The sequence below is a fragment of the Lysobacter cavernae genome (assembly GCF_042648505.1).
Classification (GTDB): Bacteria; Pseudomonadota; Gammaproteobacteria; order Xanthomonadales; family Xanthomonadaceae; genus Lysobacter_L; species Lysobacter_L cavernae.
This window is the reverse complement of the sequence record NZ_JBHRXK010000008.1, coordinates 1-57,671: the sequence shown is the minus strand read 5'-3', so window position 1 is coordinate 57,671 and position 57,671 is coordinate 1. Positions and strand designations below refer to the sequence as shown.

Below are 57,671 nucleotides of genomic sequence, written 5' to 3'. Positions count from 1 at the left end.
CACCAGGTGCGGCTGGGCCTGTGGCGGTATTGGCCGCACTGCAGTCAGGCGCCACCAGTACCGCTGCTTGTCCGGCTGCAGCAGCACAGGTTGCGCAAGCACGATGAACTGCCGGTCGAAACCGCCCGACAGCACTTGCGCGGGCGGCGGGTCGGCATCGAGCCGCGACAATTGCACGCCCTGCGCCCATGCCCACGGCGTTGCCAGCCACAGCCAACACCAGAGCCAGACCTGCCACCATCGGTGCATGGGTGTCCCTCCCCTGTTCGTCGCAGCCTAGCGACGAGACGAGCATGTCGTCGTTGGTGAGCGCGGGCAGCGGTTCATGACACCGCTTCTTGCAACCGTGCGGCGGTATGCCCAGTGACGCAGTCGCGGCCGGCCGCCTTGCTGCCGTAGAGCGCGGTATCGGCGCGTTCGAGCAAACGCCCGGCCGTCTCGCCCTGGTGCAGCTCGGCGACACCAAGGCTGAGGCTGGCGGGCAACAGACGGCCTTCGATCGACAGCGGCCGGCAGTTAACCGACACGCGCAGGTTCTCGGCCACACCCATTGCCTCGCGCAATTGGGTGTCAGGCAACACCACCAGGATCTCGTCGCCGCCGTAGCGCCCGAACAGGTCATAGGTGCGCAGGCGGTTGCGCGTACGCAGGGCAATGATGCGCAAGGCCTGGTCGCCGATGCGGTGGCCGTGCTCGTCGTTGATCTGCTTGAAGTGGTCGACGTCGAAGAACACCACCGACAGCGGGCGCCGCCCCTGGTGCGCGGCTTCGACCAGAGCCCCCAGCCGCTCCTCGATGGCCGGGCGGGTCAACGCGCCGGTCAGGACATCGTAGGTCGCCAGGTGGCTGGCATGGTCGCGATCGCGGCGCAGCTGGTGCACGTGATCGGTCAGGCCGATCGTCAGCACCAGCCCGCCCAACGCGAAGCCGATCGGAAAGGCGTACTCCATCCACTCCGGGTTGCGCCATGCGCCGAGCAGCTCACCGACGCGCAGGATCACCAGCACCACCATCGGCGTCCACGACAGCAGCATGAAATAAGCCTCGCGCTGGCGCTTCCAGGTACCGACCACGCTCGCCACGAACATCGTCACCGCTGATACCAGCAGCACCACATTACCGATCAACGCGATCGCGCTCGCGGCCGTGCCGATGGTTGCCAGCATCAGGGCCAGCAACACCAGGTTGCAGCCGTACAGCACCCGCATCAGCCGTGGCTGCCGCCGTGGCAGGTTCAGATAGAACATCAGGAAGCTGTTGCTGGCGAGTACCGCGAGCAGGCCGAACATGCGGCCGATCCGCGGGTCGGAGCCGAACGCCTGCGCCAGCCACGGCACCATCCGCACCTCACCGCCGATGCTGGCCAGGTACATGGCCTGCGCGACCAGCGTCAGCAGCAGGAACGCGTAGCTGCGCTCGCCGATGCCGATCCAGAAACCGAAGGCGAGTATCGCCAGCACGGCCAGGGTGCCGAGCACCAGCGTACGCAACGCGACATGGCGCAGGTCGCGGCGGTGCACGTCCACCAGTGGCTCGACCGTCACCGCCATCGGCGTCGGGCTCAACATGTGCATGCGCAGGTAGATCGACTCGCTCGCGGCCAGCCCCTGCGGCAGCGGCACGACCAGTGCGCGTGTGGAGAAGGCGGGATCGGCGTCGTCACCGATCAGGCCGCGGCGCACCGGCATGACCTCACCGGGCCGCCAGATCTCGACGTGGTTGAGGTAAGGGGTGCGCAGTACCAGCTGCGGTGCATCGTCCGCCGGCACCGCCTGGCGGGCGGTCAGCCGCCACCAGCGCGGGCGTTTGGTGGTCTCGAAGATGGCCTGGCCGGAAACGCGGGCGAACTCGCCGTCGTGTTCACCGGCCAGCACCTGCACCGGCAGCGGATCACCGTCGAGCCGGGCGACGTCGAAGACCTGCGCCGGCACGGTCGCCGCCACGAGCATCCCGACAAGCAAACCAAGCGTTTGCCACCACCGACGCGAGGGTTTCCCCATACCCGTCCCGGCCCCGAGCGAGATCGGCAGGATAGCCCATATGTGAACCCGGTCGCATAAAGCGGCCGGACCTGGCCTCAGTCGTGGGCCCCGCGGCCGCTGACCCGTGCCACTGCGTCGTGGGCGTGCAGGCTCTCGAAGTGCGAAACCTGCGCATCGAAACGCTCGATGCGGGTGTCGACCGCCAGTGCGGCGGCGACGCGGCGCGCGGCGTCCTCGCAGAACATCAGGTTCTCGGCGTTGAGACGGGCAAACGCCTGTTCGTCCTCGCGCTTGACCGCGGTCTGCACCGGGGTGGCTAGGGCCTGCTCGATGGCGTCGATCATGGCCACCAGCGGCAGTTCGTCGAACGCCGGGCGCAGCTCGACGTGGATGTCGGCACGGCTGCGCTGGGCGTGCGGGGTCCCGGCCAGGCCGCGCTCGGAGGCCAGCCATTCGGCGACCACGGCGGTCGACAGCGGTCGTGCGACCGCGAAATCCTCGGCAAAGCGCTCGGCGTTGAGCTGGCGCGACAGCGCCGCCGAGGCCGGGCAGGTGCTGGAATACTCGACCGCGAAACGCAGGCCCAGGTGCAGGTGACCGTCGCGCAGGCTGGCGTCGATCTCGACCGGGTAGCGCTTCCAGCCGGCGTTGTCGCTGGCCAAGGCCGGCCGCAGCAGCAGCTGCTCATAGCGCAGCACCAGCCGCGCCGCGCTGGAGATGCCGCCCTGGCTGTCGACCAGGGTCTGCAGCACGCGGCGCAGGCCGGCCGGGGTCACCGTCTCGCTGGCAAAGGCGTGCTGCAGTTGCAGGTACATGCGCGACATGTGGATGCCGCGGGTATTGGCATCCTTGAGGTCGACCGAGACATCGACCGACGCGGCCACCGTCATGGCCTCGCCGTCACCGGCCCCGACCCGCAGCGGCAAGGCGATGTTGGACATGCCGACCCAGTCGAGCGGTCGCGCCGCGGCGGCGGCATCGAAGGCGACATCGGGCAGGCGGCGCGGGGTATTGGGAGTCGTGGTCACGGCAGCTGAGATGGGGACGGCGCGGGGGGACGCAACGGCCGCCATTGTAGCCGCCGGCCCCGCAGCGGCCGGGCTCAGGCCTGAAACGGTCAGTTCAGCGGCCGTTGCGGGCGGCGCGCCAGGCGGCCAGCAGTGCCGCCCAGGGCGGCAGCGGCAGGGCGGCGTCGCCGCGCACCAGACGCTTGCGTGCCAAGGCCGCCCACAGCCGCCGCGGCCGGGTGGCGGCGGTGGCCGCGGGCCAGTCGGCCAGCAGCTCGGCCGCCCAGGCGCGCACGGTGGCGTCCTCGCCGGCTCGCGCCAGCACGCTCAGCGGCACCGCCGACTCACCGACCTGGGCCAGGCGAGCGTGCAGCAGGCTGGCAGCGATCGCCGGCAGTGCTGCGCCGTCCTCAACCCTGCCATCGGCGAACAAGCCCGCCTCGACCTGTGCGATCGCACTGGCGAAGGGCTGCAACCGCCGCAACGCCTCGGCACGGTCGCGCGGGCGTTCGCGGCTTTCGCGCAGGGCCGGCAGCGACGCAGCCAGCGTCGTCCACGGGGCCGGCAGGCGCTGCAGGGCGACACCGAGCGGATGCCGACGCCCGCCCTTGGCCCAGCCCTGCAGCTCCTCGCTCCACCAGCCCAGCTTGGCCTCGCCGGGACGCGGGTCGCTGCCACCCCAGGCGGCATCGGTCAGTTCCTGTTGCAATGCGGCCCAGGCCATTGCGGTCTCGCGTTGCACCGGTGGCACGAACACCTGCGCCACCGCCCATTCCGGCCAGCGCGCGCGCCATTTGTCGAGGAAGCTGTCGAGCCCCTCGTCCTGCTCCGGCGCAATGTGTTCAGGCATGGACGCGTTCATCGCGTCGCTGGCCATGCCGATGCGGCAGACAATTCCAGCGGCTGCTCGATCATCGTGTTGGCCTGCCACGCCAGCGGGTCGTCCTCGATCAGACGGTAGCCCCACAGCGCCGCCACCGCCGGCATGCCGGCGGCGCGGGCGGCGATGATGTCGCGCTCGTCGTCGCCGACATACACGCACTGTGCCGGTGCGATCCCGATGCGCTCGGCAGCGACCGTCAACGGCAACGGGTGCGGCTTGCGCTGCGGCAGCGTGTCGCCGCCGATCAGCACCGCACAGCGTCGCTCCCAGCCGAGCAGGGGAATGAGCTGCTTGGCCAGGTATTCGGGCTTGTTGGTGACAATGCCCCAGACACTGCCGGCGGCCTCGAGCTGCGCCAGCATCGCCTCGATGCCGTCGAACGGCGCACCAAAGCGGCCGAGTTCGCGCTGGTAGCAGTCGAGGAATTCGGGGATCCAGGTATCGCGCTCGCTCGCCTCGACCTGCGGGAACGCCGCCGCGACCATCGCGCGCGCACCCTTGGACACGTGCGGGCGCAGCTCGTCGAGCGCCATCGCCGACCGACCGCGCGCGGCGCGCATCGCGTTGACCGCAGCGAGCATGTCCGGCGCGCTGTCGAGCAGGGTGCCGTCCAGATCGAACAGCACCGCCTTGGGGAAGGCCACCGTCGCAAGCGCCACCGTCACGCGACGGTCTCGGTCGGCTTGACCGCGCAGGCCAGGTAATTGACGTCGGTGCGGCCGATCACGCGTGCAGCGTTGCGCCAGGGTTCGTACATCAGGCCGCTGACGTCCTCGAGCTGCAGGTCGGCCTCGCGCAACCACGCTCCCAACTCGGACGGCTTGATGAAGTCGCGGTACTGGTGCGTGCCCTTGGGCAACAGCCGCGCGACGTACTCGGCACCGACAATCGCCAGCGCGAACGCAGCCGGGGTGCGGTTGAGCGTCGACACGAACAACCGCCCGCCGGGCTTCAGCAGGCCCGCGCAGGCGCGGATGATCGACGCCGGGTCGGGCACGTGCTCGAGCATTTCCATACAGGTGACCGCATCGAACTGGCCGGGCAACTCCGTCGCCAGCGATTCCACCGACTGCAGCCGGTAGTCGACGCGCACGCCGGTCTCCAGACCGTGCAGCTTGGCGACCTTGACCAGCTCCGGGGCCAGGTCGAGCGCGGTCACCTGTGCGCCCTCGCCCGCCAGCGCCTCACTGAGCAGGCCGGCGCCGCAGCCGACGTCGAGTACGCGCGCGCCGGCCAGCGGCGTGCGCGCGGCGACATAGCCCAGCCGCGCCGGATTGAGCGCATGCAGGGCCTTCTGCGGGCCGTCCGGATCCCACCAGCGCTGGGCCAGGGCGCCGAACTTGTCGAGCTCGGCCTGGCTGAAGTTGGTGTCGTTTGAAGCTTGCGTCGTCATGCTCGATCTCCGGGGCCGTCATCCCCGCGCAGGCGGGAATCCATGGACATTTCTAGGAAAAACAAAAGTCCCTGGATTCCCGCCTACGCGGGAATGACGAGCAAATGCAACAACAAAAACATACTGCTCAAGTCAGCCGGATCGCCGCGATCCGCGAGCGCCACTGCTTGGCGTTGGCGATCAGTGCGTCGGTGTCGATGTTGACCAGCACGCGGCCGCGCAGCTTGGCCTGACCGGCGATCCATACGTCGCTGACCTGTTGGCGCCCGACGGCATAGATCAGCTGCGAGATCACGTGGTGCAGCGGTTGCGTTTCCAACTGGTCGAGGTCGACGCAGACCAGGTCGGCCTGCTTGCCCGGCTCGATCGAGCCGATCTTCGTCTCGAAGCCAAGCGCGCGCGCGCCGCCGAGCGTGGCCGCATGCAACGCGCTGGCCGCATCGAATGCCGACGCGTCCTGAGCCACCGCCTTGGCCAGCAGCGCCGCGGTGCGGGTCTCGCCGAACATGTCGAGGTCGTTGTTGCTGGCGCAGCCGTCGGTGCCGATGGCGAGGTTGACGCCGGCCTGCTGCAGCTTGCCGATCGGGCAGAAGCCCGAGGCCAGCTTGAGGTTGGATTCGGGGCAATGCACGACGCTGACGCCGCGCTGCGCGCACAGCTCGATCTCGGCGTCGGTGAGCTGGGTCATGTGCACCGCGATCAGGCGGTCGTTGACCAGACCGAGCCGGTCCAGCCGCGCGATCGGACGCTGGCCGTGCTTGTCGTGCGACTCGACGACCTCATGCGCGGTCTCGTGCGTGTGCAGGTGCACCGGCACGTCGAGCTGGTCGGCGAGCATGCGGATGCGCTCGAAGTTCGCGTCCGACACGGTGTACGGCGCGTGCGGGGCGAAGGCGGTACTGATCAGCGGGTCGTCGCGCCACTGGTCGTGGACTTCACCGGCGCGGTCGAAGTACTCGTCCGACGAGCTGGCCCAGGCGGTCGGGAAGTCGATCACCGGCAGGCCGACGCGGGCGCGGAAGCCGTGGCGCTTGTAGACCGCAGCCTGCACGTCTGGGAAGAAGTAGTTCTCGTTGGCGCAGGTGGTGCCGCCACGCAGCATCTCGGCGATGGCGAGCGTAATGCCGTCGGCGACGAACTCTGGCCCGATCACCGCGCCCTCGACCGGCCAGATGTGGCCCTGCAGCCACTCCATCAGTGGCAGGTCGTCGGCGATGCCGCGCAGCAGCGTCATCGGGTTGTGGGTGTGGGCGTTGACCAGGCCTGGGATCAGCGCCGCCTCCGGCCGCGACACGGTCTCCTTGGCGACGAAGCGCGCGCGCGCCTCGCGGGTCGGCAGCAGCGCCACGATCGCGCCGTCGGTAATGGCAACGGCGTGGTCTTCGAGCACCACGCCGTGCGGTTCGACCGGGACCACCCAGCCGGCTTCGATCAAGAGGTCGCAGCGCTGGGGGTGGTGGTCGCTGGTCATGCACTCATCCTGTCATTCCGAACGAAGTAGAGGAATCTGCTGCTGTCGGGTTGCGATCCGGCGACAAAGCGAAAGCGAAAGCAGATCCCTCGCTGCGCTCGGGATGACGATTTGGCAAAGTCGTGGCCGCAAAAGCGGCCACGGGCCAAATCGTCACTTCACCCGGCTGACGTACTCGCCCGAGCGGGTGTCGACCTTGATGGTTTCTTCCTGACCCACGAATAACGGCACCCGCACCACGGCGCCGGTTTCCAGCGTGGCCGGCTTGCCGCCGCCGCCGGAGGTGTCGCCGCGCACGCCCGGATCGGTCTCGGTGATCTTCAGCTCGACGAAGTTCGGCGGCTGCACGGAGATCGGCGAACCGTTCCACAGCGTGACCACGCATTCTTCCTCGCCCTTGAGCCACTTCTCGGCACCGGCCATGCCGGCCTTGTCGGACTGGACCTGCTCGAAGCTTTCCTGGTTCATGAAGTGCCAGTACTCGCCGTCGGAGTACAGGTACTGCATGTCGGTGTCGACGACATCGGCCTGCTCGACGTTGTCGGTGGCCTTCATGGTCATTTCGACGACGCGGCCGGACTTGATGCTGCGGTACTTCACGCGGGTGAAGGCCTGGCCCTTGCCCGGCTTGACGTACTCGGTCTCGGTGATGATGCACGGGTCGTTGTTGACCAGGATCTTCTGACCGTTCTTGACGTCGTTCATGCCCAAGGTGGCCATGGTGAAACTCCTGCGTATGAATAAGTGTCGGGGCGCCGACCCGCGTTGATGGCCGCGGAGGCTAGAATGTCGGGCTGTTGTGTCGGGCCGAAGGCCGCGGCGCAAGGAAAACCGGTCCGCCATGATACCTGCAGCCCCTGCCTCGATGCAGCCCGCCCCCCAGCCCGCCACCCCCATCGCCCCGCGCTGGCAACAGCTCTGGCGCGACGCCGTGCGCGACCCGCGCGAGCTGCTGGCCCTGCTCGGCTTGGATCATATGGATATGGGGCCGGCCTGCCTGGCGATCTCGGACGCGGCCGCCGCGCATTTCCCGTTGCGGGTGCCGCATGGCTTCGTCGCGCGCATGCGCCGTGGCGACCCGCACGACCCGCTGCTGCGCCAGGTGTTGCCGCTGGACGATGAGATGAAGCCGATGCCCGGTTTCTCCCTGGACGCCGTCGGTGACGGCGCCGCCAAGGCCGGCCACGGGGTGATCCGCAAATACCGCGGCCGCGCCCTGCTGGTCGCGACCGGCAGCTGCGCGGTGCATTGCCGTTACTGCTTCCGCCGCCATTTCCCTTATGCCGAGGAAACCGCGGCCGCGGCCGGCTGGCGCGACGCGGTCGAACTGATCCGCGCCGACACCGCCATCGACGAGGTCATCCTCTCCGGCGGCGATCCCTGGTCGCTGGCGACGCCCAAGCTGGCCGAGCTCACCGACGCGCTGGCCACGGTGCCGCACCTCAAGCGCCTGCGCATCCACACCCGCCTGCCGGTGGTGCTGCCCGAGCGCGTCGACGACGCCCTGCTCGCCTGGCTGGGTGCCCTGCCCTGGCCGGTCACCGTCGTCCTGCACGCCAACCACGCCAACGAGTTCGACGACGCCGTCGACACCGCCCTCACGCGCCTGCGCGGCACCGGCGCCACCTTGCTCAACCAGGCGGTCCTGCTGCGCGGCGTCAACGACTCGGTCGATGCGCTGGCCGCACTGAGCGAACGCGGCCATGCCGCGGGCGTGCTGCCGTATTACCTGCACCAGCTCGACCGCGTCCAAGGGGCCGCCCACTTCGAGGTGAGCGACGCGCAGGCGCGGCAGCTGCACGCGGCGCTGGCCGCGCGCCTGTCCGGCTACCTGGTGCCGAAGCTGGTACGCGAAGTTGCAGGCGATCCCGGCAAACGGCCGCTCTAGCAATGGCCGCAGGCGGTCACGATCCGCCATTTCCAATCCGTCGCGCATCCCGTTTTGACGCATTTTGCGTGGACGATTGCGCGTGTTCATGTCATAAACCCGCCTTGGGGAGGTGACGCAATGCAATTCGGCAAAGACACGGCGCTGCGCCTGCTGATCGTCGACGACAGCGTCGAGGCAGCCGAGGCCATCGTCAGCGGGCTGCGCAACAGTGGCATCGCGGTACGTCCATCGCGACCGGAAAACGTCGATGAGCTGACGGCCCTGATCGCACAGCAGCCGCCGGACCTGGTGCTGGCCGCGCGCGAGACGCACAACGTGCCGATCGCCAAGGTCATGCAGTGCGTGGACGCCAGCGGCAAGGATCTGCCGGTGCTGGTGCTGCTCGACGACATCGACGACGCGCGCCTGCTCGAAATCATGGGACTGGGCGCGCGCGGCGTGCTGCTGCGCGGCCACCCGGAGCATGTCCAGACACGGGTGCGCAAGGAGTGGGCGGACCTGGAGGCGCGCCGTTCGCAGCGCAAGCTCGAAGCCCAGGTGCGCGAGACCGAACGCCGCTGCGACGCGCTGATCGAGTCCTCGCGCGACCCGATCGCCTACATCCACGAAGGCATGCACATCCGTGCCAACGCGGCCTACCTGGAGATCTTCGGCTTCGAAGGGTTCGAGGACGTCGAGGGCATGTCGCTGCTCGACCTGATCGCGCCGCAGCAGGTCGACGGCTTCAAGCAGTTGCTCAAGCAACTGGGCAAGGGCGAGGCGCCGCCACGCCACGAAACCCAGGCGCGCGCGCTTGATGGCAGCCATTTTCCGGCGGTCATGGAATTCACCCCGGCCAGCTACGAAGGCGAGACCTGCCTGCAGGTGATCCTGCGCCGGCAGGAGCTCGACCCCGACCTGGCCCGCGAAGTCGAGGCGCTGCGCCAGCGCGACCAGGCCACCGGCCTCCTCAACCGCGCCACCTTCCTGCGTGCACTCGAGGACACCGTCGCCGATGCCGCCCAGAACGCGACCCACCACGGCCTGCTGCTGATCGAGCCCGACCATTATGTGCGCCTGCTGCAGGACATCGGACTGGACGCGGCCGACGACCTGATCGGCGCCTTCGCGCAGCGGTTGCGCAGCGTGCTCGGCCCGAACGACATCGCCGCACGCTTCGCCGAGCACCAGTTTGCGGTGCTGACCCGCAACAGCGATCACCTCCACACCGCCGGCCTCGCCGAGACGCTGCGCGCGGCCTTCGCCGACCACGTACTGGCGACCGACAGCCGCTCGCTCAACGCCACCGTCAGCATCGGCGGCGTGCAGATCGGCGAGAAGATCGCCAGCGTCACCGCGGTGCTGGGCAAGGCCAGCCAGTGCGTGCAGTCGACCGTCAGCGTCGGCGGCAACCGCATCGAGCTGTTCGACCCCGGCGCGGTCGACCGCGCCGAGGAAGAGCGCATCGAAGCTTGGGTCGCGCGCATCCGCGATGGCCTCGACGGCGACCGTTTCGTCATGGACTACCAACCACTGATCGGCCTGCACGGCGCACCCGACGAGATGTACGAGGCCTACCTGCGCCTGCGTGGCGAGCACGGTGAGCTGGTGCCGCCGCTGGCGTTCCTGCAGATCGCCGAGGAGCACGGCCTGCTGTGGGAGATCGACCGCTGGGTGGTAGGCAAGGCCATCGCGGTGATCGGTGAGCGCCTGCGCGCCGGCAAGCGCACCACCCTGCTGGCCAAGATCACCCAGGCCTCGCTGCAGGACCAGAGCCTGCAGCAGTTCATCGGTGAGCAACTGGCCAAACACGGCGCCGATGGCAAGCTGCTGGTGCTGCAACTGCCAGAGTCGAAGGTGTTCACCCACCTGCGCGCGGCGCAGGAGTTCCAGGCCGCGGTCGCCCAGTTCGGCGTACGCGTGGGGCTGGAGCAGTTCGGCGTCGGGCTCAATTCGTTCCAGTTGCTCAGCCACTTCGACGCGGCGCTGCTCAAGATCGACCGCAGTTTCATGGAAGAACTGCCGAGCAACCCCGACCACCAGCAACGCATCCGCGAGATCGCCGACAAGGCGCGCGAGCTGGGCAAGCAGACCATCGCCGAATTCGTGCAGGACGCGGCCAGCATGACCATCCTGTTTGGTGCGGGCATCGACTACGCGCAGGGGCACTTCCTGGCGCCGGCCGGGCCGGAGATGGATTACGAGTTCTAGCGACCCGATTCGCCGGCTGGCAGCGGACACTCCAATGTCTGCTGTCGGTCGCGAATCGCACGGAATCAGCTCGGCGCCCGGGGAATTGCGTCACTCAAGCCGCACATCGAGTCCGAGGGCCTCGGCAATCACGATGGTTTGATCGATCGTGATGATCGCCTCCTTGAGGCGGACATTCTCTGGCTCCAGCGCGCTCAGGTCGCTTCCACGCAGGTCGCAACCGGAAAAATCGACGCTGTGGAGCCATGCGCCGGACAGATCAACGTCACGGATTGAACTGCGCTGGCATTGCGCCCCGGTCAAATCGGCCTCCCGCAATCGGGTTCTGAGAAACGAAGCACGCCGCAAGTCAGCGCCGGGCAGGCCGACAAAAGCCCAATCACCATCGATGACCTGCATGTGGTCGAACTGGCAGCCATCGAACATGCTTCCCACGACCTTGCATTCCGTGAACCGACTGTCGAAGAAGTTGCACGATAGGAAAGTGCAGTTCACAAAGGCCGCGCTGTGGTGTACGGAAGCATTGAAGCGAGCGCGTCGAAATGTGCACTCGTTGAAGACCGTTCCGAAATTTTCGCCTTCGGTAAAATCAAGGTCTGCAAACAGTGTGCCCTGATACAGCTCACGCTGAAGTTTCCGGCCATACCAGTCGGCACCGGCAATCGTGGCGTCGGTTTTTGGCGCAGGTTCACCGTACTTTCGTTCGGCCATGCGACGCGGTTGCCTCTCGCTCAATAGGGGATGGCGATGCTCTGCGCAAGGAGAGAGCTTCCTGTACGGCCAGATCGGATACGCGGCCGCGTCGGGCCAGACATGACAGCACCGCACTGACTATAGACCGGCGCCGTCGTTGATCCATAACAGCCACGAATCGGTCGCTGTCTTTCCAACTAGGAAGCCCGCCTTTCGGCGGGCTTCCTCTATACGGGTGATACGGAGCTGGATCAGCCCACCACGCTGCCGCGCACCTGTTCGACCGGGGCATTGCGCAGGGTCTCGATGCGCTCTTCCAGCGGCGGGTGGCTCATCAGCAGCTTGCGCAGGCCGTGGCCGACCGCGCCGCTGATGCCGAAGGCCTGGATGGTCTTGGGCAACGTGCTTTCGCCATGGGTCTGCGACAGGCGCTGCAGCGCGGCGATCATCTTGTCGCGGCCGGCCAGGCGCGCGCCGCCGGCGTCGGCGCGGAACTCGCGGTAACGCGAGAACCACATCGCGATCATGCTGGCAAACAGGCCGAACACCATGTCGAGCACGAACACGATCACGTAGTAGCCGATGCCCGGGCCGCCCTCGCGGTTGCCGCTGATGTAGCCGTCGATGACACGGCCGACCACGCGCGCCAGCACGATCACGAAGGTGTTGAGCACGCCCTGGATCAGCGCCATGGTCACCATGTCGCCGTTGGCAACGTGACTGACCTCGTGCGCGAGCACGGCTTCGGCCTCGTCGCGGTTCATCGCCCGCAGCAGGCCGGTCGATACCGCCACCAGCGAGTTGTTGCGGCTGGGACCGGTGGCAAAGGCGTTGATCTCGGGCGCGTCGTAGATCGCGACCTCGGGCATCTTGATGCCGGCAGCCTGCGCCTGGCGGTGCACGGTCGTGACCAGCCACTGCTCGGCCTCGTTGCGCGGCTGCTCGATGACGTGGGCGCCGGTGCTGCGCTTGGCCATCCACTTGGAGGTCATCAACGAAATGAACGAGCCGCCGAAGCCGAATACCGTGGCCATGACCAGCAGGCCGCCCTGGCCACCCAGTTGGATGCCGAAGAAATTCTGCAGCATCGCCATGACGATGCTGAGCAGGGCCAGTACCGCCAGATTGGTGGCAAGGAACAGTGCGACACGCTTGAACATGACAGGAACCTTCCGCGCACCATGCGCGACATGCGAGGAAAATGTGGCACGCTGGCGTTGAATTCAAGTGAAATCGCGTCGTGACCGCTTTGCCCGACGAGCCCGCTGTGCCCACGCCCCCCACAACGCCGCCCGCCCCGTACCGCGGCCGCTTCGCGCCCTCGCCCACCGGCGACCTGCATTTCGGTTCGCTGCTGGCCGCGTTCGGCAGCTGGCTGCTGGCGCGCCAGGCCGGCGGCACCTGGCTGGTGCGGGTCGAGGACCTCGACCCGCCACGCGAGGTCGCCGGGGCCGTGCAGCGCCAGCTTGATGCACTGGCTGCGTTCGGCCTGCACAGCGACGAGGCGATCGTGCGCCAGAGCGAGCGCGGCACCCTGTACCAGGCCGCGCTCGACCGGCTGCTGGCACAAGGCCTCGCCTTCCACTGCCATTGCAGCCGTACCGGACTGGCCGCCGCCGGCGGCATCCACCGCCGCTGCGTGGCCCAAGGCGCCCGTACCGACCCGGCGGTGCGCCTGCGCGTCGCCGACCACGGCGTGGTCGCGTTCGACGATGCCGTGCAGGGCGTCTACGCCCAGGACGTGGCGCGTGCGGTCGGCGATTTCGTGCTCAGGCGCGCCGACGGTTACTGGGCCTACCAACTCGCGGTCGTGGTCGACGATGCCGCACAGGGCATCACCGATGTCGTCCGCGGCGCCGACCTGCTCGACTCGACGCCGCGCCAGATCCTGCTGCAGCGCGCACTCGGCCTGCCGACGCCACGCTACGCCCACCTGCCGCTGGTGCTGGGAGCGGACGGCCGCAAGCTGTCCAAGTCGGAGGCCGCGCTCCCGATCGACCGCGACGACCCGCTGCCGGCCCTGCGCGCGGCCTGGCTGCGCCTCGGCCAGGACCCGGCGGCACTGGCCGGTGCCGGCAGCGTCGCGGCCCTGCTCGCCCGCGCGCAATCGGACTTCGTGGTTGCGGCCATCCCCGCCGGTGCCGGCGACCGCCACGATGCAGCAGCAGTTTCCACCATCGCTGACTAGAATCGGGTCGTGGCCGCATCCGGCGGTCGGGGGAGGACAGCAATGCAGTCACGCGTGGCACTCGTCACCGGCGGTACCGGTGGCATCGGCACCGCCATCATCCGGCGCCTGGCGCAGATGGGCCACCGGGTCGCCACCAACTATCGTGACGAGGCCAGGGCCCGCGCCTGGCAGGCGCGGATGCGCGGCGATGGCATCGACGTCGCGCTCGCCCAGGGCGACGTGTCCTTGCCCGAGCAGGCACAGGCGCTGGTGCAGGAGATCGAGCGCGATCTCGGCCCGATCGAGATCCTGGTCAACAACGCCGGCATCACCCGTGACTCGACCTTCCACCGCATGACCCCGCTGCAGTGGAACGAGGTGATCGGCACCAACCTCAATTCCTGCTTCAACGTGACCCGTCCGGTGATCGAGGACATGCGCGAGCGGCGCTGGGGGCGGATCGTGCAGATCAGCTCGATCAACGGCCTCAAGGGCCAGTACGGCCAAGCCAACTACGCCGCCGCCAAGGCCGGCATGCACGGCTTCACGATCTCGCTGGCGCGCGAAAACGCGCGTTTCGGCATCACCGTCAACACGGTCTCGCCGGGCTACGTCGCCACTGACATGGTGATGGCGGTGCCGGACGACGTGCGCGCCAAGATCGTTGCCGAAATCCCCACCGGCCGGCTCGGCACGCCGGACGAGATCGCCTACGCGGTGGCCTTCCTGGTCGCCGAGGAAGCCGCCTGGATCACCGGCTCCAACCTGGACATCAACGGCGGCCACCACATGGGTTGGTAGAGAACAGCCCACTCTGTGCCCAGGAAGCGACTTAATAGCAACAGCCCCCTTAGTTAGGGGGGCGATTCGCGCCACAGGTGCGAATGGGGGTATGGCAGCGCGTCTCGGCGCCCAAGATTTTGCGCAGCAAACTTTGGGGTTTACCAGGCGCCGCCTGGGAAACGGCAGTTGCAAGCCCCCCCGCCCTGCGCCATGCTGCGAAGCACCACGATTTAGAGCCAATGCTCCATGGCCGCGATCCGCGTCATCAAGAAATACCCGAACCGCCGGCTCTACGACACCGAGATTTCCAGCTACATCACCATCGAGGACGTGCGCCAGCTGATCGTCGATGGCGAGGAATTCGAAGTGCGCGACGCACGTTCCGGCGAGGACCTCACCCGGCAGGTCCTGCTGCAGATCATCGCCGAGCATGAGCAGGACGGCGAACCGGTGCTGTCGACGCAACTGCTCAGCCAGATCATCCGTTTCTACGGCGATTCGCTGCAGGGCTTCATGGGCAATTACCTGGAACGCTCGATGCAGTTATTCCTCGACCAGCAGCAGCAGTTCCGCAACCAGGTGGGCGGGGTGCTGGGGCAGACGCCATGGACGATGATGAACCAGCTCACCGAGCGCAACCTGGCGATGTGGAACGAGTTCCAGCGCAACCTGTCCGGCAGCGTCGGCCAGAGCGCCGCCACCGGAAAACCCCGCACCGACAAGCGAGAGCGCTGAGCGCGCCGCTCCCGGCGTTTCGCTGGAAAAACCAAAGAACAAGGCCGGCGATGCCGGCCTTTGTTTTGTCGCCAAGATGCCGCGCCGCCGAGGCTCACTTCAGCGGCGGCTGCCCCTGACAGTACTTCGCGTAGTACTGCTCGGCCTGTGGCATCAAGGACTGCAACGTCTGGATGCGGTTGGCCGGGTCCGGGTGGGTGGAAGCGAATTCCGGCGGGCGCTCACCGCCGCCGAGCTGGCCCATGCGCTGCCACAACGGGATCGCCTCGCGCGGGTTGTAGCAGGCCGCCGCGGCCAGCATCAGCCCGACCTGGTCGGCTTGGGTCTCGTGGTTGCGTCCGTACGGCAGCACGAAACCGTACTGCGCGCCGGCGCCGAGCGCGGCCATGACCGCCTGCTGCTGTTGCGGGTCCATGCCCCCCATGGCCATGCCCGCGGCCATCTGCCCCATCTGCACCAGCTTCTGCTGCGCCATGCGCTGGCTGCCGTGGCGCAACAGGGCATGCGCGATCTCGTGCCCCATCACCACCGCCAAGGCATCGCGGGTCTGCGCCACCGGGAACAGGCCCGTGTACACCGCCATCTTGCCGCCGGGCAGGCAGAACGCATTGGCCTGGTCGGACTGGATCACCGCCACGTCCCACTGGAAGCTCTGGTGGTCGCTCGGCGCCTGTTGCTGGTGCTGCGCGGCCAGGTCGGCGGTGACCTGCGGCACGCGTGCGATCAGGCGTTGGGCGATCTCGCGGACCTGCTGGCTGACCTGCGCATCGGCCGGCATCAGCGCCCCCTGTGAATTGGCGTCGCCGAGCACCTGCTGGAACGCCTGCGCGCCGAGCTGCACTTCCTCTTCGGCGCTGGCGCCGTAGTGCGCCTTCTCGCCGGTGTACGGGTCGGTTTTGGCACTGCCGAACCACGACCAGGCGGCATAGCCGGCAAACAGGATCAGGATCCACCAGCGCATGCCGCCGAAGCCGCGACGCGGCCGGCCTTGCTGCCGTGCACTGCCAAAAGGATCGGTCCTCATCTGTGCACTCCTTGCCGGTGATCCGATGCGATGTGGAGAACTCTAAGCCTCAGTGCGGTCGGAATGCACGCCCTCGTTTCAGATTTCTCGCACCACACGAAAACCGACGCGCGCACTGGTGGTATCGGCATCGTTGCCCAGTCGCCAGGACGATCGCGTCTGCGCCGGCGAACTGGCCCAGGAACCGCCCCGTATCACACGCGAACGGCATCCCGGGTTGAGCCAGGCCGCGCCGTCGCGCGGCGCACGACGGTAGTTGTCGTGCCAGCAGTCGGCCACCCATTCGCTGACGTTGCCAGCCAGATCGTGCAGGCCGTAAGCGTTGGCCACGTAGCTGCCGACGCGCGCCGGGCCCCACGCGCCGTCGCCGTAGCCAACGAAGGCGTTGCGCCAGCGGCGCCCGCTGGGCGATGCATCGAGGCCGCCGGTGAAGTTGCCGGCGCGCGCCGGCGGAGCGTCGTCGCCCCATGGGAAGCGGCCGGCATTGCCGGCGCGCAGCGCGTACTCGAATTCGGCCTCGCTTGGCAGGCGATAACGCTGGCCGGTCTGCTCCGACAACCAATTGGCGTAAGCCATCGCGTCCTTGGCGCTGACGTGGACCACCGGCAGGTCGTCGGCCGCGGGATGGCCGGCATAGTCGGATTGCCAATCGACGTTGCCGCGACGCACCAGGTTGCCACTGCGCTCGTCATACGCCGTCGAATAGCCGCGCCGACTGGAGCGCGCCCGGTGCTTGCTCGCGGCCATGAAGCGGCGGAACTCGCCGACCGTGATCTCGTTGCGCGACATCGCCAGGCCGCGATCGAAGCGGATGTTGCGGGCCGGACGCTCGGCATCGCTGGCACCGGCCTCGCTCTCGCCTGCCCCCATGCGGAAGGCACCGTGCGGGATGACCACCAGCTGCGGGCCGCGGCCGCCGCTTTTCATGGCGTCGGTAAACGCCTGGCGCGGCCGGAACAGTCCGTAGTGCGTGGCTAGGTCGATGCGCTCGCGCAGCTCGGCGGCGGCCGGGTTGGCGGCCGGCGCGATCCGCAGCAGGGTAGCGAGATGGCGACGGGCTTCGTCGATGCCGTCCTCACGGCTCAGCGCGGCCAGGCCCTGGTCACGCAGGGCACCGACCCGGGCCAGGCGCTGCATGGTGATCTGCGCGCGCGCATCCTCGACCGTACCCAACTGCGGCCGCAATGGCGCGGCGACATCGAGCCAGCGAGCGGCCCCGGCGTAGTCATCGCGGTCGGCGGCGACCTCGGCACGGCGGATCAGCGCGCTCTCGGCCGCCGCCATGCCCTGGCCTGCCCGCACGTCGTCCGGACGCAGTTGCAAGGCCTGGCGGAAATAGGCCAGCGCGCCGTCGCGGCTACCGTCTTCGCCGATGCGGCCGGCGTTCAGGGCCTCCTCGCCAAGTCGATTGGCCTCCTGGGCCTGGTCGGCCTGATCAAGCCTGGCCAGGTACTCACCTGCAGCCGGATCAGCCGGAGCAATCGCCCGCACCACGGCGGCGATCTCGTGGGCACGGCGCAACGACAGCGGGTCGCGATCGAGCGCGGCCAATGCGGTGTCACCCTTGGCCAGCAACTGCGCCAGCGCGCGCGCGAAGCCGGCCTGCACGGCCGCGTCGTCGGGCGCATGACGGCGCAGCGCCAGGTACAGCGGAATGGCATCGTCGGCACTGCCGAACAACCGGCCCGCCGCCAGCGCGGTTTCGGCCCGGGTCTTGAGTTCGCCAGCATTGGCCTGGGTGACCTCGACCGCCGGCGGACGCCAGGGCGGCACCGGCGACACCGCCTGGTCGGCACTGATCGTCACGATCGGCGCCCGCGCAGCGCCTGCATCGCGTGCCGCGTCGACGCCGGATGGCTCGCGCGAGCAGCCTGCCGCCAGCCCCACCACGGCGATGCCTGCCAACACCAATGCGCGCAATCGTCCTCCTTAGCCTGGCGGCCGGGCCGCATCCCGGGCCTGCACCCCCGGCGTGTTCTGCGGCCCCGATCGTTCGGGGTTATCGAAAGTAGGCTATTGTCGCCCGCCCCGGCAACCTCGTCGCCCGCCCGCGCCACTCCGAATCATGCCTGTCGTCTGGATCACCGACCCTGCCGCGCTGCAGGCGCGCTTTGCCACCCGCCCCGAACGGATCGGGCTGGACACCGAGTTCATCCGCGAGCGCACCTACTGGCCGCAGCTGGCGCTGGTGCAGATCGCGGTCGGCGATGCGACGGCAGATCAGGACATCCTGCTGGTCGATCCCCTCGCCCCTGGCATCGCCGAGGCGCTCGCGCCGATCCTGGCCGATACGGCGATCCTGAAGATCATGCACAGTCCCAGCGAGGACCTGGTCGCGTTCAAGCACACCTGCGGGGTGGTGCCCAAGCCCTTGTTCGATACCCAACTGGCCGCAGCGCTGGCCGGCATCGGCAGCGGCCTGGGCTACCAGAAGCTGGTCGAACAACTCACCGGCATCGCCCTGGCCAAGGGCGAGACCCGCTCGGACTGGCTGCGCCGGCCGTTGTCGGCCGCACAATTGGAATACGCCGCCGACGACGTGCGTCACCTGTTTGCCATGCACGACGCGCTCGACGGCCTGCTGGGCCAGCTCGAACGTCGCGACTGGCTGGCCGAGGACGCCGCGCGCACGATATTCAACGCCGAGAACGAAGCCTGCGAACGCTGGCCGCACCTGTCGCTGCGCACCGCGCAGTTCCTCGACCGCGACGCACAGCTGCGGCTGCTGCGGTTGCTGCGCTGGCGCGATGCCTACGCCCGCGACAACGATCGCCCGCGCAGTTGGATTCTCGACAACGAACTCGCGGTCGCGATCGCGCGCCACCCGCCCGCCGACCGCGACGCCCTGCAGCGCCAGCTCGACGCCCACCCGAAAGCCCCGCGCAAGCTCGGCGAAGCGATCTGGCGCGCGCTCGATACCGTATTGCCCGACGAAGCGCAGGCACCGGACGCGAGCCTCGCCGAAACCCGCGACAAGCAGCGCCTGCGCAAGCTGCAGGACGCCGTTGCCGCACGCAGCGCCGAACTCGGCCTGCCCGACGGCGTGCTCGCCTCGCGGCGCTGGCTCGAGGCCCTGCTCGACCACGGCGACTGGCCCGAAGCCCTGTCCGGCTGGCGCCGCACCGCGCTCGAACCCGGCCTGGCACCACTGCTGGCCGCTCAGGACTAGCGCCTGCACGGATCGACCGCTAGAATTTCGCCGTCGTGGGGCGGTAGCTCAGCTGGGAGAGCGTCGCGTTCGCATCGCGAAGGTCAGGGGTTCGATCCCCCTCCGCTCCACCAAATCATCCAGCCTTGAAAGCCTCGGAAAGCCTGTCTTTCCGGGGCTTTCCTGCTTCTGCAGCCTTGATTGCCCCAGCTTTCGATGGCAGGACATCCGCCCTAGCCACCCACCGAAAGTGCTGCCTCCACGAGCGGCTTGGCCCAGTCCGGCGTGTTGCTGAGCGACTCGAGATCGTCAGGCCATACGAGCTTGCCCGATTTCATTTCCGCGACCAGCAGCGGATCGGGAATTGCGTCGCCCATGCCGGCATCGGCGCTGTTGTCGTACACCTGCAGGTGCGCCAGGCACGGCATGAGCGCGATCAGGTTCTCCAGCGCCGCCGGGTAACGTTCACGGATCTTGGCCTCGGGAATGTCGTGCCCGCCGACGGCCACGCGGGCCTTGACGCGGGCAAGGTGCAACTCCGGCGAGGACAAGCCGCAGAACCACATCAGCACGTCATGCGTCTTCGCCGCCGCCTTGATCCGGGCGGGAACGGTGCGACCACCCAGCGTGGTCTCGAACGCATGGTGCGTGCCATGGGTGATCGCCTCATCCAGACGTCGCACGCCCTCCTGCCACGCGACCGCATTGGCCGAAACCTGGTCGCAACCGGTCTCGGCGATCAGCTCGCGCGCAAACGTGTCGGGGTTGAACCAGGTCAGCCCGACCTGTTCGAGCAAGTAGCCACCCACCGAACTCTTGCCCGCGCCATTGACTCCAGCGAGGACATAGAGAACGGGACGGGCCTTCAATGGCTGGCCCCGGCCTTGACCTTGCCACCGAGCTTGGCGGGGCCTCGCATCAGCCCGCGCAGGCGATCGCCCGCATCCGCCGCCTGCAGGGACGCCAGGCGCTCATCGAAGCGCTGACGCAGGACATCCAGCGCCGATTCGTTCTTCGACCCGGCATCGTCCAGGGCGCGCATGATGGCGCCGTACTCTTCGGCCGAGAGGATGACCGCCTCGGGCTCGTTGTGATTGGTCACCACGACCATGCCCTTGCGACCGATCGCCTTCATGACGCCTCGCCAGCCGAGCTTCTTCACATCGGAAGCCGGTGTGCGCGGCAGGTCTTCAATTGCGTCGAGCTTGAGCGTCAGGGCCATGCTCCCACTCCAGCGTGCGTACTGGACTGAGATATACCCTTTTTTACCTTTTTGGGCAAATTTGACTACCTGCGGTACGCCCGGGCCCGAGTCAGTTCGCGAACGCCTGCCAATGGGCCGCCGTGTCGAATTTGAGCCCGCTCGAGGCCTCACCGCGGCCAGTCAGCTTGGCGCGGCCCAGCCACAGGCAGGCGCGGCCATCGGGCGTGCGCGCGTACTGGAACGCGCGCCGCACCACGGCGCCGGCGCGCGGCACCTCCTCCTCGCACAGGATCAGGCTGTCCGTATCCGAAACCGGCTGTTCCTCGTCTTCCAGCAGCAGGCGACCGCGCGGGTGGAACAGGTAGACGCCGATGCCCTCGGTGGTCGCGGTCTGCTGGATGAAGGCGTCGTTGCTGTCCAGCAGCGCCAGGAACTGCTTGTAAGCGCGTAGGCGTGCGTCGTCGCCGGGCTGGATCGCCAGCGGATCGGGCAAGGCATAGAAACGCTTGAGGCCAGCGCGCTGCAGCCAGATTTCGGTGACGCTGGCGCCCGGCCGCACCTTGCGCACCGGCAGCAGCGGAATCCAGTGCGCCGGCACGTGCGTGGCGAGGCGGTAGACCAGTTGCGGATCACCGGTCTCCAGCGTGAGCTGCTGGCGCATCGCCAGCCGCGCCGCTTCCAGGCCACGTTCGATCGGCTCGCCGGAGGCGCCCTGCACTTTCTTCTCGATGCCCCAGGCCAAGTTGGCCATCTCGTCGCGCACCAGCAGCAGCTGTTCCAGTGGCGCGCCCTCGAGCGCGCGGTCGGCCACTGGCGGCAGGAACAACACGTCGGTCATCGGCCCGGGCGCATCGGTGCCGGCGCTCAGTTCGTACATGCGCCACGGCGTACCGTCGCTGTTGCGCGAGGGATGCACCGCGGCCTCGATACCGAAGGAATCGACGACCTTGAAGTCCTCGACCTGGTACAGCGCCCCCACCTCCAGTTCCAGCGGCACCACGAACCAGTCGTTGCCGAAGGCGAGCGCGAACTCGGCGATCATCATCCGGGTCAGGTCGGCCGGCCCGGCTTCGACCGCGGCGAAGTTGACGCGCGCGTCCTCGAATTCCCAGTAGCGGTCGGCCGGCATGCCGGGGTAACGCACCGGTGTCGGATGGCGTCGTTCCACCGCGTGCTGCGTCGTGGCCGGTGGCGGTGTTTCCGGGTCGCGCGTCAGGGTACGGGCATCGAAACTGCTCCAGTCCAGGCGGCCGTCGACGTATTCGCCGGCGTCCAGGCGCAGCGACGGCGTGGCGTCATTGAAGGCGCCCAGCGAGAACCGGTACTCCATGCGATCGGGTTGCCAGCTGGGGTTGGGCCACGGCGCTTCCATCACCAGGTCGTCGAGCCAGCGCAGCCAGGCACCGAGCCGCGCCAGCGCGGCGGCATGATCGGGCGCCGGCAACGCCAACGCCGGCGGCAACGCGGTGATATTGCCGCTGGCATCGCGCAACAGCCGCAGCGCGGCGGCGAGTTTCGCGGCGTCGATCGCACGCGTGCCCCAGACCACGTGCCACAACAGGCCCGGCGCATCGCTGTCGGGATCGGGCGGCGCCGGCAGCGTCAGCGCGAATGCCGTGCGCACGGCTTCACCGAGGCTGGCGGGACCATCGTGCGCGATCATGCGCTGCAGGTGCAGGCCGGCTTCGGCGTTGAAGCGCGGATGCCGCGCCAGCGCCGGCTCCTGCTCGATCAGCGCCTCGATCGGGGTCGACACCGCGACCGGCAGCTGCGGCGCCGTGGCGATATCGCCGCCGGGGAAGCAGGCCGACACCGGCCGCCCGCGCACCGCGAAGCGGCTGTCGATCGGCGTGCCCGCGTCCTCGCCCTGGAACTCGTTGAACTGCCACTGCCGCGCCAGCAGCCACAGTGGATCGGCCAGGCTGGCCTGCAGGCCGGCGTCGAGGTCGGGGCCGGTGGGCAACGTCTCGATGCGGTTGTAGGTGCTGATCGACGGTTCCAGCACCACGTAGTCCAGCGCCGAGAAGTCGACGACCGATTTGGCGACGTGCATCTTCATCGTGGTCTCCTCATCCCTTGCCGAGCGCGATGCTGGCCGAGTACTTCAGCGCACCGGCCCTGATCATGTCGGTGATGCGCACGCCGGGCACGTCCTCGCTCGGGTTCTCGGGCATGTAGTTGGCCGGCAGCATCAGGCCGAGGCCGTCGGTGAGGTCCTGCGGGCGCACCGCGCGCAGTTGCGCGAGGTCGAAGGCTTCGTTGACCGTCGCCAGCACTTCGCCGAAGGTCCAGTTGGCCATGTCCAGCCGCGGCGGCACCGCCAGCAGCACAGCCTGCGGCGGGCGGCTGCCGGGGGCGTCGTAGTGGAAACTGATCGCGGTGGTCTGCCAGGCCGAGGGCACGAACTCCTGCCACTCGTCGACCAGCAATCCGCCGATCGCCGTGTCCGCGGTGACGTCCTGCAGTGCATCGGGCGCATGCGCGACCCAGGCCAGGCGCGGCGGCTCGCGACGCGGCGTGTCGGGCTTGCGTTCGGGGTTGGCCCAGCGCTGCGGCAACGCGCCCCAGCAATCGTCCGGCTTGTACGGCAACTGCACCAGCTTCCATTGCGCCGCGGCCAGCGGTGCGTGCATCGCTTCGTGCGCGCTGAGCGCCGCGTTGAGGCGGTCGCTGCCCTCGCGCACGCGCGACAGCTTGGTCAGCCAGCCGGGGATCGCCCAGTCGTCGCCGGCGAGCAGGCTGCTGCGCGCGGCGAGGCTACCGGCGACGCTGCCGGCATAGGCACCGAGGGTGAAGCGCGGCAACACCGGGAAGGCCTTGCCGAACACCGCCTTGATCCGGTCGATCGCGTTCTGCACGCGCCGGCTGTGGCTGGCGCCGGCCTGCTCGGGCGCGCCGGGCGCCAATGCGTTGGCTGCATCGAGCTGCGACTGACCTTGCGCGAGTGCGCGGCTGCGACGACGTTCGAACAGTTCGACGGTCGCGTCCGCCGTCACCGCTTCGCCGGCGGCGTCGGGCGCGGTTCCCGGCTGTGCTTCGACGATGCCGAACATCCAGCCGTCGAGCAGGCGCTGGGCCAGCGCCGGTCCGACCGCGGCGTTGCGCACGTTGTCGAGGTAAGCCTCGAGCGCCGTCACCGCCGCCGCGGCGCGCGCCTCGATCTCGGCGAGGTCGCTGCCGGCGTATTCGCCGGCATCCGCGGGATTGGCCGCTTCGATCTCGTCACGCGGTACGACGACATCCTTGCGCGTCAGCGCGCGCGCCGATTCGACCAGCCGTCCCAGCGTCGAGGCCAACGCCTCGAACGCGGCCAGGCCGAGCTTGCCGGGCTGGCTGCTGCCGGATTCGATCATCAGCTGGGTATGTTCATCCGGATTCGCGACCTGCGCCGCCAGCTGTTGCGCGATGCGCGCGCGCAAGGCGCTGTGCTGCGCCTGGCCGGCGCCGGACACCGCGCGGCTGGCCAGCACCACGGTCAGCGGCGACCAGCCCAGTGCCTGCGGCGACAGGGTCAGCGGCGTGGCGTCGATCACATCGCCGCGCGCCACGCGCGCCTCGAACACGAAGCGCGCGGGATCGCCGAGCATGCGCGCCAGCCAGGCGTTCAACAGCGGTTCGGCGGCCGCGCGCGGATCGTCGGCGCCTGCCGCCTGCCAGCGTTCGTCCATCGCGGTCGACTGGCACGCGACCAGCACACGCTGTGCGTAGGACACGCCGATGCGCGGCGTGCGCGTGACCTGCGGTTCGACCGGTCGATCCTGCTTGTCGAGCACGGCCAGCGCCGCGCCGGCGCGTTCCAGGTTGCCCTGCACCACCTGGTACACGCCTTCGGCGACCAGCACGTCGCTGACCGCGTCCCAGGTCTCGGCCACGGACTTGAGCAGGCCATCGATCGTCGCCTGCGCCGTGGTCATCGCCGACACGAACGCCGGTTTCCAGTCCGGCACCGGCTGCAACTGGTCGACCGCGGCCAGCACCGCGACGCGCACCGGCGCGAAGCCGCCGGCATACGCCTCCAGCAGCTTGATGCCGTCGACCACATCGCGCGCGGCGATCGATTCCTGCGGCTGGTCGCCCAGCGCATCGCCGGCCGGCTTCAGCGGATACGCCAGCCGGAACGGCAAGGTGCAGTGTCCGAGCAGCGCGTCGCGCAATCCGCGCTCGAAGCGGTAGCCGAGCAGTTCGGCCAGCGACTGGCCGTGGCTCACGCCCTCCAGCATCGCGTGCGCGCGCCGCACCCGTTCCGAGGACAGATCCATGTTGAAACTGCTCTTGGCGCTTTCGTGGTTGGCCAGGTGCCCGCTGCGCAGGATCGCCGCGGTCGCCGCCTGCGGCAGCGACGGCGCGTGCACGAAGCCGAGACTGTCGGGCTCGCGCATCGGCCGTGGCAGGCGCTCGACCCAGCCGTAGCCGCCCAGGTGCACGCCCTGCGGCCGCGTCTTGCGCACCGCCTCCAGCCGCCGCGTCGCCAGTGCCGTGTACCAGGCGTCAAGACGGTAGCCGTAGGCGTCCATGGTGGTCTTGAAGGCGATGTCGAGTTCGCCGACGCGGCGCCCGGCCAGGTAGGACAAGCTCTGCTTGAACAGCGACAGGTCCTTGAAGTACCAGGGCTGGGCGATGCGTCCGTCGATGAAGCGTTGCGCGGCATCGCGCGCGGCGACCTGGGTCGTAGGCGACGCCACCGCGCGCATGCCGCGCGCGAGGTGGTCCTCGATGGTGTCGCTGCCGGTGACGCTGGCGACGCGCAGCTTGGCGACCTCGCGCGTGCTGCGAAGCTCGCGCCAGCTTTCGGTCTGCAGCGGCGCCTCGATGTTGATTTCGGCGGCGGCCGCCTGCGCGACCACGGTGCGCCCCCACGGCTTGCTGGCGGTGACGCGGTCGGTCGCCTCCACTATCGCGATGCCGCCATGATCGAACTCCTCCTCGGCCGAGAATGCCAGCAGCGTCTCCAGCAGCGCGCTGCCGCCCTGGCGTGCGTTCAACTGCTGCTTGGCCTGGCCCTTGTCCAGGCCCAGCGCATCATGGATGGCGTGGATGTAGTTCTTGCCCTGCGCGTCGACGCCGAGCGCCTGCTCCGGCGCGCGCTCGCGTTTCGGATCGACCGGATCGGCCTCGACCCAGGGCACGCCTGCCAGCGCGCGCGGCGGATCAGCCAACAGCAGCATGTCGATCATCGCGTCGCGCGGCAATTCCTTGCTGATGCCGAACAGCCCCAGCAGCTCGTCGGTCCATTCCGCCTTCAACGACTGCTGGTTGCCGATCATCAGTTCCTGGTCATCGCTGAAGACGACCGGACTGGTCAGCGACATCATCGGATTGTCGACCCCGCGCGCCTTGGCCACGCGCGACCACGGCCCGGTCTGCAGCAACTCGGTGACCGATTGCAGGTTGCCGTCGACCAGGTGCGGCACCTTCTGCGCGGACAGCTTCCAGCGCGGACGCAGCGCGGCCAGCACCTTGCGCACGCCGCCATCGAAGCTCGAATCCGGCTGATAGGAAGGCGCGACCACCGGCAGCACGCCGTAGGGCTGCTTGTCGATGCGCAGGTTCGGCAAGGGTCCGGATGGACGCAGGTACTGCATGGCGAAGTCGCGGAGCTTCGCCACCACCTGCTTCTTCACGTAGCGATCCGGTTGCTGGTCGTCGTCGGCACCGACCGCGAACCACGGATTCCACATCAACGACAGATAGCGCCCGAAAGTCGCGCGCCACAGCGCATTGATCATGTGCATCGCGGTGGCCGGCTCGTCCAGCGCGGCGTTGGCGATGTTCGGCGCATCCAGCGCGCTGTCGTCCAGGCCCAGCGCGTCGCGCAGGCGTTCGGCCGCGGCGTAGCGGCCCGGCTCCGGCACCTGCGCGGGCAGCGGCGGCATTGGCGTGTCGGCCGCGGAAGAAAAACCCGACACCGCGCGACCGGTGTTGTTGGTCGGCGTGCCCAATGGCGCGAAGGAGAAATCCGCAGCGGCCTGATGCGCCTGCAACAGGCCACCGACCATCGCCGCCGAGGCCTCGGCATCGAGCGTCCAGTCCACGCCCAGCACGACCAGGCGGTCGACGCCCTGATCGAAGTCGAAGCCGTCGGCGAGGTCCTGCGCGCGCACCTCGATCGCCATGCCGGCCTGCAGTGCCGCGCCGAAATCGACCAGCCAGGCGCGGTCGCCGCCGAACAGGCCCTCGCCTTCCGGCAGCGGCTGCGCCGGATCCAGCACCGGCGCCATCGGCAGCACGTCGGCGACATGCTGGCCCCAGACCCGGAACACTTCCTGGCCCTGGCGGATGCCGACCGCGCACCAGCGGTCCGGCAACGCGGTCGCGAACGCCTGCTTGGCACCGCTGGTGACGTCGTCGATGTCGTCCGGGAACACTGGCGCAGTGTCCGCCTGCCCCAGCGCATCGAGATTGGTCGGCGTCAACGTGCGCACGATCCACGCCGCACGCGGCGCGCGATACAACGCGACCATCTCGCGCCACAACGCGGCGGCGCGGCCTTCGGCCTCGGCTTCGGCGGCGTCGCCGTCGGCCGGGTCGCGGGCGAAACGCGCCTGCCAGTAGGCCTCGCCGCGGGCGCGTTCGGCCGCGGTCAGGCCAGCGCCGTGGCGCAGCACGTGCAGCGCGTCGGGATAGATGCGAATCGCCAGCCGCAGCGGATCCTTCAGGTAGCGCGTCTCCAGTCGCACCGGCAACAGCGCCATCGGCACGTTGCCGTCGAGCGCTTCGACCATGTTTGCCGGATCGCGTCGCGCGAGCAGGTCCACCGCCAGCGCGTCGACGCGCGCCAGCGCCTCGCGCTGTCGCCCGCGGGTGCCGCGCAACTCGGCTTCGTGCCGCTCCAGTTCCTCGTGCAGCCGCGCCAGTGTCTGCGCGTCCGCGCCATTCTGTCGTGCCCGCGTGATCGACGCCTGCAGGTCGGCGACGTGGCGCGCGCCGGTGTGGCCTGCGCGCCTGAGTTCGCCCGCTTCGCCGCGCGCAGTAGTGATTGCGGTCAGATCGAGATTCAGACGCGGCATGACGGGCCTCCTTGCGCTGCGGCCGTGCCGATGCGGACGCGATCGCGATCGCGATGGTGCTGTGCGGATTTCATGTTTTCGCCACCAGGTCCGCGCCCACCCAGTAGCCGCGGAACGGACGCTGCAGCAGCGCGCGTGCGGTCTGCGCCGAATGCGCGGTGAGCGGCAGTTCGACCGCATCGGGCACCTGGTCGTTGGCCTTGCGCAGATCGGCCAGGACGAAGTGCGCGCCCTGGGCGACGCCGACGTCGCTCCAGCGCACGTCCTTCCAGCCCTTGGCCACCGCAACCTCGGGCACGGCGCGCCCACTGCCGGCCTCGTCGAAGCCGAAACGCGGCTCGGTCATCTGTTCCTCGATCACGAAGCACCAGGCCTCGCGCTCGCCGGGCGGAATCGGGAAACCGACGAAGGTGATATCCGGTGGCAGCGTGCCGAAGAACACCGGGTTGCGGATCAGGTCCTGCAGGGTCGTGCCGGCCGCGAACTCCTCGGGCACACCGAGCTTCTCGCCAGCCGGCGATTTCCTGCGCGCATAGATCACGGTGTTGGGGAAACGCTTGAGCAGCTCGCCGCGGATCAGCAGCACCAGCCATTCCTTCTGCTCGGCGCTGGCCGCGCCCTGGCCGCCGATCGGGGTCCAGTAGGTCCAGCGGTGGATCGGCTCGATGTCGAGCTGGCCGTCGAGCCGTTTCCAGAACTGGCGGAACGGCGTGCCGCGCTGGTCGGTGGGATAGCCGCGCCACAGCAACTCGCGCCCCATCTCGTGGTTGAGGCCGACCATGTAGGACTCGACGAAGCGCGGATTGGTCTTGAGCAGCAGCACGAAGTCGTTGGGAATGTCCTGCGCGCCCGGCAGGAAGGCGTCGCGCAGCTTCTTCGACAACGGCTCGTAGGCCGGCAGTGGCAGCTGCGGGTAGGCCATGACGCGATCGAAAGTGGCCGGAATCAGGTAGCGCAGGCGATCGTCGACGAGATCGGCGTAGCGCCGGCCGACGAACAGGCTGTCGACGTCGCCGCCGGTTTCGAGCTTGAGCCGGCTGTCGGCCACGCTCAGCATCGAGGCGACGCGCGCGGGGATCGTCTTCGCCGGGTCCACTTTCGCCAGGGTGCTCGCGGCGGTCGCGGCCAGCGGAAAATCGGTGGCGACGAACTTGGCACCGGTGTCCTTGAAGCGCGCATTGAAGTCGGTGAAGGCGGTCGACAACCGCGTCATCGTCGCGCGGTCCTTGATCGGCGCCAGCACGGTGGCGGTGACCATGTCGGCGGTCGCGGCGGCCGCACCGGTGCCGACGAAGCCACCCGCGCCGCTGCTGACGATCCGCACCGGTTCCGCACCGGCCGCGGTCGGCAAGGTGTTCGGCGGCAAGGTGGCGAACACCGCGGCCGTGCCGTAGCGCTTGAGCGCGGTGGTCTTCACCGCCGCCAGCGCGCCGGACGGCACCTTCGCCAGGCCGCGGCGGCCGCCGCGCACGAACTGCAACGCGCCGCTGCGGCCGTCGATCATCAGCGGTGCGACATCGACCGCGGCCGCGCCGCGCTTGACCGACATCAGCAATCCTTCGGTGCCACGCACGTCGGCTGTGGCGACGGCCGTCATCAATGCGCGTTCGTCGAGCGTGGTGTCGCTGCGCTGTGCCAGCGCGGTGAACTGCAGCCGGTGCGTTTCGGTCATCAGCCCGTTCTTGCGCGTGGCGGCCAGGCTCGGCTGCGGGCGCGGTACCGTGCCGACGCGGTGCAGGCGCGCGCTGGCCTTGCGATGCGACTTGATCTGGTCCGCGGTCAGCGTCCGCGACCAACCGAGCAAGGGTTCCAGTTCGACCTGCGCGCCCGGGCTGGAGGGCAGATCCAGGCCGTCGTAGACGTTGGTGCCGAGGATTCCGTCGGGCACGAATTGGGTCGGATCGACCAGGCTTTGGTTCTTCGAGGCCAGCGACAGCGACGCGAACAATTGCTTCACCTGGGTGGCGATCGGCGGCTGTTGCGCGCGTCGCACCGCGGCCTTCAGCGCCGGACGTTGCGCGCTGAGCAATCGGCGCAACGCCGGGTCGATCACCGCGTCGGGCAGGCTGGTGCGGGCGACACGACCCTGCAGCGTTTCCTGCGGGGCGATGCCCAGCCGTCCACGCGCCGGACCGAGCACCGACAGCACCCGCTCGGCCGGCAGCTGGGTGATGTGGCGCGCCATCAGGCGCTTGCCGGTCTCGACCGCCAGCTTGCCGAAGTTGAGCAGCATCTGCGCGCGCAGCACGTCGCCGACCTGCGCCCAGCACGACTGCATGAATTCTTCCTGGTACAGGCGCACGACTTCGGCGCCGTAACCGGCGGCCAACCGGTAACGCGGGTCGAGGTTGAGGTCGGCGAGCCAGCCGGCGTTCAATTCCGCCGGCAGCACCACGTGTTTCTTCGCATGCCAGCCGCCGTAGACCGGCGGTGCGATGGTCGGTACGCGCTCGCTCGGGCCCTGCGCGAGGTTCTGCGCCTCCGGGTCGTCGACGATCGCCGACAGGCGCGTCGCCACGTCCGCGTCGGGTGCGGCGGCCTGCGGAAAATCCGGCGTGCCCAGCGCCGTCGACACCAGCGCGCCTTCGTACAGCACGGTCTTCTTGACGCCGCCGTCGGTGAGCAGGCGGTCGGCGTCGAGCAGCACCGGCGCGGTGCCGAGCTTGAGCAGCTTGGTGTTGAGGTCGGAGCCTTCCGGATACTTCGCCGGCGTGGTCAATCGCCGCGCCAGGGTTTCGAAATCGCCGAGTGGGCCGGTGGAAAACTCCCAGTGGTAGTACACCGGCAGCTCGATGTCGGTGCGCGCCGCCAGGTCGTCGGGCCAGGCCGGATCGAGCGGGATGCGTCCGTCCTGATCGGGCACGACGTCCTGGCCCAGGCCGATCACGCGCCCCGCCGCGAACGCCGGCACCACGCAGGCGATGTAGCGCGTCGCAGGCCGCAGCCGCCGCGGCGCCACCAGCCGCGAGATGTTGCGGTTCGGATCCTGCCGCATCGCGGTCGCCAGCACACCGGCATCGCTCGAATCCGAAGCCACCTGCGCGTGCGCCCACATCCACGATTCCGACAGTCGCGGCAATTCGCTGCGCGCCTGCTCGGCGTCCAGCGCGACGCGCGGCAACGGACCACCGCGCATCGCCGGTGGCGCGACACCGGCGTGATCGCGGTCGAACACCACCAGCACCAGCCACGGCCGCAGGCGCTGCGCATTGGCTGCCGCCGGTGTGAACATCCACGGAAAATCCGGCGGATCGAAATCGATCGCGGCCAGGTAGTTGGGCTCGAAATTCGACACGTTCGGCTTGGGTTCGGTGCGCACGATCAGGCGCATGTCGATCCCGATCACGTCCGCCGGCCCGTACAGGCGCATGCCGACGCTGTTCTCGACCACGCCAGCCGGCTGTCCATCCAGCGCCGCCGACAGGGTCAGCCCGACCTGCACGCGCGGGCGCGCTTCCAGCCCGGCGACGGCGTCCGGCGTCGCGTAACTGCGCGCAAGTCCGCGACGTACCACCGGCATGAAGCTGTATTGCAGTGCCATCGGCTTGCCTCAGTCGAGTTCGTACAGTTCGGCGACCTGGTGGCGGACGCGATCGAGCCCGGCATCACTGGCGATGCGGTCGCGTGCCTGCCAGTAATCGCCGAACACCGCATTGGCCGCGGTCTTCTGGGTGAGGCGATCGGTCACCGCCTGCGCCGCCGGGTTGACCGCGATCTTCGGCAATTCGAAAGGCAACAGCCGGGCCTTGTCGCGCATCGGCGAACGCGCCGCCGCACCCAGCTCCGCGACCCAGGCGCCATTGGCCAGTTGGCCGAGGTGGAACGCCACCACGTGCTTGAGCAGGTTGCGATCGGACAGGTTCGCTTCCTCGTAGTCGAGGGTTTCGCTGAGGGTTTCGTCGAAAACGAAATCCTCGCCGCCGAAAGACACGCCGGAATCGTATTCGCTGAACGACGGCCCCTGCAGCCGCTCCTCTTCCTTGATCTCGAAGAACTGCGCGGCCGCGAAGTAATCGCGCAGCACCTGCAGCGCGCCGCTGCCCGCGGACGTGGCACCGTACTTGAGGTCCTGGAAACCGAAACGGTTGGCGCCGTCGATCCTGGCGATGCCGACGCGCTTGAGGTCCTGTTGCCACGGCACCAGCTTCTGGCGGAACGACAGCACGCTGCGCGGATGCGCCAGCACGTCGCTGACGCCCTCGATGGCCGTCAGCGACACCAGACTCTCGCCGTCGGCGGGCAGTTGCGCCGACCAGTTCTCGCCCTTGGCGATTTCGTCGGCGAGCAGCTGCGCGATGTTCTTGCTGACCTTGGGCGTGTCGCGGTCCTGGCCCCAGCTTTCGTCGATGTCGATGCTGATGTCGGGCACCAGCGGCAGCTCGAGATAACCGCGTCCGGCAATGCGCCAGCGCCCCGGGCCGGCCAGCAGCCCTTCCACGCGCACGCCGGCGAAGTCGCCGCCGAACACGGTAACGGTGACGTAGGCGCGCAGGTCGAGCTCGAAATAGAACTTCGGTTCGAGGTAGCAGATCGCATCGAACTCGAAACCGCCCTCGATGCCGGCGATGCCCAGGTCGGCCCAGATGCGCAGCGCGGAACCGCCCTGAACCGTCGCCGAGGTGATCGCGAAATAGCCCTTGTAGTCGACCCCAATGATGCCGATGTCGAAACCCGCGCCAATGCGCTGGAACGGTTGCGGCAGGTCGTCGGGCACGTCCTTGAAGCGTGGATGGAAGCCGCCGGCGCTGATCAGGAACGTCGGGTGGTCGCCGCCCTCCAGGCGGAACGCGAACTGTCCGGTCAGGGTGATGAACAGCACCCGCGAATCGCGCAGCATCGCATCGATGCTGATCTTGAACGGGTCGTACTTGACCACGCCGAGGAAATCGACCTGCAACCGCAGCAACGCCAGGTCGGCGCTGAGCAGCGGCGGGATCTGCACCACCGCCTGCCCGACCAACGCGATCTGGCTCGATTCGATCAGCAGGCCGACCTGCACCGTCACCAGGTTGGGCGTGCCCCAGCCGACCTCGAACATCGGCCCGATGACGAAGCCGCCGCGCTGCACCGGGAACAGCGTGCGCAGGGTGTTGATGATCTGCGGTGCATCGGCCACGGGATTGGCCGGGAACAAAATTGCATCGAGCGCACCCGACGACATTCCTTGCGACAGCGCATCGGTGTCCAGCGTGTGCTGCACGCCGATCAGCCCGCCGACGCCGGTCAGGGTGAAACCCCAGCTGAGCTGGATCGGCGGGAACTGCCCGTAGATCATCAACAACAGCGACCAGCCGGCCGGGCTCTCGGTGGTGAGGATGGCGATCGCCTTGACGCCGATCTCGAACAGCTTCAGCTCCAGCACGCCGGCGTATTCGCCGCGCTCCGGGTCGATGTAGAGGTAACCGCCGCCTTTGACCACGCCGGTGTCGAGCGCCAGCCCCATGCCCGACGGAGGCTTGAAGCCGAAGCCGATCTCGGGCGTGCCGGCGAGCAGGTGCTGCAGATCGACGGTGATGCCGAGGCGATCCACCGACGCCGCGAACGGACCGGCCTCGACATTGAACGAGGCTGACAGCTCGCACTGCAGGTGATCGAGCCCGCCGATCGGCTCGATCGCGAAGGTGATCAGCTGGATCTCGAACGGACCGCTCGGCAACTTCGGCACCGGCAGGGTCACGCGGATGCCGCTGCCGTTCTTCAATCGCAGCTTGCCGTGCCGGTCGGCCTCGGCTTCAAGGTCGAAATCGACGACGACGTTGCCGCTCAGCACCTCGGCCAGGAAACTGTCTTCGATGGCAAGCTCGGCCTTGCCCTCGCGGGCGAAGAACTCCAGCCGCGGATCGCCGTTGTTCAACACGAAGCCGGCGCCGAATTCACCGAGCTTCAGCGACGCGCCACCGAGTGGACCGATCACCAGCGCGCCATCGGGCTTCTTGCGCGACACGCGGATGCCGAGCTCGGGCGGATTGGTCGTCAGCTGCGGCTTGCCGCCGGCGAACGGCACGAACGCCTCGATCGCACCGGCGAAGCGGAAGCCCACCTGGAAGCCACTGTCGCCGAGCGGCGCACCGGAATCGATCTGGCTGGCCAGCGCCAGGCGAACGCCGACCGGCAGGTTGCCCGCGTCCTTCTCGATCTGCAGGCCGATGCTCGGCACACCCGGTCCCGGCGACGCAGCGGCCAGCGGCATCAGCAGTTGCGGGAAGTCCGACAACGGCGCCGGCAGCGCGGCATTGGCGATCCAGCCGACATCGCCGGCCGAAGGCGCCTTGAACGCGCGATCGAGGATCGCGCCGACCACCATGCTCAGCAGCGCCAGCGCGGACGAAACGTTCTGCGTGCGCGCCGCATTGCCGGCGCCGGCGATCACCTCCGCCAGTTTTTTCGCATGCGGCTCGTTGACCGCAGGCAGCGCATTGGCATCGCCCGACAGCGTCAACAGGATCTTGGCCAGGCCAAAGGCGCTGGGCAGGGTCTGCGGCGGCACGGTTTCGATCACCCGCTGCACCTGCTTGACCACATCGCCGACCAGCGCCATCGCGTCGCCGAGGCCGCCGCCGGGATCGTTCTGCTGCAGCTGCACGACCCGGCCGACCGTGTCGACCGCGGCGATCGATTCGGCCACGACCAAGCCGGCATAGGCGATCGACTCGGCGACCGCGCCGGTGTTGCCGAAATCCTCGAGTTGCGGATTGGCTGGCAACGCACCGCCGGCGTTCAACCCGACCAGTTTGAACAACAGCGCCGCGGCCTGCTCGCGTTGCGCGGCCGGCACGTTGGACTCACTCAATGCACGGTCCACGCCCTCGCGGAACCATGCGTAGGACTTGCGGACGACCTTGTCGGGCTGTGCCACGCCGTTCTCCCAGCGCGCTGCGTCTCACAACAGGTGAAACCGCTCAGGTTCTCCAACGGCGCCCGTCCGGGCACCCGGCCATGGGGCCGCGCGTCCTTGCCTGCGACGCGGCAAAGCGGCGGAAGCGTCGGTCACGCCTCGTTATCGCACCGTGATGGCGACACTGGGCAGTCGTTAGAAACCCGGCCGCGTTGCGCGAATCACACGTGCACGTCGCCCAAGGCCTGGTTGAGCAATCAATGGTCGCCGCCTGGACTGATCGACATCGAATACGGCCGCTGCGTTGATACCGTGGCCCACTGCCTGTTCGGCTCGGCCTGCATCACGAAGCGCAGTTCACCGCCGGCCATGATGTCTTCATGACGCAGGAAACTGCGGTCCAGCGGTTTGCCGTTCAGCATCACGCTGCCGATATAGGGACGGGCTTCATCAAGGCCCTCGGCGATCACGCTGAAGCGCTTGCCGTTGGGCAGGTTGAGCGTCGCCCGCGGCAGGAACGGCCGGCCGATCACGTACTCGTTGCTCGCCGGCGCGACCGGATAGAAGCCCAGTGCCGTGAACACGAACCAGGCCGACATCTGGCCGAGGTCGTCGTTGCCAGCGAGGCCGTCGGGGCGCGGCGCGTACTGGCTCGCCATGATCTGCGCAAGCCGCTCCTGCGTGCGCCATGGCTGCCCCGCGTAGCCGTACAGGTAGGCAACGTGGTGGCTGGGCTCGTTGCCGTGCGCGTACCAGCCGATCAGGCCGGTGATGTCTTCCATGTGCGCGAACACCTTCGGATCGACCTTGGCATCGAACACCTGGTCGAGCCTGGCGACCAGCGCGGCATCACCACCCAGCGCCTGGGTCAGTCCGGCGATGTCCTGTGGCACGTACCACGAGTACTGCCAGGCATTGCCCTCGGTGTAGTCGCTGCCGTAGCCACTGACCGTGGGGTCGAACGGTTCGCGGAACTGGCCGTCGCGCTTGCGTGCCCGCATGAAACCGGTCTTGGCATCGAATGCATGCCGCCAGTTACCGGCGCGCTGATTGAATCGGGTAGCGATGTCCTTGCGACCCATCGCTTCGGCCATGCGCGCGATGGTCCAGTCGTCGAACGCGTATTCGAGCGTCTTCGAGGCGGCCTCGCCCTCCTCGTCGATCGGCACATAGCCCAGCTCCTTGTACTGGGCGATGCCGTCGTAGGGGCCGTAGTCGGCACTGGCGACCATGGCCTGCAAGGCCTCGTCGGTGTCAAAGCCGCGGATGCCTTTCATGTAGGCATCGGCGATGACCGGCACTGCGTGGTAGCCGATCATGCACCACGTCTCCAGACCGTGGAACGACCAGACCGGGAGGATGCCGTAGGGGCTCTCGCGGCGCGAGGCCAGCAGCGAGTTGATGAAGTCGTTGTTGCGTTGCTCGGGCTGCACCAGCGTCAGCAGCGGATGCAACGCGCGGTAGGTGTCCCAAAGCGAGAATGTGGAATGGTGGCGGAACCCCTTGGCCTGGTGCACGGCATTGTCGGGGCCGCGGTAACGGCCATCGCTGTCCATGAACAGACTCGGCGCCATCAGCGTGTGGTAGAGCGCGGTGTAGAAGCTCTTGCGCATCGGTTCGGGCGCGTCGACCTCGATCGCCGACAAGGCCTGCGTCCAGCTGGCAAGGGCGGCATTGCGCACGCCATCGAAATCCCAGCCGGGCATTTCGGCATCGAGGTTGGCGATGGCATTGTCCTCGCTGACCGACGAGATCGAGACCTTCGCCAGCAGCGGCTGTCCAGCCGCTCCGGCAAAGTCGAAGGCACCGACCAGTTGCCGCCCTTCGATCTGCGCACGCTGGCCCGGCGCCTTCTCACCCGGCGGCGGGAAGCCCTTGTAGAGCACGTCCTGCTCGGTGTCATGGAACTGGTGGCCATTGGGCGCACGCGAGAAGCGCAGCGCGAAGTACAGCTGCCGACCCGGCGCCCAGCCGCGGGTCTCGCGGAAACCGGTGACGGTGCCGTCGTCGCGTAACCGCAGTCGCGACCACAGCACCTTGCCCGGGTAGTCGTACATGCTGGTGCGCAGGTCGATCAGCACGTGCGCGGACTTGTCTTTCGGGAAGGTGTAGCGGTGGACGCCGACGCGCTCGCTCGCGGTGAGTTCGGCCCGAACCTGGTAATCGTCTAGCGTAACGGCGTAGTAACCGGGCTGCGCCACTTCGTCGTCATGCCGGAAGCGCGACGCGTAGCCACTGCCTGGCCTGGCGGAATCACCGCGCTCGAGCTTCACCTCGCCGGTGACCGGCATCAGCAGCACATCGCCCAGATCGGAGTGGCCGGTGCCGGAGAAATGCGTGTGCGAGAACCCGGTGATGGTGCGGTCGTCGTAGCGGTAACCGGCGGCCCAGCCATAAGCCTCGTTGCGCGGCTTGATCTGGGTATCGGGACTGAGCTGGATCATGCCGAACGGCACCACCGCACCGGGGAAGGCATGGCCTTCGCCGCCAGTGCCAATGAACGGATCGACCGAGGCATAAGCCTGTTTGCCGGCTTCATCGATGGGCTTGGGCAACGGGGCCGCAGCTACGGCCACACTCGCGGCCCAGGCGCACAGCCACCACCACCTCTGCTGCCGCGATTGCTTCTGCACATGCCGTTCGCTCATTCGCTCCCCCATGGCGGCCACACTGCTTGGCATCGCTGCCCGACCGTAAATTGGATCGTGCTGATTCGTCGCGAACCTAACACGCGCGATGGCCACCCATCACGCTGCACGCCGGAAGCGTGATGCAATACCGGTGAGTCGGCACGATACCGACATCCAAAATCTCGTCGCCCGCCACGCTGACGGCAGCGGCACCTGCCGTTACCATGCAGCCATGCGCATCCCGGCCTGGATCCTCGGACCACTTCTTCTGCTGAGCGGCTGCGCGACTGGGGGTGCTGCAGTGGAATCGCGGATCGACGCGCTGATGCGCGAATACCAGGGCAATGTTCCGGGCGCTTCGGTGCTGGTGGTCCGCGACGGCGCGCCTATCGTCCGGCGCAGCTACGGTCTGGCCGACGTCGAGGCAGGCATCGCGGTCACCCCAGCGACGAATTACCGGCTCGCCTCGGTAAGCAAGCAGTTCACTGCGGCCTCGATCCTGCTGCTGGCCCAGGACGGGCGTCTGCAACTCGACGATTCCGCCCGGAAGTGGCTGCCGTCGCTGCCCGATGCGGCCAAGGCGATCACGATCCGCCAGCTGCTCACGCACACCTCCGGCCTGGTCGACTACGAAGACGTGATGGACCCGGCGAGCACCGTGCAGGTGCACGATGCCGACGTGTTGAAGCTGCTGGAAGCGCAGGACCGCACCTACTTCGCCCCCGGCAGTGACTACCGCTACAGCAACAGCGGCTATGCGCTGCTGGCGCTGATCGTCGAGCGGTCCTCCGGGCGCCGCTACGCCAGCTTTCTGCACGAACGCATTTTCGTACCGCTGGGCATGACCGGCAGCGTCGCCTACGAGCAGGGCGTTTCCCAGGTCGCGCACCGCGCCTACGGCCACAGCAACGAGAACGGCCACTGGGCGCGCACCGACCAGAGCCCGACAAGCGCCGTGCTCGGCGATGGCGGCATCTATTCGTCAATCGACGACCTCGCCCGCTGGGACGCGGCGTTGTACGACAGCCACCTGCTGCAACCGGAATGGCTGCGCCAGGCGTTCACGCCGGCCACGGCCACCGACGACTCCGAGGTTGAGTACGGCTTTGGCTGGCGCATCACCGACGAGACGCTGTGGCACTCCGGCGAGACCATCGGGTTCCGCAACGTGATCGTGCGTTATCCGCAGCGCTGCCTGAGCGTGGTCGTGCTGACCAATCGCAACGATCCCGAGCCCTATGCGGTGGCGAAGCAGATCGCCGGATTTTTTCTTCGCTGAAGTCTCGAAGCCGTGGCCTCGTTATCGTCCCGAGCACAGCGAGGGACCTGCTTCTAGAGGTTCCCGTAAACCTTTCAGGCCTTGCTGATCGATCGCCTGACAACAGATCCCTCGTTGTGCCCGGGACTGTCAGGACCGGCGGACTCAGCGCACCGGGAAATCGTAGGCGACGGTCGGTGCCGGCTCGGGCCGCAAGGTGTAGTGCCACCACTCCAACGGATAATTGCGCAGGCCCTGCGCCTGCATCGCCGCCCGCAGGCGTTGTCGATTCTCACGCTGCGGTGGCGTAACCTGCGGCGTATCGGTATGCGCGGTCGCGTCGAAGAAATCGAAATCGGTGCCCATGTCGAGCGGCCGGCAGCTTGTGGTCCCGGTTTCACACTGCAATAGCGTCAGGTCGACCGTGGCCCCGCGGCTGTGCCCGGAACTCGCGGCGATGTAGTCACCGAGCAACGCCGACTTGTCGATATGCGGGTAGTAGCGCGGCTTGGTGTGCTGGTCGTCGAGGTCGCCAGCCCAGGCGACGAAATGCCGCACGGCCCGCACCGGGCGGTAGCAATCGTAGATCCGCAGCCGATAACCGTCTTCGCGCAGGGCCTGCTCGACGCGCTGCAGCGCCTGCGCCACCGGATGCAACAGATAGCAGCGCGGGGCTTCGTAACCGGTCACCGGCGCACCAACGAAGTTGTCGCTGCCGGCGTAGCGGATGTCGGTGTCGATGTCGGGCACCAGCGAGCGGATATCGACCATGCCGGCCGCTTCGGCCGTCGGCGCTGCCGAGACTGTCGGCGCCTCGCTGCGGGTGGCGCAGCCGACGCAGGCCAGGATCGCCACGAAGGTCACCACGGCCCCGCATCGCCGTGTCGACAACGGCCACCGCCGCTCAGTCGCAGGCGCGCTCACGGGCAAACGCTAGGTCCTCGTAGTCATAGCTGAAGTCCGCCTCCGGATCGACCTTTGCCATGGCGAGCGTGATCGGGCCCTTGCCGTCTGCGCCGGCAAAGTCCAACCAGGCCTCGGCGTCGACGCTGTCGTCGCGCCAGTCGACCAGCAGGCGCCGTCCCACGCGCATGACCGTGCCGGTCAGCAACGGCGATTTGTGCGCACGGAAGCTCACTGCCTCGCCCTGCCGGCAGATCGAGACCTCGCCGAACCATGGGTCGCGGTAGACACCCAGTTGTGCGGTCAGCTCGGCCGGCCGCACACCTTGGCGCGACGAGGTGTCGGGCGCTCTCTGCGCCGCCGGCTTGGTGTCGCGTTCCTGCGCGATCAAGCCGGCGTAGTGCGCAACCGTGGGCTTCTCGGCGGGCGCGGCATAGTGCTTCACCAGCACCTGGGTCAGCACCGTACGTGCTTCCTCGCCTTCACCATTGATCAGGATCACGAAGCCGACGCCCTTGTCCGGCAGCAGGGTCACCGCCGAATACATGCCCATCAGCGTTCCGGTGTGCGCCACCTTGAACACGCCGTCGACATCGGCCAGGCGCCAGCCATAGCCATAGGCGGAGAAATGACTGTGATCCCACTCGCGCATGCGTCGCGACAGCGGCATCGGCATCTGCGGTGCCCACAGCGCCTCGCGTTGCGTGCGCGACAGCCATGGCGTGTCTTCCGCTTCTGGTCGCAGCCAGGCGCGGACCCAGGTCAGCATGTCGTCGAGACTGCACCGGATGCCGCCAGCAGCGTCCATCGTCGTGGCCGCAATGACGGCACCGTCGCTGCGCACCGGCACGTTGCGATCGCCGTCGCGCCGGTGCGGCTGGGCGACGTTGCCAACCGACTCGCGGTTCCATTCACCCACCTGGCAGCGGGCCATGCGCAGGGGCTGGAAAACCTCGCGCCGCACCAATGCCTCGTACGGAGCACCGCCTGCGGCCGCTGCCACCTCGCCGGCGACGATGTAGAGCAGGTTGTCGTAGTCGTAGCGGGAACGGAAGCTGTGCTGTGGCTTCAGGTAGGCCAGGCCACGGAGGATGTCGGCGCGGGTGAACGAGTTGGGCTCGGGCCACAGCATCAGGTCGCCAGCGCCGGCGCGCAGGCCGCTGTTGTGGATCAACAGGTCGCGCACCTGCATCTCGCGCCCCGCCCACGCATCGTGCATGCGGAACTGCGGCAGATGCTTCACCACCGGATCGTCCCAGCGCAGCTTGCCAGCGTCGACCAGCCGCGCCAGCGTGGCGGTGGTCATCGACTTGCTGTTGGAGGCGATCTTGAACAGCGTGCGCGAATCGATCTTCGCACCCTCGCCTTCGACGAGTTCGCCCGCAGTGCGAGCGTAAACGACCTGCCCGTTCTCGACGATGCCGACGGCCAGTCCCGGCAGGCGGTAGCGCGTCATCACCTCATCGAAGGCCGCATCTACTGCGGGCGAGGCCTGCGCGCCCGCGGCAGCCAGGATGAGAATCAGCAACAGACCGCGACAGGCCCTCATGCGGTGTGCCACGCGTGCGGGAGCTGCTCGCCGGCCACCATTTCCTCAAAACTCTGGCGGCGGCGCACGACGGCATAACGACCGTTGTCGAGCAGCACCTCCGCGGTCAACGGCCGCGAGTTGTAAGTCGAAGCCATCGAGGCACCGTAAGCGCCAACGCCGGCGATCATCAACAGATCACCGGACACACACGCCGGCATCGCGCGATCGACGGCGAAGGTATCGCCGGTTTCGCAGACCGGGCCGACGACGTCGTAGCAGGTCGTCGGACGCACTTCGTCGTGCAGCGGGACGATTTCATGCCAGGCGTCGTACAACGCTGGACGCTGCAGGTCATTCATCGCCGCGTCCACGACCAGGAACTGGCGACCGGCACCGGGCTTGACCCGGATCACCCGGGTCATCAGCACCCCGGCCTCGGCCACCAGCCAGCGCCCCGGTTCCAGCACCAGCACGCCATCGAAATCGGCGAAGGCGGCGCGGATCACGGCCGCGTAATCCTCGGTCGGCACCGGTTGGTCGACTCCCGACCGGTAGCACACCCCGAGGCCACCGCCGACATCGATGCTGGCGAGGTTGTGACCGGCGGCGACCAGTTCCCGCCAGAACGCGGCGACACGCTGCAAGGCCAGACGGAACGGCGCCACGCTCAGGATCTGCGAGCCGATGTGCGCATGCAGGCCGTCCAATCGGACGTTTGGAAAATCGGCGTGGCCGGCAAACCAGGTACGCGCCTCGTCGATGCTGACGCCGAATTTGTTCTCCGACTTGCCGGTGGAGATCTTTTCGTGAGTGCCGGCATCGACGTCCGGATTGATCCGCACGGCGGCGTGGGCCGTGATGGACTGTTCACTGGCAATGCGCTGCAGCAACTGCAACTCATCGTAGGATTCGACGTTGAACTTCCAGACACCGGCCATCAGGGTTTCGGCAATCTCGTCATGCGTCTTGCCGACACCGGAAAACACCATCCGATCTGCCGGGATGCCGGCCCGCAGGGCGCGCCGGAATTCACCGATTGACACGATGTCCGCACCGGTGCCGCATTGCGCCATCAACTGCAGCACCGCGAGGTTGGAGTTGGCCTTGACCGCAAAGCAGAGGCGCGTGTCCAGCCCCTGCATGGCCGACTGCAGGGCGCCGATGCGCTGGCGGATCGCGCTGGCCGAATAGGCGTAGAACGGCGTGTCGACCTGCCTGGCCAGCGCCTGCAGGTCGACCCCGTCGAACAGGCTGTTCGCACGCAGGGCTTGAAGCATCGGAAGGGTCTGGACTCAGGAGGCCGCTCGTGCGCCGCGCACAAGCGAAAAAGATGAGCGGCCCGCTTCGACAGCGGGCCGCTCCGAGGGTCAGAAGTCGATCGAAACCATCAACTGGGCGTAACGTGGCGACTGGTAGACCGTACCGCGACCAAACTCCGGTCGCAGCGTGCCGATGCCATTCTGGTCTTCCAGCGTTTCGTCCACTTCGAGCACGCGCTCCTGGTCGAGCAGGTTGTAGAAGGCCAGCTTGGCATTCAGGTTCGAACGGCCGATCGTGGTGTGGTAGGAGATACTCGCACCGAGATCGAAGGTCCACGGCAACCGGTCATAGTGACCACGTCGGGACAGTCGATAGATGCGCTCGGACGGCGCAAAATCTTCCGTACAGTTCTGCGCACAGATGTAGTGGCTCAGGAACTCGGTGTCGTCGACCGGGTTACCGGCACCGTACTCGCTGACTGGGCGGCCGGACTGCGCGTCCAGGGTGGCGCCGACCTGCCAGTTTTCGTTGAACGCATAGGTGCCACGGAACTTGAACTGGTGACGGTGGTCGTTGGGCAGGTAACCGACACCGTTGAAGTCGACAAACGGATTGTCAAAGGCCTCGGTGCGACCGGAGTCGGCGAAGTCGGTGTCGGAGTTGACCGGTCCCTCGGCATTGCCCTCGCTGTAGGACAGCGTGTAGGAGGCATTGAAAGACCACTGGTCGTCCCAGGCGCGGTCGATGACGAACTCCAGCGCCTTGTAGGTGCGCTTGGGCTTGTCCCAGCCGCGCTGGCCGAGGTAGTTACCGGCGTCGTCGTACAGCGCCCAGCCGGCTTGCGAAGTGTCGATGGTGGTGTAGCTGTCCGGGGTGCCGTCGCAGTCGGTATCGACGTAGACACTGGTGGGTTTGCCGGGGTTGCCCATGACGAAGCCCAGGTAGCTGCCCGCATCGGAGTAACCATCGCCATCGGCCTTGTCGACGTTGCCCTGGCAATAGCCGGTGTCGGAGATCTCCATGTCGTCGATGGCGTTGTTCAGGCGACGGTAGATGCCGCGCACCCCCCACGACCAGTTGTCGGCCAGCATCGACTGGAAGCCGAGGATCAGCTCGTCCTGGTAGACCGGGTCCATGTCGGCATCGACCTCGCTGCGCAGGTCGCCGACCATGCCGTTGCCTTGCGTGTCATCCACTGTTCCGATCTCGGCGCCGAGGATCGGTGCTGGATAGGCCCGGCCTGTAGAGGGGTTGGTGAAAGTGGTGAAACCATCGAACTCGAAGAACCTGCGGGCATCGAGGAACGGACCGGCCTGCTTGATGTTGATGACGTTGGCAACCGGCAGGAAATAACGACCGAGGTTGCCGAACACCTTGGTGCGGGCGTCGCCGTTGACGTCCCAGGAAAAGCCAAAGCGCGGCGCCAGCATGTCGTCCATCTTGATGTAGCTGTTGCCGGCTGCGTCCTTGTTATCGAACGCTTCCAGTCGCAGGCCGAGATTCAGCACGACGTTCGGGGTGACCGACCAGTTGTCCTCGACGTAGTACGCGGTGTTCAGCGTCTCGAACTCGCCCTCGTTGGCCACTTCGCGCGTGCGCACGTAGGCGGTCACGCCGTCACGCACCGGCGTCCCGTTCACCCTTCGGCTTCCCGGCACGCGGTTGATCTCGTAGCGCAGGCCATCGCCTGGGTAGCGGCTGAGGTAATCGGAAGTGTTGGTCTCACGGTCCGCGCCGAAACGCAGCAGGTGATAGCCCAAGGACCACTCGAAGTCGAGGCGGGCCGCCTCTCGTTCGTCGGTACGATCGATGACGGCGGTGTTGCTGGTGCAACCGATGAAGTCACTGCTCTCACGACGGTCCTGCACTAGATTGCAGGCATCGTCATTGAGACTGTTGACCGAGGAATTGCGCTCGTTCTTGCCATACAGCGCCTTCATCGAGAAAGTGTCGGTGAGGTAGCCGGTGTAAGTCAGGGCCCAGTTGTCGCCACCGCTCTGGCTGAACGTGCGGTTCTCACGCGAGTCGAGGCGATTGCCGGTGGTCCAGTCGAAGGGGTAGCTGTCCTCGACATTCTCGTTTTTGTCCGAGAAGGCGAAGAGTCCGAGCAGGTGACTGTCGTTGATCTGCCAGTCCAGCTTGGCGCCCCAGAAGTCGTTGTCGGAACTGTCGACAAACTGGGTCTCACCGGTGTCGTTGGTATTGGTGGTATCGAGATCGCGCTTCTCGTAGATGCCGAAGAAGAACAACCGGTCCTTGATCAGGGCACCGGAGCCCCACACGCTGTAATTGTTGTTCTTGTTGGTCTCGTCGTAGCGGGAAATGATGCCGGGCTTGTTGCTGGAGTGGGCCTGCAGCAAGTTGTCGAAAACCATATCCGCACCGGCCTGGAACTCGTTGGTGCCCGAACGCGTCACGGCATTGATGACACCACCGGTGGTGCGGCCGAACTCCACCGAATAGCCACCCGTCTTGACCTGGAATTCCTGGAAGAACGAGAACGGCAGCGACGAGAAGCCGACCCGGTTGTAGAAATCGGTGACATTCAGGCCGTTGATGTAGACCGTGTTTTCGGCCACCGACGAGCCACCAAACGAAACGCCGCCGAACTCGCCCTTGTTCACGCCCGGCGCCAGGGTCGCCACCGAGAGCACGTCGCGCTCAACCGGCAGGCGGCCCAGCTCCTCGCGGGTGACATTGGTGGCCGATTCGGTCGAGGTGACGTCGACTGGAGTGACCACCCGCGACCCGACCACCTGCACCGTCGCCAGGTTGGTGGCGTCGCCACCGACGTTGACGTTGGCGGCGTTGCCGAGGCTGACCGTGACCTCAATCGGCTGGCCGAGCGGTGCACCATCCTTGTTGGCCTGCAACGTGTAGTTGCCGACCGGCAGGAACGGGAAACGGTAGTTGCCGTTGGCGTCGGCTCTGACCGTGCGGGTGAAGCCGGTATCGGGATTGCGTACCGTGACCTCCGCGCCGGCCGTGGCGCGTCCCACCAGCGAGCCGTCATCGTTGGCCGCATGCGCGCTCTGCAACGACAGCGCAGACGACAAACACACACCCATCGCGATACACAATGCGGTCCTGCGCAACCCCTTGCTGTTCATGTCCCCTCCAGTTGCTGATGTGATGGCCGTGGCCGCGGTCAGTCTCTTGTCCGCATTCCCGGTAGTACCTGTGCCTCAAAGGTGTAGTCCCACTGGTCGAAGTAGAGGTTGCCCCCTGCCCACTCCACTTCGCCGCGTTGCGAGTCCACGGTTTCCGATCGGAAATGCTGTTTCGGCGGAAAGAAATCCGTTCCGTAATCGTCATTGAAGGCAATGCGATAGGCATCGAGCCCGCCGAGATAGAACCACTCGATACCCGGGTCCTTGGCGTCCTTGAACTGCCCGGTGCTGACATCCATCGGCACCCAGCCATGCGGGGCCAGGTACAGCTGTCCCCAGTCGTGCAGGTTGTCGTAGTCGCCGTCGGAATAGACCATGCCCGACTGCCAGCGCGCCGGTATGCCGTTGAGGCGCAGCAGCGTCATCAGCAGCAAGGTCTGTTGGCCGCAGTCGGCATGGCCGGCGTGCAGCGCGTAGTCGCTGATGTTGGACAGGGTCGAGTATTCACGCGCGCCGCCCCAAGGGGTCTTGTCGACCGCCTCGAACAACTTGCGCGCGATCCAATACGGGTTCTTCTCGTCGCCGACGACCTGTTGCGAGAACCGTCTGATGTCGTCGCTGAAGACGATGTGCGGCGGGCGCTCGCCCAGATACTCGGCCAGGTCGGGGCGCTCGCCGACCGGCACGACCTTGGCAGGGTCGATGGTATGGACCTGGCCGAAGATCGTGAGTTCGTAAGTGATCGAGAACGTGGTCGGCCGGCCCGCGGCTGCCGGCTGTTCGAGATACACCGTGCGCTGCAGTGTCGACTCCGGCGCGACCACCGGCTTGGCCGGCACGCTGCCGATCAAACGAAGGCCTTCCTGCTGACCGGGCAAGGCGCGCGGGTACGGGATCCACGCCCGCACCGTCTCGCCGGCCGGCACCGCATCGGCGTTGACCACGATCGACTGGGTTACGCGCACCCGACGCGGTGCCACGCTGGTCTTGCCGCTGGCGCGGGCCTCGCGCAACGCCTGCACGTGATAGGCGTTGGCGCCCTCCATCTGCCCCTGGCTCGATGGTGCCGGCTGCGGCGAGCGCCGCGCGGCGGCCTGCGGATTGAGCAGGAACAGGTTGGAGACGGATCGGTTGAAATAGAACGGTTGGCCGTCGATGACCAGGTGCTCGAGCTGATTGCTCGCCTTCCACTCGGCGAATTCGTCGTCGCGCATATCCGGAATACGTTCGCGCAGGCGCTGTTTGGCCTGGTCTTCGGTCAGCGGGAAATCCAGACGGATGCGACGCATGCGCTCGCGCTCGAACTCCAGGGCCTGGCGCGTGTCGGCGTCGAGATCAGGGCGTGCCAGCGCCGCGGTGATCTGACCCTGCGCGGCCTGGAACCGCCCGGCATCGACCATCGTCACCACCTCGGCGACAGGCGCCGGTCCGGCAGCAAACGCTGGCGCCATGAGCAGCAGCGCGGACAGCCATGCCCCCGCGCCGATGCGACGGCGTCGTGTCCGGGGTGTTGCCGATTCGAGCGCAAGCACGAAACTGTCCATGCAGACGACCACCTGGGAGCCCTGTCAACGCTGTGTAACATGGCTGGATGGGCCGGTCAATAATTTATTCTTGACAATTACTCCTAATGAAGTTTGTATTCTGCAGCAGTGGCGGCAGGCATCGTCTGGCGTTCTTGAGGGGAAGCGATGATCGAGGCGGTCTGGCCCTACCTGGCGGTGCTGCTGTTGTCGGCCGGCCTGTTCCCGTCGCTGGAGAAACGCTTCCAATGGCGCGTGTTCTCGTTGCTGCCGCCGATCGTGCTGACCTACCTGTTCGTCACCGCGCTGGCCGTCGCCGGGCTGTGGCGGGCCACGTCCGAGATCGAGACCGCGCAACGCACGCTGATCGCGCAATTGCTGCCAGCGCTGTTGTTTCTGCTGATGGTCGGCTGCGATCTACGCGCGATCCTCGCGCTCGGTCCGCGCATGTTGGCGGTGTTCGCATGCGCGATGCTGAGCATCCTGCTGGCCATCGTGCTCGGCTACCTGATCTTCCGCCATGCCTTGCCTGCGGACGGCTGGAAGATGCTGGCCGCACTCAGTGCCACCTGGACCGGTGGCTCGGCCAACCTGGTCGCGGTCAAGCAATCGATCGGTCTGCCGGACAACCTGCTGCCGTCGGTGCTGCTGGCCGATGCGCTGTGCTACTCGGTGTGGGTGGTGGTGCTGTTCTCGGCGGCGCGCTTTGCGCCGGCGTTTGATCGCTGGACCCGCGCCGATACGCGGCCACCGCTGCCCGCGGTGGAGCCGCATGCCATGGGCGAAGCCGGGCCGGGTAGCGTGCTGCTGTGGCTGGGCATCGCCCTGCTGGTCGGCAACGGCGCTGCCCTGCTCGCCACGCGGCTGCCGACCAACGGGCTGTTGACCACGACGGCCTGGACCGTGCTGACCGCGACCGCCGCCGGCCTGATCCTCGCACGCACGCCGTTGGCCCGATCACCGGTGCCGGCGCCACTGGCCGGCGCCCTGCTCGCCTGCCTGGTCGCGGTGCTGGCGTCACAGAGCAACTTCGCCGGCCTGGCGACGGCACCGTTGTTCGTGCTGGTCGGCTTCACCGTGCTGATCCTGCATATCGCGCTGTTCCTGCTGGCCGCGCGCGTGTTCCGCTTCGACCTGTACCTGTGCGGCATCGCCTCGCTCGCGCAGATCGGCGGCGTCGCCACCGCACCAGTGCTGGCCGCGACCTATTCACGGGCGCTGGTGCCGGCGGCGGTGTTGCTGGCGATGCTGGGGCTGGTGCTCGGCACCGGCATCGGCCTGCTCATGGCCGGCGTGCTGTCCGGTCTGTAACCCACGGGGGTTTGAATCCATGCGAGTGTCGATGCAACTGCTGATCCCCTTCGCCCTGCTCCTCGCCGCCGCGCAGCCGCTCGCCGCGCGCGAGCAACCCGCGCCTGTGCCTACGCACGGCGTGATCGGCATCGAAGAGGCCCACCTCAACCCGGACTTCTGGGTGGCGCGTCAGCCCGATGCCGACCACGTCGTGCTCGACGACACGGCGATCGCGGCACAGAACGCGCGTCTGCTCCATCTCGACCGCTCGGTGCGGGACCTGGCCACCCTGCCCGCCATGCTCGACCGCCAACAGGTCGCGGCCTGGATCGGGGCGCTGTCCAAACGCCCGAGCAAGCCCCTGTTCAACGAGCAGGGCCAGGCAGTGGCCAAAACCACGATCGACGCGGTGGTGGACAACGCCAACCTCGACGCGGTCCCCGCCGAGCAGCCGCCGCGTTACGGCCTGACCACCCAGCGCGCCGACCTGCGCGCCTTCCCCACGCATCTGCGCGTATTCAGCTCGCGCGGTGACACCGACATCGACCGCTTCCAGGAAAGTGCCCTGTTCCCGGGCGACCCGGTCGCGATCGTGCACGAGAGCCGCGACGGCCAGTGGTGGTTCGTGGCCAGCCCGCGCTACATGGCCTGGGTCGAGAAGCGCCGCATCGCGCAAGGCAGCGCCGAGCAGGTGCTGGGCTACGCGCGCAAGACGCCTTACCGCATCGTCACCGGTGCCACCGCCCGCACCGTGTTTACACGCGAGGAGCCGGCCGTCTCCGAATTGCAGCTAGACATGGGCACGCGCGTGCCGGTGCTGGCCGACTGGCCAGCCAACCAGCCGGTCAACGGCCAGCACCCCTACACCTCGCACGTGATCGAACTGCCGGTGCGCGGCGCCGATGGCTCGCTGCGTTTCGCGCCGGCGCTGCTGCCCAAGCGCGAGGACACCGCCGGCCATGCCCTGCCGCTGAGCAAGCGAAACATCATCACGCAGGGCTTCAAGTTTCTCGGCGAACGCTACGGCTGGGGCCATTCCTACAACGGCCGTGACTGCAGCGGTTTCGTCTCCGAGGTCTACCGCAGCATGGGCGTGCAGCTGCCGCGCAACACCAGCGACCAGGCAGTCAGCCCGGCACTCAACCGCATCGCCTTCAGCGACAAGGACAACCACGCCAAGCGCATGGCAGTCGTGCGTGACCTGCAGGTCGGCGATCTCGTCTACATTCCCGGCCACGTGATGATGGTGATCGGCCAGATCGACGGCGGGCCGTACGTGATCCATGACACCACCGGCCTGAGCTACCTCGGCCCCGACGGCCAGGTCGCGCGCGCCAAGACCAATGGCGTCACGGTCTCACCGCTGCTGCCGTTGCTGTTCAACGGCAAGCAGACCTACGTCGACCGCATCACCAACATCCAGCGCATCCGCCCCTGAGCGGCACGCCACCCCACACCACCACCTCATTATCGGACCTTCATGAAAATCACCGACATCCGGTTCGGCATGCTGCGCGTTCCCTTGAAGACGCCGTTCAAGACCGCGCTGCGCACGGTCGAGGCGGTCGAGGACATCGTGGTCACCGTGCACACCGATACCGGCCATGTTGGCTACGGCGAGGCGCCGGCCACGGCGGTGATCACCGGCGACACCCACGGCTCGATAGTTGAAGCGATCCGCAAGTTCATCGCCCCGCGCCTGATCGGCCAGGAAATCGCCAACCTCAACCACATCACCCAGCTCATCCAGAGTTCATTGGAGAAAAACACCAGCGCCAAGGCCGCGGTCGAGATCGCGATCTATGACCTGTTCGGCCAGCTCTATGGCGCGCCGCTGTACAAGATGCTCGGCGGCGGCGACCCGGTCATCACCACCGACATCACCATCAGCGTCGACTACATCGACAAGATGGTCGCCGACTCGCTCAGCGCGGTGGACCGTGGCTTCGAGTCGCTGAAGATCAAGGTCGGCAAGGACATCGGCGTCGACATCGAGCGGGTCAAGGCGATCTACGCCGCGGTCGAAGGCCGCGCCTTGCTGCGCCTGGACGCCAACCAGGGCTGGACCGCCAAGCAGGCCGTATACGCGATCTGCATGCTCGAGGACGCCGGCGTGCGTCTGGAACTGGTCGAGCAACCGGTCAAGGCGCAGGACCTGGACGGCATGAAGTACGTCACCGAGCGCGTGCACACGCCGATCATGGCCGACGAAAGCGTGTTCGGCCCCACCGAAGTCATCGACTTGATCCGCATGCGCGCCGCCGACATCATCAACATCAAGCTGATGAAGACCGGGGGCATCTCCAATGCGATCCGTATCGCCGACATCGCCGCGCTCTACGGCGTCGAGTGCATGATCGGCTGCATGCTCGAAACCAGCATCAGTGTCGCCGCGGCTGTGCACGTCGCCGTGGCCAAGGCCAACGTGATCACCAAGATCGACCTGGACGGCCCGTCGCTGTGTGCGTTCAATCCGGTCGACGGCGGCGTGATCTTCAACGAGTCGGAGATCTCGATCACCGACGCCCCGGGCCTTGGCATCCGCGAGATCCGCGGCCTCGAAGCCCTGCCCGCCTGAGCGCCCGACCACGATGTCGCCTCTGCTGAAAATCCGCGCCGAACGCGACCAGATGTCGGCCATCGAGCGCCGTATCGCCGACTTCCTTCTCGACAACGCCCACCTGCTGCGCGACTACTCTTCCCAGCAGTTGGCCAACGCGCTGGGCATCAGCCAGTCAAGCGTTGTCAAGTTCAGCCAGAAGCTCGGGTTCAAGGGTTATCCCGACCTCAAGTATTCGATCGGCGAGGCCGTCGCACGCGGCGGTAACAACGACGATGGCGAGACCGTCGCCGCCAGCCATGACAATCCGCACACGGTGCTGGCCGAGAACCTGTGGCATCTCAAGGCCCAGGCTGAGGCCGAGACACGCCTGATCAATCCACCCGAGGCGATCGATGCGATTGCCGCGGCGATCACCCAGGCCGGCAAGGTGTTCATCATCGGTCTCGGCGAGGACGGCATCCCCGCACGCGCCTTCGCGACCCGGTTGTCGATGCTCGGCATCCTGACCGTGCACTATGTCGATGCGATCCTGATGCAGGCCGGCGTATCGGCCGCGGCGCCAGGCGACGTGCTGCTGGTGTTTTCCGAACACGGCCGTCAGGCCGCGCTGTGCCAGATCAGCCGTTTGTTCCGCGAGCGCGTCGGCAAGGTGATCTCGGTAACCCGGCACACGCCAAACCCGCTACGCGCACACGCCGATGCCTCGCTGCTGGTCTCGGCGCATGACGAGCGTCGCTACATCGAACCGCTGTTGTACCAGTCCGCGCTGCAGCACCTGCTCGACCTGATCTTCGTGCTGTCGTGCGAGGCCAGCGAGAGTCGGCGCAGCCAGCTCGACGTCAATTTCGAGCGCATGCGCGACCTGCTCGACACCTGACCAGCCTGCATGCATGCATGCGACAACGACCAAGGTCCGAGGAGTGACGATGCGTTCGCGTTTCCACATTGTCCTGCTGATGCTTTCCGGCCTGGTCGTCAGCGGCTGCGCCAGCTCGACGCTGCAAACCCGGGACTGGTCCGAGTCACGCCAGCTGGTGCTGGTCACGACTGCAGATTGGGACGCGACCGACGGCGTACTGCGCCGTTACGAACGCGGCGCCCATGGCTGGCAGCCAGTCGGCGACACCACGCCGGTCACGGTCGGGCGCGCCGGCTCGGCCTGGGGCCAGGGCCTGCACGCGCCGCAACCTACCGGGCCACAGAAACGCGAAGGCGACGGCCGCGCACCGGCAGGCGTGTTCGGCATTGGCACCGCCTTCGGTTATGGCGATGCCGCATCGACTGCGCTGCCCTATCGGGCGATGACGGCTTCCGACTACTGCATCGATGTCAGCGACTCGCCGCTGTACGATCGCATCGTCGATGCGCGCCAGGTCGGCCAGGCCGCCGTGGCCGGCTCGACCGAGCCGATGCGGCGCGATCTGCACGCCGATGGCGACTCGCGTTACAAGCTCGGCTTCGTAATCGAGCACAATCCGATCCATCGTGCTGGCGCCGGAAGCTGCATCTTCGCCAACCTGTGGAAGGCACCCGGCGAAGCCACCGCCGGCTGCACCGCCATGGCCGAACCGGCGATGCAGCAGTTGCTGGGTTGGCTTGATCCCGAGCGCAAGCCGGTGTTCGTGCTGATGCCGGTGGCCGAGTTAGAACGCTTGCGGCGACCGTGGGAGCTGCCTCACGTTCCCGCGAACTGATTCCACACTGTCACCGTTTGTCCAGAGCGTAGGCCGAAGTCGAAGGATGAGCGGCTCGAACGCTTCCGCCCCGTTCTCCCTTCGACTTCGCTGCGCTACGCTCAGGGGGAACGGGGATACGCAGCTGGATGTGTTGACCCACAGCAACACCATCTTCCACAGGACCCACCGTGTCGACCACTGCCCGTGTACTGCTCGGACTTTTCCTCGGTGCCTTGATCGGCCTGCTCCTGGCCTGGGGCGATCCCGTGTTGGCCGGCAAGGTGGCGGACATCGTCCAGCCGATCGGACGGCTGTGGCTCAACGCACTGCAGATGACCGTCGTGCCCCTGGTCGCGGCGCTGGTGGTGATCGGCGTGAACAACGCCACCGACGCGGCGGCTTCCGGACGCACCGCACGCAACGCGATCGTGACGTTCGCGGTGATCCTGAGCGTCTGCGCCGCGTTCGCCGCGATCCTGGCGCCGATTCTGTTCTCGCTGGTGCCGCGCCAGGAGGGCCTGGCCGAATCACTGCGCGCGGCCACGGCCGGCACGGCACAACTGTCGCTGCCCAATTCGCTGGCTGAATGGTTTTCCGGAATCATCCCCAGCAACGCCATAGCCGCAGCCGCGCAGAGCGCCATGCTGCCGTTGGTGGTGTTCTCGCTGTTCTTCGGCTTCGCCTTGACCCGGATCGAGACGGACCGACGCGCGCGCCTGCTCGAACTGGTGCAGAGCATTGCCGACGTGATGATCGTGATCGTCCACTGGGTGCTCTGGGTGGCACCGCTGGGCGTGTTCGCGCTGGTGCTGGCGGTATGCGCTCGCGTCGGTCACGGCATGATCGGCGCCTTCGGTTGGTACATCGCGATCCTGTCCACGATGTACCTGTGCGCGACCGTGCTGATGTACCCCATCGCGGTGATCGCCGGCCGCGAACGCCTGCGCCGGTTCGCTGCGGCGATTGCCCCTGCGCAGGTGGTGGCGGCAAGCACCCAGTCCTCGCTCGCCTCGCTGCCGGCGATGATCGAAAGCTCGCGCGAGCGGCTTGGCCACCCGCTCAGCGTCACCTCTCTGGTGTTGCCGATGGCCGTGTCGCTGTTCCGCATCACCAGCCCCATCCAGTACATCGGCGTGGCCGCGTTCATCGCCTGGGCCTACGGCGTGGACCTGAGCGTCGCACAACTCGCGGCGGGCGCAGCGCTGGCCGTGGTCATCAGCATGGGCTCGGTCGGCCTGCCCGGGCAGGTCAGCTTCATGGCCACCAACATGCCGGTCACCCAGGCAATGGGCTTGCCGGTGGAACCGCTCGGCCTGCTGCTGGCACTGGACACCATCCCCGACGTGTTCGCCACGTTGGGCAACGTGACCGGCGACCTGACCGCAACCAGCGTGGTGGCGAAGCAGGTGTCCAACGCGACGGAAGAGCCTACGGCGCCGGGACAACGCCCGGACTAACCACAGACTGCGGGGTCCGTCAGGCCGCGAATGAAATGGGCCTTGGGCAATTCCACTTGGCGGTGAAGTCACTCAGGTTAAGCCGCCTGGAACCACTTCAACACCTAGGGTGCTGCGAATCAGAATTGAATTCGCCCCTCCATCAGGGATTTCGATTGCGACTGTACCGACGCGTAAATTTGGGGCAGGTCGTTGTGCTGCGAGAAGGGCCCGTAAGCCAATGAAATGCATAGAACCTCGACATCGAACCCCTTGTTTAGGCTCGCCCATGGGATTGTCTTCACGATTGGGTCACCAGAAAGCAGCGACCTTGAAGTTGTCGTCAATCGGCGTGAATGCGAGGCCCAACATTCCCGACTGCTCGCAAGCATCCTTGAAAGGCTGCGAACACACGTATCTACGCGCTAGGTCGATGCATCGGAAAATGTGCCTTCCCGCCACGCGATCCGGATCGACGACAAACTTCACGATCGAGTCATAGTGGACTACATCCGGACAATACCTGTCGCGCACGATTTCGCCCGTCTCGAGTTGCCTCGCAACCACGTACTCCGAACGGGCAACATCAAGAATTGATATGTGCTCTGATGACAGCAGGAAAACATAATCTTTCTTAGTTCGTTCCCCGTCGGACTCGACGATGGTCACTGGCACGAGGCGTTCCCGCATCCCGAACTGATCACACAGGCGAGCAAAGTGCGTTGATACCAGATACTCGTCGCAATAATCAAAATCCACGAACTCATGATTAGCACGATAAACGTATTGGTGCTTGATCTCCAACTCATGGACGCCGGGATCATACTCGTCCCACTCCCAAGCCTCGTTCAAATCTCCGTCGAAATAGTCCGGGCAACCGGGCTGACCGGGGCGATAACTGATCTGGTAGTACATGTCGTCAGGTCATCCTGCAGGACGTGTTCATCTGAACTTGGCAACTCTCGATGGCGTTTCGTGTTTGTCGCTGAATATCCCTTATCCCCAACGCAAGCTGGGTGTCGGAAAGGCGACCCGTCCTGTATGCGTGGTTGAGATTGTCCACCATTGCATCGACCGCTGAATTGTACGTAGGGTGGCTCGACCAGTGCCCAGGAAGGTTTTTCACCCTCGCCAGCGCTTCATTGTCTGGCAAGTGGATACCATTGTTTGCGCCGTCTGGCTCGAATCCCATCGTCTTGAGACGGTCGAACATTCGTTTGTACTGCGGCTTCTTCATCACCTCCTCTGGAATGAGGTGATGCGCTTGATGGGCATCGCGCGCGCGCCCACCTAGATTCCGATCAAGTTTTCTACTGTCCAAGCCCAGGGGATCAGACCAGTTGGCAGGCGAGCGGACGAACGAGTAGAGGTTTGCGCCTGCAAGCAGGCGGATTGGATCCTGATGGATATAGGCAGCAGCGATTGGATCGTAGTATCGGTACCGGTTGTAATGCAGCCCTGTCTCTGCATCGAAGTACTGGCCCTGGAAGCGGATTGGATTGGTGATGGCGCTTGCGTGTTGCTGGGTGACGGCGCCCCAAGCGGCGTAGCTGGCGGACCAGACGATGCGGCCTTCTGGGTTGGTGATGCGCGTGGGGCAGCCATTGGGGTCGACGTGGTAGTGGAAGACGTGGCTGGTGCGCGGGGCCGGCTCAATGGGTTGCTGCAGCGATGCGGCGCCAGTGATGGTTTGGGCAACTTCGTCGATGCCGGAAGCGGTTTTGGTCTCCGGTGCAACAGGCGTCGCAGGTGTAGACGGTGGTATCGGCGCCGCGGGCCCGCCTTTCACGCAGCCCAGCGTCATTCCACCCACGCCGCCGGGCACGGCGGGCGCAGGCTCGGATGACGACACCTGTTCCGTGAGGGTGGCAGATGGCTGGCCGAGTGCGACCGCGCCCAGACCGCCGAAGCCCGTCACATGGGCGGATGGGTCGCGGCTCGTCGCTGCGTTCGCCCCCCATCCCGCCCCTCCCCCGCGGAGGGGGAGGGAGTCGGGCTGCGGTTCTCGGCGCGGTGCCGGTAACGACGGCAAAGGCTTGGCGACTGGCGCCACGGCCCGTTCCGCCGCGGGCCGATCTCCGTTCGCCGCTTGCTGGTCGATCAGCGCCAACGGCACGAAGCTGCCAGGGTAATAGACGTACTCGCGTGCTTCCTTGTGCAAGGCCTCGAACACAGCCTTGCGCTGCCGGGCGGCAAGGAAGTCAATTACGTTGCCCTCGCCTTGCAGCGACGGCGCGTTGGTGGCGTCGTTGGCGTGGGTCACCTCGCCCAGCAGGGCGTCACCATCCCAGAAGAACCAGGTGGTATGGGTAGGATTGCGCTTGAACACACGACGGCCCAACGGGTCGTAGCCGTAGTGGGTGGCCTGGCCGTTCTTGGTACTTTCGATCAGGCGGTGGTTGGCGTCCCAGCGCAGGTGCAGGTCACTGGCTTCGTCTTCCGGGCGCGCATACATGCGCTCGTCGCCACGGCGGATCAGGTTGCCGGCGCGGTCGAAGACGTAGTGCAGGCCCTCGAAGCTGCCTTCGCGCGTCCACTGGCCGGGGAACATCTCGCCGCCGACGGCCTGCTGCATGCGCGCTTCGTGCACACGGGTGCGCAGGCGGTCGCCGGCCGGGTCGTTGAGGAACTGGGTGAGTTTCCCGCGCGGGTCGGTGTGCGACAGGATCCGGCCCATCGGGTCGTAGCTGTAGGCGTCGCTGCCCTGCCTACTGTCGTGGCGCTCGGTCAGATTGCCGCTGCGGTCGTAGGCGTAGCCGGTGTCGAACAGCGGTGCCTCGTCCTTCAGCACCGCCTGGGCGGTGAGCAGGCCGCGGTCGTCGTAGCGCAACTGGCGTTGCACCTGTGGGCTGAGTCGCTCTGTGACGGCGCGACCGAGAGCATCGCGCTCGATGGCGATCGGCGCCTCGTCGTTGATGGTGGAGCTGGCGAGTTGGCCGCGCAGGTCGAAGTCGCAGGCGACGCGGTTGCCGGCGCTGGTCTCGCGCAGGATGCGTTGGCCCACGGCGTCGTAATGGCTGGCGATGCGGAAACCGTTCTGCGTCTCTTCCAGCAAGCGGCCTTCGGCATCGAACTTGCGTTGCACATGGCAATGAGGGTTGCGCAGCTCGACAAGCTGACCGGACGGGTCGTACTTGAAGGCTTCCTTGAACGCCTGCCCTGCCCGGTCCGGATCGGGCAATAATACCTTCTGCGTGATGCGGCCGAGCTTGTCGGTGGCGTAGGCGATGGTCTGGCCGAGCGGATCGGTCGTTCCGGCCAGGCGGCTGGCGGCGTCGTAGCGGTAATGGCGCGGCTGCCCCCAATAGTCCACCTCCTCGATGATGCGGCCGAGTGGGTCGCGCTTGAGCCTGTACGTTTCGCCACGCTGATTGACGACCGCAACAAGCCGTTCCTCGGTGTCGTACTGGTACCGCACGGCATGGCCGTCAGGCTGGATGCGCCGGGCGATCTGGCCGATGCCGACGTACTCGAGCCGGGTGACGTGGCCGCTCTCGTCGGTGTACTTGAGGAGTTGGTCCTCGGCATCGTACTCGGCGCGCACGGTGGTTCCGCCGGGCTGCACGGCGTTGAGCAGGCGGCCCTTGGCGTCGTAGCTGTAGCGGGTGCGCTGCCCTGTGGGGTCGGATTGTTCGAGCAGGCGGCCGAGCGCGTCGTGCCGAAACGTGCTGGTGAAACCGAGCGGATCGGTGAGACGCAGCAACTGACCGTGGCGGTCGAAGTACAGACGCGTGACTGCGCCGAGCGGATCGGTATGCGCTACGAGGAGACCGGCAACGTCGTACTCGTAGCGCGAAGCTGCGCCCAGCGGCGTGGACTGCGCAACCAGTAGACCGCGCTCGTCCCATTGCTGCTTCCATTGGGTGGCGAGTGGATCGACGACCGAGATCGGTCGGTCGTCATCGTCATACGTGCTCTGCATCGAACTGCCGTCCGGCCGCGTTAGCTCGAGCAGGTTCCCGCGTTCGTCATAGTCGAACTGCGTGCGCAGGCCCAGCGGGTCGATCACCGCCGTCGTGCGGCCGACCTCGTCGTACTCGAAGACGGTGACGCCGTCGAGCGGGTCGATCTC

General features: G+C 67.2%; 39 protein-coding genes and 1 tRNA gene (1 of these 40 running past the window's edge). 14 read left to right on the top strand and 26 right to left on the bottom strand.

Features of this window, described 5'->3' with window-relative positions; all coding sequences use genetic code 11:
- The 8 genes from ACFOLC_RS14350 to efp all read right to left on the bottom strand — a co-directional run.
- Nucleotides 1-249, bottom strand: partial view of a sensor domain-containing diguanylate cyclase gene (locus tag ACFOLC_RS14350; protein WP_386759941.1) — the start only. The gene continues 1,431 nt to the left of window position 1, outside the view; the window shows 249 of its 1,680 coding nt (coding positions 1-249); it begins with the start codon at nt 247-249; the stop codon falls past the left edge of the window.
- 74 nt (nt 250-323) lie between these two features.
- Complete coding sequence (locus ACFOLC_RS14345) at nt 324-1,949, bottom strand: diguanylate cyclase (RefSeq protein WP_386759940.1); 1,626 nt, start codon at nt 1,947-1,949, stop codon at nt 324-326.
- Nucleotides 1,950-2,077: 128 nt separating this feature from the next.
- Nucleotides 2,078-3,010, bottom strand: a complete 933-nt coding sequence (gene folE2 / locus ACFOLC_RS14340; protein WP_386759939.1) for a GTP cyclohydrolase FolE2 — start codon at nt 3,008-3,010, stop codon at nt 2,078-2,080.
- Between the two features lie 94 nt (nt 3,011-3,104).
- Nucleotides 3,105-3,839, bottom strand: coding sequence for a squalene/phytoene synthase family protein (locus ACFOLC_RS14335; protein ID WP_386759938.1), 735 nt, complete (start codon nt 3,837-3,839; stop codon nt 3,105-3,107).
- A gap of 8 nt (nt 3,840-3,847) precedes the next feature.
- Nucleotides 3,848-4,567 (bottom strand): phosphoglycolate phosphatase, encoded by a 720-nt coding sequence (locus ACFOLC_RS14330; protein WP_386760019.1) that lies wholly within the window; start codon nt 4,565-4,567, stop codon nt 3,848-3,850.
- Nucleotides 4,534-5,265, bottom strand: a complete 732-nt coding sequence (gene ubiG, locus ACFOLC_RS14325) for a bifunctional 2-polyprenyl-6-hydroxyphenol methylase/3-demethylubiquinol 3-O-methyltransferase UbiG (RefSeq protein WP_386759937.1) — start codon at nt 5,263-5,265, stop codon at nt 4,534-4,536. Before ubiG ends, ACFOLC_RS14330 begins: the two co-directional genes overlap by 34 nt.
- Nucleotides 5,266-5,392: 127 nt before the next feature.
- On the bottom strand, nt 5,393-6,736 hold the full coding sequence (locus ACFOLC_RS14320; protein ID WP_386759936.1) for a TRZ/ATZ family hydrolase: 1,344 nt from the start codon (nt 6,734-6,736) through the stop codon (nt 5,393-5,395).
- A 153-nt stretch (nt 6,737-6,889) separates the two neighbouring features.
- Nucleotides 6,890-7,456 carry an elongation factor P gene (gene efp / locus ACFOLC_RS14315; RefSeq protein WP_386759935.1) on the bottom strand — a complete coding sequence of 189 codons (567 nt, stop codon included), beginning with the start codon at nt 7,454-7,456 and terminating at the stop codon, nt 6,890-6,892.
- 121 nt (nt 7,457-7,577) lie between these two features.
- On the opposite strand from efp, the gene epmB reads away from it, so the two are divergent.
- Both epmB and ACFOLC_RS14305 read left to right on the top strand, forming a co-directional pair.
- A complete protein-coding gene (gene epmB / locus ACFOLC_RS14310) occupies nt 7,578-8,624 on the top strand; it encodes an EF-P beta-lysylation protein EpmB (protein WP_386759934.1) in 1,047 nt (348 codons plus the stop codon).
- A gap of 120 nt (nt 8,625-8,744) precedes the next feature.
- Nucleotides 8,745-10,817, top strand: coding sequence for a GGDEF/EAL domain-containing response regulator (locus tag ACFOLC_RS14305; protein ID WP_386759933.1), 2,073 nt, complete (start codon nt 8,745-8,747; stop codon nt 10,815-10,817).
- A gap of 90 nt (nt 10,818-10,907) precedes the next feature.
- Here the strand turns inward: ACFOLC_RS14305 and ACFOLC_RS14300 are convergent, their stop codons facing one another.
- Nucleotides 10,908-11,528, bottom strand: coding sequence for a pentapeptide repeat-containing protein (locus ACFOLC_RS14300; protein ID WP_386759932.1), 621 nt, complete (start codon nt 11,526-11,528; stop codon nt 10,908-10,910).
- Nucleotides 11,529-11,761: 233 nt separating this feature from the next.
- Entirely contained in the window at nt 11,762-12,670 is a 909-nt protein-coding gene (gene htpX, locus ACFOLC_RS14295; RefSeq protein ID WP_386759931.1) for a protease HtpX, read from the bottom strand.
- Nucleotides 12,671-12,750: 80 nt separating this feature from the next.
- Between htpX and gluQRS the strand changes: the two genes are divergently transcribed.
- From gluQRS to phaR, 3 genes are all read left to right on the top strand, one after another.
- A complete protein-coding gene (gene gluQRS / locus ACFOLC_RS14290; RefSeq protein ID WP_386759930.1) occupies nt 12,751-13,698 on the top strand; it encodes a tRNA glutamyl-Q(34) synthetase GluQRS in 948 nt (315 codons plus the stop codon).
- Nucleotides 13,699-13,740: 42 nt separating this feature from the next.
- Nucleotides 13,741-14,481, top strand: coding sequence for an acetoacetyl-CoA reductase (gene phbB, locus ACFOLC_RS14285; protein WP_386759929.1), 741 nt, complete (start codon nt 13,741-13,743; stop codon nt 14,479-14,481).
- Nucleotides 14,482-14,709: 228 nt separating this feature from the next.
- Nucleotides 14,710-15,198, top strand: coding sequence for a polyhydroxyalkanoate synthesis repressor PhaR (gene phaR / locus ACFOLC_RS14280; RefSeq protein ID WP_386759928.1), 489 nt, complete (start codon nt 14,710-14,712; stop codon nt 15,196-15,198).
- A 94-nt stretch (nt 15,199-15,292) separates the two neighbouring features.
- On the opposite strand, the gene ACFOLC_RS14275 is transcribed toward phaR, so the two are convergent.
- Nucleotides 15,293-16,222 carry a M48 family metallopeptidase gene (locus ACFOLC_RS14275; RefSeq protein ID WP_386759927.1) on the bottom strand — a complete coding sequence of 310 codons (930 nt, stop codon included), beginning with the start codon at nt 16,220-16,222 and terminating at the stop codon, nt 15,293-15,295.
- Between the two features lie 78 nt (nt 16,223-16,300).
- Entirely contained in the window at nt 16,301-18,133 is a 1,833-nt protein-coding gene (locus ACFOLC_RS14270; RefSeq protein ID WP_386760018.1) for an SUMF1/EgtB/PvdO family nonheme iron enzyme, read from the bottom strand.
- A 154-nt stretch (nt 18,134-18,287) separates the two neighbouring features.
- Between ACFOLC_RS14270 and rnd the strand changes: the two genes are divergently transcribed.
- Together rnd and ACFOLC_RS14260 are read left to right on the top strand one after the other, a co-directional pair.
- Nucleotides 18,288-19,391 (top strand): ribonuclease D, encoded by a 1,104-nt coding sequence (gene rnd, locus ACFOLC_RS14265; protein WP_386759926.1) that lies wholly within the window; start codon nt 18,288-18,290, stop codon nt 19,389-19,391.
- 37 nt (nt 19,392-19,428) lie between these two features.
- Nucleotides 19,429-19,504 (top strand) — tRNA-Ala (locus ACFOLC_RS14260).
- Between the two features lie 99 nt (nt 19,505-19,603).
- Here the strand turns inward: ACFOLC_RS14260 and ACFOLC_RS14255 are convergent.
- The 7 genes from ACFOLC_RS14255 to ACFOLC_RS14225 all read right to left on the bottom strand — a co-directional run bounded on the left by ACFOLC_RS14255 (nt 19,604) and on the right by ACFOLC_RS14225 (nt 37,064).
- Entirely contained in the window at nt 19,604-20,239 is a 636-nt protein-coding gene (locus tag ACFOLC_RS14255; protein ID WP_386759925.1) for a zeta toxin family protein, read from the bottom strand.
- The gene (locus ACFOLC_RS14250; RefSeq protein WP_386759924.1) at nt 20,236-20,592 is read right to left on the bottom strand and encodes a type II toxin-antitoxin system Phd/YefM family antitoxin; all 357 of its coding nucleotides are present in this window, start codon (nt 20,590-20,592) and stop codon (nt 20,236-20,238) included. Before ACFOLC_RS14250 ends, ACFOLC_RS14255 begins: the two co-directional genes overlap by 4 nt.
- A 91-nt stretch (nt 20,593-20,683) precedes the next feature.
- Nucleotides 20,684-22,633, bottom strand: coding sequence for a hypothetical protein (locus ACFOLC_RS14245; RefSeq protein ID WP_386759923.1), 1,950 nt, complete (start codon nt 22,631-22,633; stop codon nt 20,684-20,686).
- 10 nt (nt 22,634-22,643) lie between these two features.
- Nucleotides 22,644-27,581: a hypothetical protein gene (locus tag ACFOLC_RS14240; RefSeq protein ID WP_386759922.1), complete on the bottom strand. Its 4,938-nt coding sequence runs from the start codon at nt 27,579-27,581 to the stop codon at nt 22,644-22,646.
- 70 nt (nt 27,582-27,651) lie between these two features.
- Nucleotides 27,652-31,122: a hypothetical protein gene (locus tag ACFOLC_RS14235; protein ID WP_386759921.1), complete on the bottom strand. Its 3,471-nt coding sequence runs from the start codon at nt 31,120-31,122 to the stop codon at nt 27,652-27,654.
- Between the two features lie 9 nt (nt 31,123-31,131).
- Entirely contained in the window at nt 31,132-34,437 is a 3,306-nt protein-coding gene (locus ACFOLC_RS14230) for a DUF6603 domain-containing protein (RefSeq protein WP_386759920.1), read from the bottom strand.
- Nucleotides 34,438-34,673: 236 nt separating this feature from the next.
- Nucleotides 34,674-37,064, bottom strand: a complete 2,391-nt coding sequence (locus ACFOLC_RS14225) for a GH92 family glycosyl hydrolase (protein ID WP_386759919.1) — start codon at nt 37,062-37,064, stop codon at nt 34,674-34,676.
- 214 nt (nt 37,065-37,278) lie between these two features.
- Between ACFOLC_RS14225 and ACFOLC_RS14220 the strand changes: the two genes are divergently transcribed.
- Complete coding sequence (locus tag ACFOLC_RS14220; RefSeq protein ID WP_386759918.1) at nt 37,279-38,325, top strand: serine hydrolase domain-containing protein; 1,047 nt, start codon at nt 37,279-37,281, stop codon at nt 38,323-38,325.
- Nucleotides 38,326-38,469: 144 nt separating this feature from the next.
- On the opposite strand, the gene ACFOLC_RS14215 is transcribed toward ACFOLC_RS14220, so the two are convergent.
- The 5 genes from ACFOLC_RS14215 to ACFOLC_RS14195 all read right to left on the bottom strand — a co-directional run bounded on the left by ACFOLC_RS14215 (nt 38,470) and on the right by ACFOLC_RS14195 (nt 46,652).
- On the bottom strand, nt 38,470-39,171 hold the full coding sequence (locus ACFOLC_RS14215; RefSeq protein WP_386759917.1) for a M15 family metallopeptidase: 702 nt from the start codon (nt 39,169-39,171) through the stop codon (nt 38,470-38,472).
- Between the two features lie 37 nt (nt 39,172-39,208).
- Nucleotides 39,209-40,756, bottom strand: coding sequence for a serine hydrolase (locus ACFOLC_RS14210; protein WP_386759916.1), 1,548 nt, complete (start codon nt 40,754-40,756; stop codon nt 39,209-39,211).
- Nucleotides 40,753-42,015: a diaminopimelate decarboxylase gene (gene lysA, locus ACFOLC_RS14205; protein ID WP_386759915.1), complete on the bottom strand. Its 1,263-nt coding sequence runs from the start codon at nt 42,013-42,015 to the stop codon at nt 40,753-40,755. The genes ACFOLC_RS14210 and lysA overlap by 4 nt, the downstream gene beginning before the upstream one ends.
- Nucleotides 42,016-42,105: 90 nt before the next feature.
- On the bottom strand, nt 42,106-45,108 hold the full coding sequence (locus ACFOLC_RS14200) for a TonB-dependent receptor (RefSeq protein ID WP_386759914.1): 3,003 nt from the start codon (nt 45,106-45,108) through the stop codon (nt 42,106-42,108).
- Nucleotides 45,109-45,146: 38 nt separating this feature from the next.
- Nucleotides 45,147-46,652: a transglutaminase-like domain-containing protein gene (locus ACFOLC_RS14195; RefSeq protein ID WP_386759913.1), complete on the bottom strand. Its 1,506-nt coding sequence runs from the start codon at nt 46,650-46,652 to the stop codon at nt 45,147-45,149.
- A 147-nt stretch (nt 46,653-46,799) separates the two neighbouring features.
- On the opposite strand from ACFOLC_RS14195, the gene ACFOLC_RS14190 reads away from it, so the two are divergent.
- From ACFOLC_RS14190 to ACFOLC_RS14165, 6 genes are all read left to right on the top strand, one after another.
- Nucleotides 46,800-47,942, top strand: coding sequence for a DUF819 family protein (locus tag ACFOLC_RS14190; protein WP_386759912.1), 1,143 nt, complete (start codon nt 46,800-46,802; stop codon nt 47,940-47,942).
- 31 nt (nt 47,943-47,973) lie between these two features.
- The gene (locus ACFOLC_RS14185) at nt 47,974-49,362 is read left to right on the top strand and encodes a C40 family peptidase (RefSeq protein WP_386759911.1); all 1,389 of its coding nucleotides are present in this window, start codon (nt 47,974-47,976) and stop codon (nt 49,360-49,362) included.
- 42 nt (nt 49,363-49,404) lie between these two features.
- The gene (locus ACFOLC_RS14180) at nt 49,405-50,502 is read left to right on the top strand and encodes a dipeptide epimerase (RefSeq protein WP_386759910.1); all 1,098 of its coding nucleotides are present in this window, start codon (nt 49,405-49,407) and stop codon (nt 50,500-50,502) included.
- A 13-nt stretch (nt 50,503-50,515) separates the two neighbouring features.
- Entirely contained in the window at nt 50,516-51,364 is an 849-nt protein-coding gene (locus ACFOLC_RS14175; RefSeq protein ID WP_386759909.1) for a MurR/RpiR family transcriptional regulator, read from the top strand.
- 49 nt (nt 51,365-51,413) lie between these two features.
- A complete protein-coding gene (locus ACFOLC_RS14170) occupies nt 51,414-52,181 on the top strand; it encodes a L,D-transpeptidase family protein (protein ID WP_386759908.1) in 768 nt (255 codons plus the stop codon).
- A gap of 170 nt (nt 52,182-52,351) precedes the next feature.
- Nucleotides 52,352-53,620: a dicarboxylate/amino acid:cation symporter gene (locus ACFOLC_RS14165; protein WP_386759907.1), complete on the top strand. Its 1,269-nt coding sequence runs from the start codon at nt 52,352-52,354 to the stop codon at nt 53,618-53,620.
- Nucleotides 53,621-53,911: 291 nt separating this feature from the next.
- Here the strand turns inward: ACFOLC_RS14165 and ACFOLC_RS14160 are convergent, their stop codons facing one another.
- Together ACFOLC_RS14160 and ACFOLC_RS14155 are read right to left on the bottom strand one after the other, a co-directional pair.
- On the bottom strand, nt 53,912-54,514 hold the full coding sequence (locus tag ACFOLC_RS14160; protein WP_386759906.1) for an imm11 family protein: 603 nt from the start codon (nt 54,512-54,514) through the stop codon (nt 53,912-53,914).
- Nucleotides 54,515-54,518: 4 nt separating this feature from the next.
- Nucleotides 54,519-57,671, bottom strand: a 3,153-nt coding sequence (locus tag ACFOLC_RS14155; RefSeq protein WP_386759905.1) for an RHS repeat-associated core domain-containing protein, incomplete at its 5' end; no start/stop codon positions are given.

Bases quoted from the DNA above. Each gene is read 5' to 3' on its own strand.
- ubiG (WP_386759937.1), bottom strand. From the start codon at position 5,265: ATGACGACGCAAGCTTCAAACGACACCAACTTCAGCCAGGCCGAGCTC.
- rnd (WP_386759926.1), top strand. From the start codon at position 18,288: ATGCCTGTCGTCTGGATCACCGACCCTGCCGCGCTGCAGGCGCGCTTT.
- ACFOLC_RS14320 (WP_386759936.1), bottom strand. From the start codon at position 6,736: ATGACCAGCGACCACCACCCCCAGCGCTGCGACCTCTTGATCGAAGCC.
- ACFOLC_RS14250 (WP_386759924.1), bottom strand. From the start codon at position 20,592: ATGGCCCTGACGCTCAAGCTCGACGCAATTGAAGACCTGCCGCGCACA.
- htpX (WP_386759931.1), bottom strand. From the start codon at position 12,670: ATGTTCAAGCGTGTCGCACTGTTCCTTGCCACCAATCTGGCGGTACTG.
- ACFOLC_RS14220 (WP_386759918.1), top strand. From the start codon at position 37,279: ATGCGCATCCCGGCCTGGATCCTCGGACCACTTCTTCTGCTGAGCGGC.
- ACFOLC_RS14335 (WP_386759938.1), bottom strand. From the start codon at position 3,839: ATGCCTGAACACATTGCGCCGGAGCAGGACGAGGGGCTCGACAGCTTC.
- ACFOLC_RS14240 (WP_386759922.1), bottom strand. From the start codon at position 27,581: ATGCCGCGTCTGAATCTCGATCTGACCGCAATCACTACTGCGCGCGGC.
- ACFOLC_RS14180 (WP_386759910.1), top strand. From the start codon at position 49,405: ATGAAAATCACCGACATCCGGTTCGGCATGCTGCGCGTTCCCTTGAAG.
- ACFOLC_RS14200 (WP_386759914.1), bottom strand. From the start codon at position 45,108: ATGAACAGCAAGGGGTTGCGCAGGACCGCATTGTGTATCGCGATGGGT.
- ACFOLC_RS14305 (WP_386759933.1), top strand. From the start codon at position 8,745: ATGCAATTCGGCAAAGACACGGCGCTGCGCCTGCTGATCGTCGACGAC.
- ACFOLC_RS14225 (WP_386759919.1), bottom strand. From the start codon at position 37,064: ATGAGCGAACGGCATGTGCAGAAGCAATCGCGGCAGCAGAGGTGGTGG.
- ACFOLC_RS14345 (WP_386759940.1), bottom strand. From the start codon at position 1,949: ATGCTCGTGGCGGCGACCGTGCCGGCGCAGGTCTTCGACGTCGCCCGG.
- ACFOLC_RS14210 (WP_386759916.1), bottom strand. From the start codon at position 40,756: ATGAGGGCCTGTCGCGGTCTGTTGCTGATTCTCATCCTGGCTGCCGCG.
- ACFOLC_RS14245 (WP_386759923.1), bottom strand. From the start codon at position 22,633: ATGAAGATGCACGTCGCCAAATCGGTCGTCGACTTCTCGGCGCTGGAC.
- ACFOLC_RS14170 (WP_386759908.1), top strand. From the start codon at position 51,414: ATGCGTTCGCGTTTCCACATTGTCCTGCTGATGCTTTCCGGCCTGGTC.
- ACFOLC_RS14185 (WP_386759911.1), top strand. From the start codon at position 47,974: ATGCAACTGCTGATCCCCTTCGCCCTGCTCCTCGCCGCCGCGCAGCCG.
- ACFOLC_RS14190 (WP_386759912.1), top strand. From the start codon at position 46,800: ATGATCGAGGCGGTCTGGCCCTACCTGGCGGTGCTGCTGTTGTCGGCC.
- ACFOLC_RS14160 (WP_386759906.1), bottom strand. From the start codon at position 54,514: ATGTACTACCAGATCAGTTATCGCCCCGGTCAGCCCGGTTGCCCGGAC.
- ACFOLC_RS14235 (WP_386759921.1), bottom strand. From the start codon at position 31,122: ATGGCACTGCAATACAGCTTCATGCCGGTGGTACGTCGCGGACTTGCG.
- ACFOLC_RS14175 (WP_386759909.1), top strand. From the start codon at position 50,516: ATGTCGCCTCTGCTGAAAATCCGCGCCGAACGCGACCAGATGTCGGCC.
- ACFOLC_RS14300 (WP_386759932.1), bottom strand. From the start codon at position 11,528: ATGGCCGAACGAAAGTACGGTGAACCTGCGCCAAAAACCGACGCCACG.
- phbB (WP_386759929.1), top strand. From the start codon at position 13,741: ATGCAGTCACGCGTGGCACTCGTCACCGGCGGTACCGGTGGCATCGGC.
- epmB (WP_386759934.1), top strand. From the start codon at position 7,578: ATGATACCTGCAGCCCCTGCCTCGATGCAGCCCGCCCCCCAGCCCGCC.
- ACFOLC_RS14275 (WP_386759927.1), bottom strand. From the start codon at position 16,222: ATGAGGACCGATCCTTTTGGCAGTGCACGGCAGCAAGGCCGGCCGCGT.
- ACFOLC_RS14195 (WP_386759913.1), bottom strand. From the start codon at position 46,652: ATGGACAGTTTCGTGCTTGCGCTCGAATCGGCAACACCCCGGACACGA.
- lysA (WP_386759915.1), bottom strand. From the start codon at position 42,015: ATGCTTCAAGCCCTGCGTGCGAACAGCCTGTTCGACGGGGTCGACCTG.
- efp (WP_386759935.1), bottom strand. From the start codon at position 7,456: ATGGCCACCTTGGGCATGAACGACGTCAAGAACGGTCAGAAGATCCTG.
- phaR (WP_386759928.1), top strand. From the start codon at position 14,710: ATGGCCGCGATCCGCGTCATCAAGAAATACCCGAACCGCCGGCTCTAC.